Source organism: Leptospira neocaledonica, assembly GCF_002812205.1.
Lineage (GTDB): Bacteria > Spirochaetota > Leptospiria > Leptospirales > Leptospiraceae > Leptospira_B > Leptospira_B neocaledonica.
In genome coordinates this window covers 402,218-459,888 of sequence record NZ_NPEA01000001.1, presented here as the reverse complement: position 1 = coordinate 459,888, position 57,671 = coordinate 402,218, and the positions used below count along the sequence as shown (strand labels likewise).

Genomic DNA, 57,671 nt, shown 5'->3' with positions numbered 1-57,671 from the left:
ATTCAACTCGGAGTCGATGGAATTTTAGACGTAAGATTTAAGATGTCAACACCAAACAAAAAAGTTCTTTCTGTATAATACATCTAGTTTCTTATTTAGGCATGTCCGATCTTCCATTGATTACAAAAGTTCACGAAGTAGCAGGCGGTAAAATTTTCCAGATCACGATGAATCGCCCAGAGGTTCATAACGCTGTGAATAAAGAAATGGCGGATCTATTTGTGGAAGCCTGGAAAACATTCCAAAAAGATCCCGAACTTACCGTAGCCATTTTGCATGGTGAAGGGGATAAGGCCTTTTGTTCCGGAGCGGACCTTTCCGGTTTGGACAAGATGGCAAATCTGTATCTAAACAAAGAAGAAAGAGAAGAATATGCTAAGAATGATCCGGGACCTTTAGGAGGTTCTAGGATTGTTCAGAAAAAACCTGTGATTACAGTATCGCACGGTTATACCTATGCAGGGGGTTTGGAATTATTTTGTCACGGTCATATTCGTATCGCGGAACCTCAGGCAATCTTTTCCGTAGCTTGTAGAAGATGGGGAGTTCCTCTTGTGGATGGAGGTACAGTGTATCTTCCTAGATTGCTTGGTTGGGGAGCTGCGTTACCCTTGATACTTACAGGACAAAGGATACGTGCGGAGAGAGCTTATCAACTCGGACTCGTTTGGGAACTTGTGAAAAAAGGAAAAGGTTTAGAAAGAGCATTTTCATATGCAACCCAACTCTGTAAACAGCCTAGAGATGCAATGTTTGCAGATTTAAGTTCCGCTATAGAAGGTTGGAATCTACCTTTGCAAGAAGCTCTGAGCCTAGAAGCACGAAATACATTCCCGGTAATGGAAAGCAAAAGTACCAAAGAAGGTGTAAAACGTTTCTTAGATGGGGATCGTTTTTGGTTTCGATAAAATAAAACAAGTCAAGTGCATTCTCTATTTCCAAAATTGTATTGTTGGTTCCTAAGAATAGTGATCTAATCCTAAAACCATTGCGGATCCTTATCAATCGGATATTGTTTGGAAAAATTATCTGCCATAATATGGAGAATGTATATGCGAACTAAAAATAGGATTTTGATCTTACTTTTGTTTCTATCTTCGATTGGTTTTGTAAATTGTGATGCGTATAACGATTTATACGGAACCGGAGGAAATGATAAGAACGACAAAAAAAATTGTAACGCCGCAGCGGCGTTGTATTTAAGTTGCTCTAGCGAAAACCCTGGTTATGGAAATACTGCATGCGCTTCTCAGTATTTACTTGCAGCCGCCGCTTGCGGTTATGGTGGGGGAAGTGGCGGAGGCGGGGGAGGTTATTAAACTTTCTCCCCAATGAATAAAAGCGGATCAGCTATTGCTGGATCCGCGCTTGTATCTTATTTCTGTTCTGAGAGAATTTCTACATTCCATTCTTTTAAATTGGTTAGTACATAATTCAAAAGTGTTTCTTGAGCTTTTCTGGAATCCTTTGTGTCTATCTGAGGACCGAACTTCATGTGGATCTTTCTGTCCCTATAAAGACTGCCTAGGTCCTTCCAAATTTTACCATTCTGCCAGAAGTCTGTTTTGATCGCAAATGGCACTACCGGAACTCCAGCTCTTGCCGCAAGTTTAACAGCAATAGAATTGAATTCTGCAGGATTAAAAGTTCGAGTCCTTGTGCTTTGGGGGAATACAACGATAGAAATTCCCTTTTTCAGAAGATTTACACCTTCTTCCAATACCTTGACCAAATCTTCTCTTGGATTGTCCCTTCCTACTGCGATCGGATCCCGACTTCTCATAATGGGGCCGAAATATCCCTTTATTAAACTTTCTTTAACTACATACGTAAGTCGTCTATGAGGGACTAAAAAATACGAAAAGACGAAAGTTTCCAAAACGCTCATATGATTTCCTGCAAAAACCACAGGTCCTTTTGGAGAGACGACGTTCTCAATATTCTCTATTTGGAATTTTCCCTGACAACCTTCGATCAAATCTAAGATCCCACCTGATAATTCTATCCAACGGGGATCGAAAAATTTTCCTTTTAAGGCATCTTGTCTTGCGATAATAATTTGGCGAAAGTATCCGTACAAAAAAGTAAGATCGGAACCTAATAAGAACCGATCTAAAAGCCATCTTCTTCGATCGGGAGGAGTTAAATATCTTATACTAACTCCTTCTCTTAGCTCGATTCTCTGGCTCAGTTCTTCCTTGGTTAAGTCGTAGATCCCGGTTTTTAAAGAGGAATCGGGGATTTTAACTATAGGTGTTGTGATCTTATCATGAATGGATTCTGTTAAACTCACTCTAGGTTCCTTTTAGAAGCGAAAGAATGACGAACATATTAATTTTCCCCGAATTCTTTTCCAGCTAATAAAAGGTTTTTTAAGATCTATTGTGCAGAGCACCGTTACGAAAATTTTCGGGAGAAGTTCACCAATATACTTCCAAAAACGGTTTTTCTGCTTTGCGTTTTTGTTCGAAATCCTGGATCTCTTTCGCATTTTTCAGGGTAATATCGATATCGTCCCATCCGTTTCGGATCCGATTAACGGAAGCAGAATCCAAATGGAAGTAGAATGTTTTCTCTCCTGCTTGTACTTCAAAATTTTCCAGATTAATCCGAATCGAGGAGCCAGGATTTTTAGAAACCCATTCATTTAGATAAGAAATTTCTTCTTCTTTTAAGCGAATTAATGCGATTCCATTTTTCGCGGAATTGATGGAAAATATATCCGCAAAAGAAGGTGCCAAGATCGCTCTGAACCCAAAATCGGAAAGTGCCCAGGGGGCATGTTCCCTGCTGGAACCGCAGCCGAAATTTTTTCCAGCCACAAGCACACTCGCTTTTTTGAATTTTTCCTGGTTCAGAATAAATTCAGGATTTGGAATATTCCCCTCTAGGTCCGAATACCTCCAATCATGGAATAGATGTTTTCCGAAACCGTTCTTATCTATCAATTTCATAAATTGTTTAGGAAGTATTTGATCCGTATCAATATCCTCTCTTGGAATAGAGATCGTAACTCCATTGTGTATTGTCCAAATTTTTGGGTTCATACCATTTTCCTCACATCTGAAAATTTTCCGGTTACTGCCGCTGCGGCTGCCATCGACGGACTGACCAAATGTGTTCTTCCGCCTCTACCTTGTCTTCCTTCAAAGTTACGATTAGAAGTAGAAGCGCATCTTTCTCCCGGTTTTAATACATCGTCGTTCATTGCTAGACAAAGTGAACAACCAGGTTCTCTCCATTCGAATCCCGCTTCTTTGAAAATTATATCCAGACCTTCGGATTCCGCCTGACGTTTTACGGACCCAGATCCTGGAACTACTAACGCTTGTACTCCTGGATGTACTTTTTTACCTTTAGCTACTTCTGCTGCGGATCTCAGGTCTTCTATTCTTGAATTTGTACAAGAACCTATGAATACCTTATCAATTTTGATTTCCGAAATTGGAGTTCCGGGTTTTAAGCCCATATACTCCAATGCATTCCGAGCAGTTTCCTTGGCTCGGGTATCTTGGAATTCTTCCGGATGGGGAACAATACCCCCGATTGACAAAGATTGAGAAGGATTGGTTCCCCATGTAACCTGAGGTTCTATTTTAGAAATATCTAATTCAGTGATCTCATCAAATACTGCGTCTTTGTCAGTGAAGAATGTTTTCCAATATTCTACAGCTTGGTTAAAACTTTTACCTTTTGGGATCAACTTTCTATCTTTCAGATAATCGTATGTGATACTGTCTGGTGCAATAAGACTCGCTCTCGCTCCAGCTTCTATACTCATATTGCAAAGAGTCATTCTTCCTTCCATGGAAAGCGAATTTATCCATTCGCCTTTATATTCCATGGTGAAACCTCTTCCACCTGAGGTTCCGATCTTAGAGATCAGTTCCAAGACTATGTCTTTGGCCGTGATCCCAAAACCAGGCTTGCCTATAAAACGTACCAACATGGATTTGGTTTTAGCCTGCTTTAATGTTTGAGTGGCAAGTACATGTTCAACTTCGCTTGTTCCTATGCCGAATGCCAAGGCACCGAATGCTCCATGTGTAGCGGTATGAGAATCTCCGCATACAATGACTGAGCCAGGAATTGTAAATCCCAACTCGGGTCCCAAAACATGCACGATGCCTTGGTCGGGATCCTCCGGTCCGAATAAACGTATCCCGAAGTTTTTGCAGTTCATTTCCATTGTGTCTATCTGCAATCTGGAGACAGGGCCAGCAGCATCTCTGTTCTTACGATCTCTTGTAGAAACATTATGATCCACCACTCCGAAGGTGAGATCTGTCCTTCTTACATTTCGATTTTTATTCCTTAAACCTTCAAATGCCTGAGCGGAAGTCACTTCATGTAGAATATGACGGTCCACATATAAAATGGATTCGGAGTCCGAATTCTCCGAGATCCTATGGCTTTCCCAAATTTTATCATATAAAGTTTGTCCCATATTTCCCTCTTACAAAAGAAGATATCAAATTTACTAATATAATGCAAATAAATTGGTTTTATAAAACATATAACTAAAAGTTATATGTTATTATGGAATTCAGACAGATCGTTTATTTTCTGGAAATTTCGGAATCGGGCACATTTCAAAAGGCTGCCTCTCGTTTGGGATTAACTCAACCTGCATTATCCAAACAGATCTATCTTTTGGAAAAAGAATTGGGCGTTAGCGTTTTGGAAAGAGGGGGAAGGGCTGTCCGACTCACGCACGAAGGAGAAAGATTTTACCAATATTCCGTCCGAATGAAAGAATTATGGGAAGAAATCCAAGACGACTTTTCTAAGGAAAATGAGTTAACAGGAAATTATTCCATCTCCGCAGGCGGTACAGTTTCTGCTTGGATATTACCTCAGATCTTAAAGGAGATCCTGAAAAAAAGGCCCGGTCTTTCTCTTTCCGTAAGAGAAGGAGATGCTGGGGAAACAAAGGACGCCGTCTTAAAGGGAGAAGTAGATCTTGGAATTTTGACAGGGCCAATCTCGGAGCCTAGTCTGAATGTTTTGGAATTTTTATCGGATCGTATCTTTCCCGTGGCGGCAAAAGATCATCCTATTTTTCTTAAAAATAAAATTAGAATAGATGAACTGAAAAAACAATCTTTCGTATTATTTCATCCGGGTTCCGCACTTAGAAAAGCGGTGGAGAAGAAGATCAAATCTTTTTCCAAAGAATTCGGTTCTAAGATCGCTATGGAACTTAGAAGCGTGGAATCCGTCATCAAATCTTTGGAGGCAGGACTCGGAATCGGTTTTTTGTCGGAATATTCCATCAGCCCGAAACTTAAAAAAATCAAATTTGAAGATTGGAATGTAGAAAGGAAATTTTATCTTTGTTATCGTAAAAAATCCGGACCAGGACTTGCCTTACTCGCGGAGGAAATTTTAAGATCCACTAAAGAATGGGGATCGGAGAGGTCACCTTCTTCCCTTTAAAAGGAAGAAGGTGTGAAATCTTATTTTACTCCGGTTTTATACAAGAAGTCTAAAACTTCTTTTTGGACTTTCTCCTTATCGGAGAATACATGTTTAGAAGTTAGTACATGGCTTCCTTCTTCTATTTGGACTTTAGTGTTGAGTGGATTAGGGGAATCGCCTCCAATCTTATCAAAACCTTTCAACATTGCATCAACACTTGCAGTCTTGTCCTGATGATCTTTATCCTTATAATAATATACTAATAGAGTAGGAACTTTAATTTTTTCCAGACTATTTTGGCTAAATACAAATTTAGTCGCATTGCTTACGTGTTGGATCGCTGATAAATACTGATCCTTATACCAATATTCGTAATAATGTTCTCCTATTCCGTCATCCGGTTTTTTAGGAGGGGATTTTCTGATTTTTCCTTGGACTGTTTCTCCAAAGGTCATTCCACCCGGATAAAAGAATAGTTTAGCTAAAGGAACTGCAAAATCAAAAAATGGGGAGAATAATACTAAGTCCTTGATCTTATCCGGATATTTTCCTGCCAGATAAACCGAGATCAAACCACCCATACTTGTTCCCATAAGTATAGTATGATTCCCTAATTTATCCATCATTAATAGACTTTCTTCCGCTACACGAATATATTCCGTAAAAGGAGTGTCTCTGTGATCTTCATTATTGGTTCCATGACCAGGGAGTCTTAGATAGTATGTATTTGCCTTGAGGGAAGCTGAAATTTTATCTACAGTCTCTTCTCCTTCTGCGCGGGAAGCGCCGAAACCATGAATATAAAGAATTGTATATTCGGTTTTACCTGGAGAATAACGGATCAGTTTTTCTTCCGAGCCGGATCTTCCATGAAGCGATTTTGTTTCTTCTAATTTAGTTTTATAAAACGAATCGAAACTTTGTGTTAGATCCGCCTTCGGATGGAATTCGTATTTGGGGAATGTAGCGTAATAGATCCCCAAATAGGCGATAAGCACTGCACCAAGGCCAATCGAAACCCGTTTGAATATTTTTTTCATCCTTCTCTCCGTGTTTTTCGGATTCATATGAGCGACGAAAAGGATATTAGGAACCCTTTATTTTGAGGCAAGGACTTTTGTTAGAATAAATGGAAGGAATCTAGACCGAGTTCTTAAAAGCCTGACTCTTCAAGCACGCTTTTTCTTTTCCGAGTCCAATTGGAATAGAACATCTGATAGATGGAACTCACCTAATTTTGCTTCGAGTGCAGACTGAGCTTCTTGGAAAATTCCTGTCAAGGTGGTCTGGATCTTTTTTCCAACAGGACATTTAGGGTTCGGTTTGTCATGAATGGAGAATAGAGGGGCTTCCGTTTCCACTGCCTTATAGATTTGCAAAAGTTGGATTTCGTCGGGAGATTTGGCGAGTTTTGCACCTGCCACTCCTTGTTTAGAAGCCACAAGTCCCGCTTTTTTTAATTTTCCTAGGATGTTTCGGACTACAACGGGATTGGTGCCAATACTATCAGCCATAATTTGTGAGGAACTGGCTTCTTCTCCATCCCGATCAATCAAGGAAAGAATATGAATCGCTATAGAATACCTGCTCGGAATCGACATCTTTCCCCCTGTAGTTGATACTGAAGCGATATGATCGGATTCGCCAATCATAATTTCAGACGACTGAAATATCTAAGAACTCTCCGGGCAGGGAATAAAAAACGAATCGGACCCTATTTTTTCGTTTTCCCCTGGTTAAAGAAATATATTTCTGATCTCTGCAATTTCTCGGAGGAACCTGATGTTCGGCAAATATTTGACTCTATTATTAGGGACATTGTTCTTTTTTCAATGTGGTAAAAAATTACCGGTTTCCATGATCACGGCCACTTCTATGGAAAGCGGGCTTCCGTTCGAGATCCTTGACGGAAAAGAATGGAGACCGGAAAAAGACGCTAAATTCGTTAAGCTTCATTTTTATCCGGACGAGACCTTCTTATTATCCAAGATAGAAGTAGAATCCTGTCATGACGGGGACTTCTCGGATGCGATCACTGCCTATATTAATTTTGATGAATATAGTCAGGACTTGTCCACAGGATCTACTGCTTCGGTTTCTTTCGATGCGCCTAAAAGTACTCGATCTGTTACTTTTAACTTTCATAGAAATATAAATCTTTGCGTTCAAAAGGTAAACTTTTACGACGACAAGGGTTCCAAGATGAGATGGAAGGGACCAAAAATTGTAGAGGCTTCGGTAACCGCATCCGAAACAGCTAAGCCGAATCTTTCTTATGATGTGATGAACTTATTCGATTCCAGATACGAATATGCTTGGGCATCCGACAAAAAAGGTCCAGGAGTAACTTTGGATTTCGACTTTAAGGAAACCCAAAAGATTAAGTCCATCAAGATCTGGAACGGCTACCAAAGATCCGACAGTCATTGCCAAACAAATGGAAGATTAAAAACTGCGACACTTACAGGTGATAATGGATTCGAGGAAAAGATAGAAATTGAAGATATCATGGGCCCTCAGACTATCCAATTCTCTAAAACTTTCGAAGGTAAAAAATTAAAACTTAAAGTAGATTCTATTTATACAGGAAAAGATTATAAAGGGCTAGTAATCAGCGAAATCCGTTTTTCAGATGGAGAGGACTGGATCTTACCGAATCCGATGGAGCAGGTTAAGAAGATCGCAAAGAATAACTTTTTCCAGTTCTCCGCGGCTAATATAAATTACGTATTGAACTGGAGTTATGCGGGAGGGGAATATACCGGAAGTATTCCTGCTGCAAATGTAAGTGTAGAACAACAGCAAGCTGAATCAACTGGAGAAGAAGGTCAGTTATCTGAAACCGGTTTGATTTCTTCTAACTGGACTTTAAGACTGAGATCCGACGGAAGTCTTTTCTTCGAAGGAAATACCTCCGAGGCGGATGGAGACGGACAAATTAATAAAAGTTTCTTTGCATTAGGAAATTATGAAGTGAAAGAAGCCAAGCCCGACGGTCTGAAACTTCGTATATTCGGCCTTGTACGTAAAATGAGCCAAAGAGAGTATAATGAAAATTATTATGGCGGGGACTGCAATGGATGCGGAAGGGACTGTAATAATAGTGAAGATTCCGAGAATGGAGAGAAAATTTTCCAAGAGCAGATCCTTCTTCGCAAATCCGGAAATAAACTTTATGTAAAGAATGAAAATCCTGGAAAAGTTTTCCAATTTTCCACTTTAGAATTAGTTCAGGAATAAGTTTTGTTAAAAAAGGTTATCTTTCTCCTTTTCATTTTGAGTATAATTTCTTGCGAAAAGGATAAAAGTTCTGATTCTTCTTTTTCTCTGAATTTATCCGGGAAAAAGGGGGGAGTTCCGGTCCGTATAGAATGGATTTATAAAGGTTTTCCTGGAGAGATGAAAATTTACGAACTGGCTTCTCAGAGGCCGGTTCAGCTTTGGGATACGAATACTGTAGCGGACCTAAATAAGGCTCCTATTTCTAGTTTGATAGAAGATTCAAAATTAGTCTTGGGCCCAGGCGAAACCCGCAAGTTTGCCTTGGTGTATCAGAACGAAACTAAGGAGAAGCTGTACTTCTTCGCGGCTCCTCACTCAGTCAATCCAGCTGAATTCGGTTTTGGCTTTAAATTTAAATGTTTATGCGTAAACCATTTATTCCAAGTGGAACCGGGTTCTATTTGGTATAGGATAGTAGAAATACGTACGATGCCAAACTGGGCAAGTGATCCATTCCAGATTACTCATACTCTCGTAAGAGTAGATCCATCTCAAGCAAAAGAATGGAGTAATACGGGCACACATTCTCATTCCGATGAATAGAATGAGAAGAAGATATATTAGTATACCTTAATATTAGCGGATAGCTTAATACTATTCAGTTTTAGGCTCGGCTCCAGGTTCTTGTTTTACACACACCAGAACCTTGTTTTGAAGATAACATTCCGTTTCTGTTCCGTCCTTCTTCCTATAAGGTCCAGGATTAGAATTGCTGGAATCGGTAAACTCGGTTACTAAAACGCTTCCGTCAGTGAATGTAACTTTACCGGAACCCTTAATGATACCTTTGGCAAAATTTCCTCGGATGACTGTTCCGTTGGAGTAGAAATACATTCCGTCTCCTTCTTTCAGATCGTTCACATAAATTCCTTCAAATTTGTCTCCGTTTTTGTAAACGAACTTACCTTTACCTTCTCTATGCCCGCTACTGAATCCGCCGGTGTATATATCACCCGTAGAATATACGTAAGTACCTGTGCCGTTTTCACAGTTGCCAGATTCACAACGGCCATCTTCCGTTTCTTGGTCCGGGCTGAAGGATCTGGTAGAAGCGGCGTTAGAGCTTTCTGATCCGGATGCGCTCGCATTGCTGGAAGATTCGGAAGAATCCTTGGTTTCCGCGGAAGAACAGTTGAATATTATAAAAAATGCAAAAATGGAAATGAAGGAACTTGTGAAAATTCGAGCCATAGTAAAATTTTTGACCCTAAACTTAGATTCGTCAATCCGATTTCACTGCAATAATTCTCGGACAGGCATTCCCTGTCGGTTGATAAAATCGGGAAGTTTGTTTTTAATCCCTAAAAATACCAGGTAGTAGACCTTACGCAAAACCGGATGAAATAAGATTTTGTCCCGGATTCGATATTTGCTTCTATTCCTTAAAAACAATTTCAGGATAAATCCCAAAAAAAAAGAAGGTTTGGACTTGGAGCCTTGGAATTGGAAACGAAAAGTTTTAGGATACTTTTTGTGATATTCTTTTGCGAGCCTTTTGGATTCGGCTAACAAGGCAGGATTCTCGGAATAGATTAGTTTTCTTGCGTTTAGAATAAGCCGAAATGTTTTTTTCTGGAACCCGGAATCGTAAGGTAAATCCAATCGTTCAGAAATTTTTTTCATTCTGGAAAGTTTAGAAAAAGCGACTTCTCCTAATCGTAAGGATTCTTTTGGGTTCGGGTTTAGAACCGAATATAAGAACCGAAAAGGATCCGAAACCGTGATTTTGTCCCAGGTGATATGAAGAATGGTGGGAATCCGAACACGATGCAGATAAAAACTTTGTCTGGCAAATCCGGGGTCGTATAAAAGATTCAAAATTAATTCTTCGCTTAGTTTCAAAAATTCTAAAAATAGGTCCGCATTTTTTTTGCCGTAAAATTTTAGGAGAATGTCTTCCAAATTTCTTTCAGGTTTTGTGAACAATTGTACGGAAACGAATGTATTCAATTCGTTCCAATAAGAAGAACGTTTTAAAAAAGTGATATTCTTGAAAGAGGACCAGCCCCCAGTTTGTGTCCAAACACTGATCCCAGCAATATTAGCTTTTCCTAAAAGTTCGGATCTGTATTTTTCATACATCCATCCTACGAAGCTTGGATATTCTCCAAAACCTTCGTATTCTCTTCTGGCTTGTAATTCTAAAAGTTTAGGTTTATCATCCTCGAAGAATAGAGGATTGATCGGGAGATATCTAAAAAAATCACCTTCCCCATATTTTAAGGAAATGATAAGTGATTTACTTTGTATATCTTGGAATACCTTACGATATGTTTTTGGATTCCAAATTAGATCTCCTATTTCGTAGGCTCCTAAAGTCCAGGTCCTAAATATTAATTTTTTATTATATTTTTCGAAAACAGGAAGGATTTCCTTTAAGAATGAGTTCGCTGATTTAGGAGTTTTAAGAAGAAGTTTACTTCTGAAATCTCCAGTAACATCCACTCCGTCCGATTCACCGATACGTAGAACGATTCCTGAAATTTCTTCAAAACTAGAAAATAAATCTTCTAAAGATTCCTTAAAAAGTTGGATGATCTTATCCAGGTTTCCATTTGTATGTTCTAAGATTGAATCATTGATGGAGAAAAAATCGCTAGTAATAAATATTTTCAGATCCTGAGACGCAGCGATCTTAAATAGTTTTTTATATTTTTTACGATAAGATGAGATCTTACGTTTTAGATCTTCTGGATAAAAATCTCTCTCGGAGAGATAACAAAGTTCGTCCAGACTAACTGCATTAAATCCTAATTTAGAAATTCTTTTCGTATATCTAGAAAAAGATTCTCTTACTCTTTTATGTTTTTTTTTAGAAGGAAGAGAAAACTTTTCCAAATCTGCCAAAGGGGCCTTGGACCAATTTTGGTGTTTTTCTTTGGATTCCAAAAAGAAAGGGGCGGATCCATCTACAAGAGCAAACATTCTTCTATTCCGTTTTCTTTCTATATCTAAACGATTCGAGAGCAGCGGCAAATAAGATGAGTGCTCCTCCTATGAATTCTTCTTTTCTCGGAACTTCATGTAAGATCGCCCAGGCAAGAATTGCGGAATATACAGGCTGCACTGTGGATAATAAACCTGCAGTTTTCACCTTCATCTTGAATACAGATTTAATATAAAAAGTATGTCCTACCGCAGTAAAAAATAGTCCCAAAAGAACGACCAGTCCCCAATCTTTTGGAGAGTGAAATAGGTCCTCAAAAAATAAGATAGGACTTAAAACCAAACAGGTAACGGCGGTTTGGTGGAACATCACCTGAGTGGATCCATGTCCCGATAGGTATTTTTTAGTGAGAATATTTCGAAATGCCATTGCCCAAGAAGAAGTAAGTCCGAGTCCCACGCCTAAAAGATATTTGTTTTCCAGATCAAAACTTGGGACTAGGATCCACATTCCGAAAAGAACTAAGATTGCAAGTCCCAAATCTAAACTTCGGATTTTAGATGGGAAAAACAAAGGTTCTAATAGAACAGTCCAGACTGGATGAGTGAAAAGTGTAAGCACTGCAACTGCAATAGTCGCTTCTTGTGCGGAGGCAAAAAAAGTGACCCAGTGGAATGCGAGAAGCATCCCTAAAAAAAATGAGATCCAATTTTCCTTTTTATTAGGAAAGAAGAAGGGCCTCTTTCTGAACCAAAGAACAAAACCCAATAGACTTGCTGCGAATAATGTTCTTCCCCAAGTAATTAGAGAAGGGGAATAAGAAAGAACCTGTGCAAATAATACGTTTCCACTGATCAATATTTGGGAAACTTGGAATTCAAGATAGGTTCTAAGTCTGTTTTCCTGCATCTGGCAGGACTAATTTGTGATGCCTATTGGGGACGGAAAGGAATTACTTTCTCGTTATAAATGATTTCTATAATTTGTAATAAAGCAGAAAAGAAGAAGGATTCGGACTTTCGCCCGAATCCCCATACCAAAGAAGAAAGTTTAAACTTTAAGCCGCTAAGACTTGTTCTTTTCCCAAACGATTCGCCCTGAAAATACTTCCGAAATCATTAAATCTGATCCCATAACGTTTCATCGCAGGATGAACGAAAGGTGCCACCGCTTGCCTGAGATAAAAAGGCTGGTTCACTACGAAATGATGGATTCCATGTGTGCTTCCAAAATTGAAACAAAATAGATGAAGAGGAAATAAGAACCAACGATTTAAAACCTGAGTTTGGTCATGAAGCCCTTTAACATCTCCGTAATAATGCATATTAGAAGAAACAACTTGGATACTAGTTTGCCTGATCCAATTCGGAATGGTATACACTACTGCTGAAATATTTAAAAAGTGACGGACCGTATCCAACCAAGCGGGAATTTCTACAGGCTTTCCAAGTAATTCATTTCCAATGTAGAAAAGATTGATGAATAGGAAATTATACCAGAGATGAAAATAGATCACAAGATAAGGCCAACTGGAACGAGTGATCTCACTTCTTTTAAATTTAGGAGCTTCTCTGCGTAAGATATGTGATTGGAATAAGAAAGACATATTTCCGTCCATCATGGTGATAAAACGTTTTAACCCGAATTTCATTCCGTTCCCGATCAGACGTTCTTCTATATCTTCTTTATGGCCGGATACTTTATGATGAAGAGTATGGATCATTCTTCTATACCAAGGACTGACCGTGTTTCCACGGAAGATCCATACCATCCAAAACATAAAGTTTTGGATCTTTAGATTATCCTTATAATATAAATTATGAATTAAGTCGTGTTCGACTTCGTGAAGAATGGAAGCAAGAACTCCGTTGGCTATAATACATGCCCAAGCAGGAATGATCCCTGCGATATAAAGTCCAGCAAATAGGATCATTCCTGCAGCAGAACCCAGGGTGATCGTAAGGCCTAATTCGTCCTGATGTTTTAAGAATTCGAATTTGTTACGTAACTTTTTATCCCGGAAGCGGATCCATTTCATGATCTTCTTACTTTTTTCTTTTTGGGACAATCTAGTATAAAGTTTGGTTGGAACCTGAATCATCTGTCTTTCCGCAATGGCGATCATCGGTTTTCTCCGTTTTTGTTTTCGGTTGTCCATATCTTACGGAAATTTCCGAAAAGAGTCGTCCCAATTGATCGAATGCAACTATGGATTCGGTCTGAATCTATAAATTTTTACCGATTTACATTTGTACAATTGAGTTGGTTTGGCATCAAACGGATTGGCTTCCTCTAAATTCAGAAGGTGTTTTGCCTGTATGTTTTTGGAATGCTCTATGAAACGAGGATTTGGTAGCAAATCCCACTTCGAAGGCTATGTCTAAAATGGATCTATTCGGTTCTTTTTGGAGAAGTTCACAGGCTTCTTTAATCCTGTAATCGTTTACAAATGCGGAGAAATTTTTCCCCAATTCTTGGTTGATCAGTTCCGAGATTTGGTGGGTGGAAAGTGCAAGTTCATCTGCAAGATCAGCAAGTCCTAACTTTTCGTCTCTGTATAATTTTTCTTTTTCCATGAGCTGGGTTAAGCTGTCTCTAAGTGCCTGCCTGTTCACTCCAGAGAGAAGAGAACGTGCATATTTTTGTCTGGTAGCCTGGCTTACTTCTTGAAGCACCTGGAAGAATTCCGGTCGTTTATGCCCAATCAAGTAGGCGAGACAAAGGCTTACACCCATCATCGCGGAGCAGGCGAGAAGAAAGATAGGCATCTTACTGGACAAGTAGATCCCACCAAACCCTAGGTTCAAGAATGTGGAAACTACCATGAATGCAAGAATCCTTGCAGTCCATTCTTCTTGTAGTATCTCCCACCGAAGAAGGTCGGAACTCCCTTTTAAAATGAGGCCGATATAAAAGATCAAAATTAGTATTGGGGAGGAGAGTAGGATCTCCCCCTCATTCCAGCCTGTTTCTCTTAAAAAAATCGAGATCTTTTCCAAGATCCAATCTTTGGGGAGAAGTAGAACTGCTAAAATGTATACGAGCCAGACAAGGGAGGGAAGGAGTAGATGTTTCTTCTCCAAGCCTAAGGAAGAGACTTCTTCCGAATCTCTATCTTGGCTCACGCTATGGATTCCGAATAAGATGGGGCCAACGGAGGCAATAAGAGGAAATTGGATAAGCGAAATTCTTGGAAATTCTACGTAATAGCCGGAAACTAAGAGTAAAAAGCTGCCCTGGATCAGGCCCAAAATCAGGAAAATCAGGGCCAAAAGCCTATTTAGAGCTGTCTTTTTCTCCAAAACCAACTGCCCCAGGGACATTAGAATTCCAAGTGCTGTCCCGAATTGGGTAATTGCCCATAAGATCTGGAACCAAATCCCTGGATTGTAGTAACTATGACTTCCCATTCCCTCTGGAGGCATGGCAGGGAGAATCCAAAACTCAGAGTAAGTTGTCAAGGATTCCCTTTCTGATTTGGGGGAGAGGAGACTGAGGGGAATTTTGTAGGCACTTCGACGAGTTAGAACAAAATCTAGAATAAATTATATAAAACAGATGTTATTTATACATTATCTCCAGAGGGATAGAGAGGCATTTTCGTTTTTTGTAATATAGTCTTAATTCGAATAGACAAAATTGAAGTATCAAAAGATAGATTGAGACTTCCAATCGAAAAGTCTTATATTGAATAACAATTGTTATTTTAAAAAGAGCCCAAAATCACCCGGAAACTTTTTATAGTGTCTCGCTTATTTTTTTTCAAATGCATTGGAAATATAAGCCTGATATAAGCCTGCTTTATGTAGCGATCGCTATGCTGTCCATACTTGGAAAGAAACTGTTAGGATAAGCTAATAGATATGAATATAAAGAAAGCACACATTCTTTTCTCGCTGTGTTTGGCTCTGGGGATGGGCTGTCAGGCAGGTGGTGAGAAATCAAGCGCGGATACTTTTTACGATAATATCGATTATAAAGGAATTCGTCTTTTTAATTTGTTTGATGATTATCCTTCCATCAAATCAGGTTTCCAAAGTTTAGAACCTATTAATTTCAATCTTAAATTAGAGTCCTCCATGACCATTCCTTATAGAGAGGATATCGTGGGGTTCTTGCGGGTCTCCGGAGATCTTCTTCTTAAACCGGAAGCTCATGTGCGTCAGTCTCTTCTTAGAGTTCATTCTCTTTTAGATCGTATAGAAAAAGCACCGAATAACGCATTCGATGTTCTTCAGCCTTGGTTGGAATCTCTACGCACCTATCGTAAACCTGTGCTCCGTAATATGGCTCCTTTAAGCCAGACTGCGTTGAAGTACATGTACATGAATTATTCTAAAGAAACTATGGAAACCAAGTTCAAAGAGGTTTCCACAGTATTAAAAGATCCTGAAATTCGTATCCTGTTTGTAGAATTAGAGGATGTAATCGATAAGGCGATTAACAGGAACACGAATGCAAAACAAGCGATCTTCGGGCTCTTACAAGGAATGGTGGATCCTTCTCTCATCTCCGACAGAGTGATGAAGGAAAAAATGATCCAGATCATTTCCGCTCTTGGAAAATCGTTCCGCCAAAGAGCGGGATTTAGCGATGCTAAGTCTTCCGAGACTGTTCTTAAAAACCTGGTAGTTAATTTAGAGAAATTTTATACAGTAGGCGGTTCTGTATATTCTGATCCTGCCTTTGCGGATTATAGGGATGCTACTTATCCTTCGGAATTTGCTACCGTCATGTCAGAATCCTTCCGTTATTTAAGGCCAATGCTTGGAAGAGGAGGAAATTATACTGCTGATCCAAACGTTATTCTCTCCTTGGAAATGGCTAAAAACTTTGCAAAGTTCGATTTCTCCTCAGGTGTAACCGGTGTAGACAATTCTCTTAGAGAGTTGATCCGTATGGATGCTTCCGGTTTGGACAGAGCTGATCCTGCGAATATTACCAGTAGCCCTATTACCGCATTAGAATCCTTAATGTTCATTCTAACCTTGTCCGATACTTTCGGATTCCGTTGGGAAAATCCTGCTGATACTTCTATTATGAGATTAGAGCCTAACGGTTCCGTAAACGGCGGCCCTATGACTGGCGGAGTTCTCACCGTAGGTGACAGTATCTATTCTATGAGATCTGCAATGACTGGAAGCATTGGGATCAAATCTTTTATGAACCAAAGCTCTGTTGACGGTGCTGTGTTTAAGAATGGGGATGCTTCTACTCCTACAGCTCTTTCCATCGGGCTCAATACTCCAACTTTAACCTTATTGGAAGCTCCGGATCCAGCGATCATACCTGTTGCCAATGATCCGGTCTATACCAAGACGATTCCTTTTATCATGAAATTGATCCGCACCGTTCTGATCTCCGGCGGCGGCCCATACTATAATAAAAACCGTGTGGATTCAGGCGGGAATGTCCTCACTATCGATGGAAAATTATATAGAGATTCCAATGGTGTGGACCTGATTTACAAAGAATCCTGGAATACTTCCGAATACAGAATTAAGGTTTCGAATACTGCAAGCGGCTCTTGTAGCGGTGGAACAATCTGTAAGTGGGTAGGTCCAGGCGGACGCGAAACAAATGCGGTTGTAGCTAATAATTCTTTCACTCCGGTTGCTGCCGGCGCGAATGCTTCCGGAGCAAAAGGTTGGAGCATCCCTGTTTGGGAAATTCCAAAAGACAATGTAACCGAAAGGGCGGTAGATACCGACGAGGAAGCGATCTATAAGAATTTCCAATGGCTTCTTCATGAAAAACGTATGGTGGCAGTCATTCCTTTACGTGCTTCTCTTGGTAGCGGTGTTCCGTATAAGATGGCGGCATTTGTGACATTAATCGCAAATGGTATGACTGGTCTTATGAATGCAAGACCAGTCCTGCAAGACGGAACAGTTTGTGCGGATCGTATCAATGCGATCTGGAAGATCAAAAATACTTTTATTAAACCTGGTTGTGCAAGTTCAACTCAACCTAATTTCAGACAACCTGGTGTCCCGATTCTACAAGAGAATTATTCTGATATTCCGGGTGATAGTATGTTCTATCTGGAAGCCTGGGATTATGGAACGAGCGGTTCTGGTTCTTTGACATTCAATAGTTTAGGGGACGCTTCCGTTTACAGTATTTTCTATCCGAGTCCGGAAGATTCTTACGGAGTAATTCCTCAAGTGATTGCGGCTAACTTTGCCGTAATGGAAAGACTTTCTTTCTTAACTCCGGATAAGGTTCTTCCATCCGGACCGAATGTGGCTCTTTACGGAAAATCAGTAGAAGATGCTTGGGGACAAAGAAACCGACTTCTTCCTTTGATACTTTCTCTTGCCTGGACTTTGGATGACCAAGCAAGCCCAAGTTTGAACAAAAACCCATTCCAGATATTAACTGGACTTAGTGCAGCTTTAACTAGACCACTTCTGGCAAGGATTACAGATCCTGAGCCTAATAGCGGTGGAAGAACGATCGATGTCGTAAAAATTGTGAACTCTGACTCGAGCGTGAGAAGTAACTCTGCAACTGAATCGGAGTATTTCTTCCGCTATCTGGATCCGATCTCCAGTAAACCTGTACGTTCTCCACTTTCTATCTTAGCTGAAAATGAGAGAAGATACCAAGACGGACTCTTGAATTTGATGTCCAGAACGGACCTTTTATCCACATTCGTGCAAATGCTTGCCGAGATGGGAAAACCGGAAAGAGCAAGTGGTGCACTTCTTACCTTCCAATCCATCGCGGATTTGATCGGCGAAGTGAAACTTGCAAACGAAAGTCCAACCGCAGTCCAATTCAACTTGGAAGCATACTTAGGAGAAGTTAGAGATATGCTTGCGGCATTCCCTGACTCACGCGTTGCGAATATCTATGATCCGGAGTGGGATAGGTTAGGGAATTGGGCGGTTCGTCTCCGGGATTATTTCGATCCGGATTCTGTTTATAGTCTGATCCCTACCTTGGATTTCTCCATGGACATGATCATAGATAATATTCCTACGAATGCCCAGTTGTCAGGGATCGTGGATCTTCTGGGAGGACTCACTCGTGATCAGTCCAATACCCAGGATTACTTAATTACGAATTTATTAAGCGTAGATACTGCAGATCTTGCACAAGTCTCCGCTCCTTACGGAAGAAGCACCGTAGGAGTGTTGATGGGAATCGTAAAGACCGGCGAATTCTACTCTTACTTAGAAGCGGATATGAAAAGTCCGCATTCACTTAAATCCATATTCAAAGACGCTAAACGACTTTTAGTGTCGGATATGATCCAAACACAAAGAGAAGACCAAAGCTCACTGATCTATACGGCAGGAGTGTTGATGGGTATTTTTGCGGATCTTGCTTCTACGGGTAAAAAACAATTCCCGGACGGATTCGTATTCTACGACAGATTTAACGAAGATGAAAACTCGGACACCTATTGGGATAGGTTTGTTACGGTATTCACCCGGTGAGAATAATGAAGAGAATTTTTTTGGGAAAAATAAGTCGAGGGCTGGAAATGAATCTGAAAAATATAAAAGTTTCTAATGTCGATAAGGGAATCAAACTCGCGATCCTTTCTATTTTATGGGCAGGCGTTTTAGGATGTAGCCCTGAAAAAATGAAAGGATTTGCAATGTCGGATATTTTCGACCTAGGATTCTTTTCTGGAGGAAGAATATTCGGCGCGAATCCGAATCTTCAGCCTCCGTATAACAGTGTGGACAACGATACCGCTGTTCTTCCTGTAGATTTTGGTTCTAGTAATCCTCAGGCAACTTTATTCATCAATTCCACTGAAAACGTGGATAGATACAAAGAATTGGAAATCCGTTTTTCCCATCCGATGAATAAGGCTACTGTAGAATCGAGTTTTTCCATCACCGGCGTTTCCGGAAATCTTTCCGGACCTACTCCTGGTGGAGAATTCTATTGGATGAGTAGTCAGAAACTTCGTTTCAATCCTTATAGAGAATTGAAACCGGCTGAGACTTATACTCTTACTATCAATCAGGACGCTGCTACCATAGGCGCGGTTTCTCTCGAAAACTATACAATCACTTTCAGAACTGGATTGGATTATGGTCTTACAAATAAGATCACACAAGGAAGCCAATACACTTTGAACGGCACGAATGATATAACATTCGACCAGTCCGCCGCTCTTACACTCGCTTCTACATATTCAAGCCCTGTTGCGGGAGAAAATTATATCCAATCCGTTTCTTTGAAAAAGATCGGATCCAGCAATTCTCAGGATATTTGTACCACTCCTCCTTGCTCTATGAGCGCTACAATTTCTTTGAACCTGAGCACTTCTCAAGTTCCTCCAACGGTCGGTGGGAATACCTACTATTATGAGATTGCTACTACGAACGGAAAAACTTTCCGCAAGTATTTTAGCTTTAACTACGGTAGATTGGAGAATGCCAACGGAGTTCTTCCTTACGTGGCAAACGGTGTAATGGACGAAGCGCAGATGCTTCCATTCTTAGGAAAAGCCATCCAGAAATATACTACAGGCGCTTTCAAGGTGAAGGATTCAACCGGAACTCCTCGTACTTTCCAAGAATTCTTATTAGGAATGCCTGATTTTCCTAAGAAAAAATTCTTCGAAAACGGAAATTGGACCATCGGCGAAGCTTGTATGAGACAAGATGCTAAAATGTCTGGGGATGCGAACGTAGCAGCATTTAAAGATTTCGATTATATTCCTGTGTTTGGAGCTAAATCTGGCGGCGCTGGAAGAGGATATTGTTGGGTAAGACACCCTGACTGTGTTACGGATAACGGACCTCCTTATCACCCTAAAAAGAGAAATGGTATCGATAGAGACCAATGGTGGAATACCTATAATAGTAATAACTGTGGGCAAAACCAGAATAACGCAAATTATCCTCAGGCTTGTAAAAATTTATTCCATTGGGGTGAGGCCGCTTGGAGTCTTTGCCATTATCCTACCGATGTAAAATCTTATAAAAACGGCGGATATACTTCCACAGTATTCTCTCCATTCGGTAGACCGGAAGGTGATATCGGATCGGCAGGAGAAGATTTGTTAGATTGTGCATTCCCCGCATGTTTCTTCGATTCATATCATATCGAAAAAATCGCTCCGGGACCATTCTCTAAATACAGTGCTATCTTAAACGTGGCTTCCGGTGGAATTGCAGACGGAAGTGCTGCTATCACTCTGGACGTATATGTAACGGACATGAGACTTCCTAAGTTTGTCCGTTGTGGATCAAATAACGCAACTCATGGTTGTTCTGCAGGAACCGGAACCCAGTTAGGAAACGTTGTTGCAGACTTAAAAGTAAACCCTGGCTCCGGAGGAGTAAATCCTGGATTAGGTTTGGATCTTAAATCCAGATATACCGAAGTGGATCTTTTAGTAGTCTCTCGTTTCGAGGATTGGTATGGGGCATTTAACGGACCGGGTGCATTGCTCGTATTCAGAACAACTGCTAAGTTGAACTGGGATCCTGCAGTAGAAGGAACTTTAAATCCGGCAGGTTATGATTGGAACGACGTAAAACTTTCCAAACCTCGTTTGGCATTGGCTCGTACTCGTAACAATATGACTGTGACTTCCGACGGTTTAATCAATATGACTGTTCGGACTCCTTTTACCGTGAACGACGATTATTTCCCTGATAATCCTAGCGTTGCACAGATACTTGCGAATTCGAATAACTTCTTCATACGCCCATGGGCAAACCCTTTGCATATGTCGTTATCAGGTTTATATCCTGGGGAAGATACTTCTGACTTCATGTATACTGCTCCGATGACTTATATTCATGGTAGTGAAGGTTTTAACACCATCATCGAAGCTCTCGTAGGTAGAGAAGAGCTTAGTAATATGGCGAACCTGACTGTGGACCAAGTGAAACAGATTATCACCCAATACATGCTCAGAGATATCGTGCAAAGGATTGCTCCTAACGTTCTGAACTCGGTGATTGCCGACTTGAGAGACACTGGAGTTACGATCACTTTACCAAGTTATCTTCCCGCACCACTTGGAAACTTCCCATTAACGGTGAAGTTCAAATTGAATACGGATGCTGCCATCAAACATGATGGTACTAATAAAGGACTTGTGACTTCTCTGGACTTTGCGTTTACGAGCGGTTATAACCCTGCAGGTGGACTCAGAACCCAATCCGGAAAAACAGGAATGGTTACTACAAGGACTTGGACTGCGGCAAATCCACCTCCTTCTACTTATCAATTCAGCCAATCCGCTGCGAACCCTGGGTTCTTGATCTCTATGCATACAGATACGATCTCTCAGGCTGCATTCCATTTATGGCAGAGAAGGGGATTGGATATCGTGTTAAACAAAGCGTTTATCGATGGAATGAATGCTTTTGCCGGCGCAGATCCTCTGTTCGCGTTGACCACTTCTTTCTTAAAAGCTTCTCCTCTGGTTACAATCCTTGTGCCAGGAAGAAATAAATTACAAGGTCTGAACGGTTCCAATGCGATAGCACCTCCGGTAAAATCTTACGATGATATCGATATGGTGATGTCTCCGATCCATGCACCTAACGTGAAGTTTAAACCGATGACTGCCACTGGAGTACCTAAGATGAGATTGTATTTTACTGAAATGCAATTGCAGATCATCGCTAAGAAACCAACTTCTTGCACAGGACTCGTGGACGATGAACTTACAGATTGCCAAGCCGATACGAGGGCGAACGGTTACCAACAAACTCTTGGAACAGTTCGGATAAGTTTTGCTGCGGACGCTGACTTCCGTTTCAAAATGTTCTCCAACCCGACCAATAACCCTGCATTTGCTAACTTAAATGCACTTCAGGTAATCTTGGATCCGGTGAATAACTTGGATTATGCCGTAGAAGTTTTAGAAGGACAAACTTATAATCCATTCGGTTTGGATCCTGACGGTATTAAATCAGTGATCTCTCCGTTAGTCACCACTTTGGTGATACCAATGGTGAACAGTATTATGAAAGAGATACCAATGCCTCCAGACATCACTTTCCCTAAATTGATCAATCCTGCAGGAACTCAATCCTGTGCGATCAGTGCGAAGAGTGATAAGGTACAATTCTTCACCTTGAATACTCCTCAAGTTGCGGATCCGTATCTGTTAGGAGGAATGAGATTCGTAGGACAAGCTGTTACAGATCCTGCGTCTCTGATTGTCTGCCCTTAAACACTCCTAGCTATTTCGAAAAACTAGATATCGAAATGACCGAAAGGGTTTTCCCCTTTCGGTTTTTTTTTATGAGAGCTTATTGGATTACTAAATTAGAAAAAACTTATGAGTGAGTCTTCACTCAATCGATATTATGCAATTTTGATTTTCTTTTGCTACAATTTCGCAAAAGTTTTCGTTCGATTTTTGTCGAACGGCGGTTATTATTTCATAACGATCGTTAGAACGCGCTATATAATCTTCTAAAAAAGAAAAGGAAACTCATTCAAATACTTGCATTTAAAAATAGTGAGCATTTAGTCACAATTTTTGTCCCGTTTTCATAAATGGGTTGCAGGAATCTGGATAAGATAGGAAACGAAAAGTGGATATGACGTATTACCAGCTTTCATGTTATTTGGTGGTGACTGTATTAGTTTACCGTACGATTCATAATTTAGTTTTATATTTTAGAAATCGGAAGCAGTCATACCTTCTTTACTTTGCCTTGCTTCAAGTTGCGTATGGAGCTTATCTATTTTGTTTTATCCAAACAATCAATGTAGAAAATCCTGAAAAGGCTTTACCCTGGGAAAGAGTGGAGAATGCGACAGCGGTGGTATTTGCTACGTTTATCGCATTATTCGTGAATAACTATAAAAAACTTTTTAGCAGGGACTTCATTCTGCTATACGTGTTCATGAACCTGATCCTGGTAGGGATACTTTTGCAGGATCCGAACGCTTATACAATGAGCGTTGCTCATCCGAAACATTTTCCTTCTTTAGGTATAGTGATCTATGAAACAGATCAGCCTACCATTATGCAGTTTATCTTTCTTTCCAGTATTCTAATGATTATCTGGACAGTAATGAAGGTAATGAATCAGTTCCGTAAGAACAGATTTAGAAATCATTTTCTATTTTACGGATTGGTATTTTTTTTCGCGAGTTTGATTGCAGATATCTTGGTAGCAAGCGATTTGCTCGGCATTCCATATACTTCTCATTTTAGCTTTTTGATCCTAATGTTCTGTGTGGACAGCTTCCTGACTGTGAATAAGTCGGAAAGGGAAGTCCGTATGGAATTTAAGGAATCCGTTTCCAAATGGCTTACTAAGCCGGAGGCTTCTTCTTTTAGAATACAAGCGAAAGACTTAACTGGAGAAGGTTCCGAATCCAAAGGTCTCAAAGAGAAAAACCGTAACCCTAAAAAATTGAGCGTAAGAGCTTTAGGTCCATTAGAATTGGATTTGGATGGGAAGAAGATCCCTGCAGCTGAATATTCCAGTAAGAAAAAACTACTCAAACTCATTAAACTTTTGTTAGTACGTTTTGGAAAAGGTGTACATAAGGAAGAATTATTAGAAAATCTTTGGCCAGGAATGTCCGAGAAAAATGCTCTGAACAGCCTACATGCGTTACTTTTCCGTCTCCGTAAAATTTTAGGAAATCCGGAAGCGGTCGTATTCGCAGAAGATAGATTATTCTTCCATCCTGAATTAGTAGAAGCGGACTTTGTGGAATTCGAGAGAAAGTTTGAGACTGCCGGAAAGTTACTTCGAAACAAAAAAGAAGAAGAAGCAGTACAATCCTATAGAGAAGCACAAGAGCTTTATACGGGAGATTTTTTCGAATTCGATCTGTATTTCCCTGAATCAGAACTAAAACGTGAATATCTGCGCAAGAACCTAATCGAAATTTATAGAATCTTATGCGAGTATTCCCAAAAAGCAGGGGATGCTAATTCTCTACTTTCCGATTCGGAAAGTTGGATACGTTTGGATGATCTGGATGAAAGGGCTTGGAGATTTCACTTTGAGTCTTTACAATCTTTAGATCGTAAAAACGAAGCTTTGCGCAAATTCGAAGATATGAAGAAGATCCTGAAAAAAGAATTAGGTGTGGAACCTGACCAAGAGACAGTATCTCTTATAGAAAAGATCCGGGTCACTTCTCCAGTGAGCTGATTGTTTTTAGGAAACACTGCACCATAAAATAAAACGCTCATTAGAAAAAAAATATTGGACGAAGTAAATCCCTTCTGTACGTTCTTCCAGAATCCCCCATAATTCTAAGTAAAAATAACCCCCGAAATAAAATGAATAAACGAATCCTTTTTTTTGTAACGATTGTTACAATTACCCTGGCAAACTGTTCCATCGTATATAGAGTTACCGGTACAACTTTAAACTCTTATGCCCAAGACCATTTGGTCCCTCATTATCTAGCTTCTGACGACTTGGATGCGATCTGTAATGGAGGAACTGCACTTGGACCTTTAGTATCTTCTTTCGAAAGAACTGGAGCTTCCGTGGAATTAGCTACGATGGTAGCTCAAATGGGAGCAGGAATGTGTGCGGAAAAACAGGCACAGGAAGCGGAACTTTTGTATATCGCTGCAGTCCGCAAGGGTAAGGGAGAAGAAGCTCTGGACAACCAGGCAAGACAGATTCGTTACCATGGGATAGCCGCAAAAAGATACGGGGACGCGCATAATAGATTTCTCCAATACTTTGGAGAATGGAATGGAAAATGTCCTTCTATCAGCGAACACGAAGAGTTATACTATTTAGTAGGACTTTCTTCCGGATTATTGGCTATTCTTCATGATTTTGCTTCTCAAGGATATGCGGGGATCACTCGCGAAGTGCCTAGCGTAGTTGCAGGCGGATCTAAATGTTTAGATTCTAAAAAATGGTGGGGAACTCCTTTGGCATTGGAAGCTGTAGTATGGCTTTCAGTTCCAGGTGCAACTCCTGAGGGAAAGGATGCTAATAAACAAATGGAAGAGGCAGTCAAACAAGGCGATCAAGCCGGAGTTCGTATGTCTAGAGCCTTCCAGATCCAAGCCGCTGCCGGAAAAGGCGACGTAGAAAAGATCAAAAAACTTATATTAGAACATTCTAAAGTTCTTAGCCAAATACCTGCAAAGAAAGAATATCTTTTCTTGGAAGCTTTTGCGGAAAATTTATCTCGTCATGAATCTGATAAAATTTGGATGAAAGAGACCGGACATAGGGGACCGATTAATTTCTCCTCTTTCCCGGGAAAAAAGAAAAACAATAAAGAAGAAGACGATCTGTTAAAAGATCTTTGAGCGGGTTCTTGGGTGGAAAACGAAAAAAAAGGGACCTTAAGGAGAAAAAACTATATGAAGAAGTTTCTCATTCTATCGGTAATCATTCTTGGGACTTGGATGTCCGTAGGCGTGGGAGCAGCGGAGACGGTGGATCGATCCATGTGTGTATTCGATCCTTCCGGCGCACACGGAGATGTGTTTAAAGCGGCACAAAGATACCAAGCACAAGCTTTAACCTGGGGAATTCGCCTGGATCTAAAAGCTTATACTGACGAAGTTGTGGCAAATTCCGACTTCAAAGCCGGAAAATGTAATATGGCATTCTTAACTTCTCTTAGAGTAAGAAGTTATGTGCATGAATCAGGATCCATCGAAGCGATCGGTGCATTGCCAAGTTATGACCTTCTACGCAAAACAATCGAAGCATTATCAAATCCTAAAGTAAGAGAACTGAATACTGACGGCGATTACGAGACCATGGCTATGTTCCCTGGTGGAGCAGTTTATCTTTTATTAAGAGACAAAAACTTGAAAGATATCAAGGACTTGGCAGGTAGAAAAATCGCTACTTTAACTTATGACCAAGCTGCCACTACAATGGTGGATATTGTAGGAGCTTCTATGGTTCCTGCTGAGATCGCTACTTTTGCAGGTATTTTTAATAACGGAAGAGCGGATGCTTGTTATTCTCCGGCAATCGGGATCAAACCTTTGGAACTCATGAAAGGAATTTCTCCGAATGGTGGAATCGTTCGTTTTCCTATCGGGCAATTGACCTTCCAAATTGTAGCTCGCCACAAGGATTTTGCAGAAGGTTTTGGAAACACTTCCAGAGCATGGGCGGCTACTCAATTTGATGCAATGCTTTCTCTTACTAAAAAGGCGGAGCAAGAAATCCCAGCTAAGTATTGGATAGAAGTTCCAAAAGATCTTCAAAAGAACTATTTCGAAAAATTCAGAGAAGTTAGAATTAGGCTGAGAGACAAAAAAGTATATCATCCAACCATTCTGAAATTAATGAAAAGGGTTCGTTGCAGTGCGGATAAAGAAGCCGCTGAGTGCGCCGATAACCTGGAATAATTTCCAAAACTAACATAAAAAAGGCGGGAAAATTCTTTCCCGCTACTCTTATATCAATCAATCGCAGATTCCAGAGGATATTCTATGTGGAGAAAAATCGTTTCCTGGGCGGTATTATTCTTTTTATTCGTACCCCTTGTTCAAAGTGGAAGCCAGCTAGTACAAGCTAGGTTACTCGGCTTAGGCGGCAGTATTTGGCCGAACTATGCAATGATCCGAAATGTTTGTGTCGTCGATCCGAATGCGGAAGCGGATACAAAGGCGGAAGTCAGCCAAGCGGATATGGACGCTTTGGACGATATCGGTCTTGGAGATACAACTGGCGGGAAGAATGTAGGAGTTCCTACAGGACCCACCGAAACACAATTGGAGTTGGAGAAGCTCGCGGGCTCTCTTACTACAGGACAGAAATTATATTGTGGATTCGAGCGTAGGCTTTCTTGGCTTACTATCTCGGCCATCGATTATATTCCTATGACGATGGTGGTACTTCTGCTCGTAGCAGGAACAGTTTCCACTACCAGAAGATATCATATCGCTCTTCGAAATCCAGAAAACTCTAAAGAGGAAAAGATCACCGAATGGAGCCAGATCATCGCAAATTCCATCATCATGGTTTCTGCTGCGTTCATGTATCCTCTTCAAAAAGGTGTGGAGGCTCAGATCCAGGTGCTTTGGGTTCTCGGACTGATTCTTTTAGCTGGATTAAACTTTTATAATTTAAAAAACCCTCTTTTTAAAAATGGAGAAGGTAAGCAGAATACAAAACTTTCCAACGCATTATTATGTGTTCCTCTTTATGCTTGGATGTCGATTATCTGCGGTTTGTACTTTTTCTTACTGGAACATCATCCGGCAGGACTTGCAATCTATCTCCAGAAATTGACCGCACATGCTTCCTTGTATATCCAGATCGGTTTGTATGTATGGACCGGTATTCTATTGAGAGATACATCCTTAGGCAGAAGATTTTTCGACTTATTAAACCCTTGGAAATTCCCTTCCGAGCTTATGGCGGTGATTGTAGTTGTGGTTGCTGCTCTTCCTACTGCCTATAGTGGAGCTTCCGGAATCGTAGTTCTTGCATTAGGAGCTACCATCTTCAAAGAATTGAGAAGGGCAGGTGCAAGCCAAGAAAGAGCATTAGCTGCTACTGCAATGTCTGGAAGTTTGGGAGTTGTTTTACCTCCTTGTTTACTCGTTGTGATCGTAGCTTCCTTAAACTTGGAAGTTACCACTGATGAATTATTCTATTGGGGATGGAGAGTATTTGCTTTATCGACTACCTTCTTCTTGATTGTTAGCTGGTTTAGTAGAACCGAATCCTGGAAGATTCGTCCCGAACAAGATGCTTTAGGTAAATCTTTAAAAGCGCTGAAATCGTTTTCGGTTTATTTAGTGATCTCCGTTGCGATCGTTTTGACGATTGTTCTTGCGCTCGGAACTCATTTCGACGAGAGAACCGCTCCTTATATTCTTCCGATTGCGATGCTTGCTTTATTATTCATCGACTATCGTATTTCCAAAAAGGAAAAATTGGAGAATGGAGAAACTCATACGGAAGAAGTTGAACTTGCCAGAACTTCCTACGATGCCGGCTCTCACTTAGGAGCTCTTCTTCTTTTGATGGGAATGTCTGCATCTATGGGCGGGGTTTTCGAAAGATCGGAAGTGATCAATCTATTCCCGACTCATCTTGGTTCTCCATTGTCTGCAATGCTCATTCTTACTTTCGCACTTGTGATTATCGGAATGTTGATGGACCCTTACGGTGCTGTGATCTTGGTTTCAGTAACCTTGTATCCGATCGCAAAGGCAAACGGGATCCATCCTTTGAATTTCTGGATGACTGCACTTGTTTCCTTTGAGTTGGGGTATTTGACCCCACCGGTTGCACTCAATCACCTGTTGACCAAACATGTAGTGAGAGAGCAGTTGATAGAGGATAAAAGTTTAGAGACCAAAGGTTTCTTTGCAAGGCATGAACATATCGTAATTCCGATTATTGTTCTGACTTTGACCTTACTTGTGACCGCTTTCGGACCGATCCTGTATTCTAAATACTCCGGTTAAGAGAACAGTGGTTTCGCGCAGAAGCCACGGAGACCACTGAGAGTTTAGATATCCGATGTAGGAACTCCTACATCGGATAGTTCTGAGGATTTTCCACAAATCGCACTGTAAGACTGACTACATGCAACAAATTAAATGAATCTCTGTAATAAGAACCGCAATGTTGGAATTCCAACATTGCCCATTCTATCTCCTCGTCCTCTGTGAACTCCGTGCGAGATTTCTTACTTCTTCTTTTTTTTCTTCTTATCTTTGGCTTTGGGGAATTCTAGCTTGGAAGGACCGATATTTCCTTTTGCAAATTGTTTCTTCTTGGTTTCAATCCAAGGTAAAACCCAGACCAGTTCTTCTGCCAGAGCAAATAAGTTTTCGTTAATATCCACAAGCTCTTCTATTACCAGAAAATAAGCTACACTGGATTTCAGTTTGCTGTCTCCCTTGCGGATACGTTTCATCTGGTTTTTGTAAATACGAACTTTGAGATCCGAAAGTTCTTTTGCTTTTTTGCCCGATCTTGCCTTGTCTACGAGACCCGGAACCTTGTCCGCCTGTGCCAGAAGTTCAAAAAGATCTTCCGCCAGTTTGCGTAATTCTTTTAGATCTTCTCTTTCGTCCTTAGTAAGTCCTGTTTGGAAACGATCTATTTTTTCGGAGGTGTTCCTGTGAATATTCGTAAGATTTTCAGTGATACGGTCAATATAACCGAGTGCATTCGTAAAAGGGTGAATGGATTGGAAATCCGACTCGTCAAAATGTCTATCAACCAGACTTAAAAAACCGGAGATAGAAGATTCGTAATTCTTTTTCAGGTTCTTTAATATTTTAGAAGCCTGTTTAAAGTCCTTCTTCTTTCCTCCAATATAACCGGAAGAAAGTGTATTCATTGCCTTCTTCGCTAATAACAAATTTCCTAACAAAGAAGAAAGAGACTTAGAAAGTGCTTTTTCAGGATGTTTGGTTAAGAGTAGAAGTTTTTCCAGATTCTCATCGTATTCGGCCTTTCTTTTCTTGTGGATACGATTAAATGCGATCACCAAGAAGAATGTGAACACTAAAACTACGACTACTGCTGCAAAGCCGAAGTAATAAAATAAAGCCGCGATAAATCCACCGGTGAAAGAGGCAAAAACCGCAGTCATAAACCATCCGCCTACAACTGTTAAAACTCCGCTGACACGATTGACTGCATTTTCCTTTTGCCAAGCTCCGTCCGCAAGAGAAGTTCCCATCGCTACCATGAAGGTAACGAAAGTGGTAGAGAGAGGAAGTTTTTCGATGGTCCCTACAAGAATCAGCGCCGATGCGATCAGAATATTTACGGATGCTCTTAATAGATCGAACGCGTCACTCTCATGTAGACGGACAAGTTCCAAGGTCCCGCTTTGTTTGAATCTGGAAGCAATCCAATTTCGGACGATAGAAGGTAAAAATCTTTTTATAGGATAATAGATTCCGACTGCGATCTGGACGAACACTCTTGCTACTAAACTGGATTGGTAAGCTTCTATTGTTTCGCCTTGAGAACCTAAGCTGACTTCGGTCCTAGTGACTGTTTCTGCCTTCTTGGATTTGAATAATGCGATGATCATAATCAAGGCGGCGCCGATCAGAAGCCTATTGTCCGTAAGAACTTCTTTTCCTAAGCCGCTTGCCATTGTATTTGCGTCCCAATTAGCTGCTTTGATCAACTCGTGAGTTTGTAAACTTGCGATCGGAACCCCTATGAAGTTCACTAGGTCATTACTTGCAAATGCCATTGCAAGTGCTGCGGTTCCAAATAGCACAACGATCTTTAAAACGTTCACTTTGGAGAAGATCAAGATTTGGAATAGGATGGAAAATCCTATAAAACTTAAGGCCAGAATGGTTTTAAAATTGGTCTGGATCCAGGCCAAAACTTCCTTACTCAAGAAAGTGGAACCCTTCATTGCGGTGAGTAGAATGAAGAAGATCACAACTGTGACTGCCAGTCCCGAAAAAATTCCCCCGAACCATCTCATTGTTTTTTCTAGACGGAAACTGAAGATCAATCGGAAGAAGAACATCAGGACGAGTCCGGCAAAAAAGGCGAGTATCACTGACAGTGCGATCCCGAAGATGATCTTTAAAGCGGACTCTGAGTTTATAATCTTAAATGCGTCGTTTAGTGTGTCTGCTTTGAGAAGAGCCAGGACCAAAGAGGCGCCTAATAATTCGAAAACCAAAGAGACAGTCGTCGAGGTAGGCAGTCCTAAGGTATTATATAAATCCAGAAGGATGATATCGGAAACCATCACCGCCAAAAATAAGAACATCAACTCGGCTAAGCTGAAAAATTCAGGATGAAAGATCCCTTTTCTTGCGACCTCCATCATTCCGCTGGAGCTCAATGCCCCGAGTAAAATACCGAATGCAGAAACGATCAGGATGATTTTTCTGGAAGCCGCTCTAGAACCGACTGCCGAATTCGTAAAGTTCACTGCGTCATTGGAAACTCCGACGAGTAAGTCCATTACTCCGAGTACAGCCATGACTCCTACGATGATTAAGAAGATATCCATGTATCCTATTCCTGGAAATTTTGAAGGGAGACCGCCCGAACCGGGCCTTTTGGGTAGTATTTAAGGCAAAGTGGGAGCCTCAACCCAAATTTCCGTCGGTTTCTTTTTCAAAATGGTGATTATGAAATGCGCTTTCGATTTCCCCCCGACCTGAAAGAATGGGTGATCTAACCGGTTTTCTTAGAAAGCAGGAGACTGGTGATCGATCGTCGCGAAATAAAAAAGGAGGCGGTATGAAGATTTCAGTGGGCAATCTTCCTCAAGAATGGAAGGAAGAAGATTTGGAAAAACTATTCTCCAAATACGGAAAGGCTGAACATATATCCATTAAAAAGGACAAACTCACAGGACGTTCTCTGGGTTACGGTTCTTTAGAAATGGAAGATGGAGCAGCAAAAAAGGCCCTGGAAGCTTTAAACAAGTTCGAGGTTTCCGGTAAGGTTTTGACGGTGGTAGACGCCGAAGAATGGAAAAAGGAATTCGATAAAAAACAATCCGTAAAAGGTGGACCTGGTCACAATAAGGTGCAGGGAAGCCAGACCACGGGAGGTTTTGGAAGTTCCGTCAGACGTACTGGAGGTAGAGGAAAATGAATCTAAAAAGAATCTATATATTAACTGCAATTTTAATCTCAGCATTCGTTTTGAGCCTGAATGTATTTGCTCAAGCTCAGAATGGTCTGGTGATTAAGGACATCAAAAAGGGGACCGGAAAAGAGGCCTTCAATGGGTCTAACGTAACCGTTCATTATACCGGCTGGCTTACCAACGGGAAAAAATTCGATAGCTCCAAAGATAGAGGAACTCCTTTCCGTTTCGATTTGGGTGCTGGGCAAGTGATCCGCGGTTGGGATAAGGGAGTCCAAGGCATGAAAGAAGGTGGAATTCGTAAATTGACCATCCCTCCTGAAATGGGTTATGGAAGTTCCGGTGCGGGAACTATTCCTCCGAATTCTACCCTGATTTTCGAAGTAGAATTGTTAAAAGTCTACTGACATTTCTGTGTTAATTCTGTTGCTTCTATTCTAAGGAATCAGAAGCAACAGTAGAAAATTATCACGATTTCACTGCAATTCACGACAAACCTGCATCCGAGCACATCCTTCTTCTTCTTTTTTTTCCAAATTTGTAATATTTAAACAAGGCCGCTCTTCCCATCTACTATACAGAGAAAAAGGGGAGGAAGACGGTTTTGAATCAAGAAAACACATTAACTGCTGCATCTTCTTCCCAATATCGTACTTTATTCGAGCACCAACCATTAGCCGCCTTTTTGGTGGAACCGGATGGAACAATCGCATTGGTCAACCAGAAGTTCGAAGATATCTCCGGAAGGAAAAAAAAGGAGATAGAGGGACGAATGAAATGGTCCCAGTTTGCACACCCAGACGATACAGAAAGTCTGATGGACGCTTTCCTGGACAAATCTAGACATGAAGTCCCAAAAGTGTTTTCTGCAAGAACAAGACTTCTTTCCGTAAATGGATACAAAAAGGTATATGTAAGAGCTAACCGGATTCCAACGGCAGAAGGTAGAGTGCTCGTTCAGATTCAAGAGTTGGATGAAGAAGGTCTTTTAAAAGATTACTCTTTAGAAGATTCCGATTATCGTTGGCGTTCCTTCTTGATGGAAGGAATGGATTTCGTAGTTATCATGGACTTGAATGGAAACGTATTATTCATTAATAAAACATTCACAGGGATTCCGGCAGAAGAGATCCAAGGCAAAAACTTTTTCGAAGTATTAAAAACTTCCGATGCATTAAAACTACAGTCAGTCATCGCAAGGGTATTGAATACCGGAAAGCCGGAAGCATTCGAAGAATGGAGTAGCTTCACAGGTAAAAGAAGTCATTATTATATTAGGATATCTCCGGTTACAAAACAAAGAGAGATTAGCGCGATCCTGCTTGCGATCTCAGATACCACTCAGCAAAAAGAATCCGATTCGGATCGTTTGAGAAGAATGGAATCTCAAAGGCATAGACAAAAGTTGGAGGCCCTCGGGACCTTGGCCGCAGGTGTGGCACATGAAATCAATAATCCTCTTACAGGTATCTTAAATTATGCCGAGCTTGTTCGCACTCAGGTAGAAGAGAACGAATCCCTTTCTAAAAATATGGAAGTGATTATCCGGGAAAGTGAAAGAATTTCCGGGATTGTAAGAAGTCTATTAGGTTTTGCTCATAAAGAAGAAGGTATTAAAGCTCACGTATCTACGGGAGAAATTTTATATTCTTCTATCCAACTTCTGTTACCGTTTTTAGTACGAGACGGGATTAGGATAGAAGGAATGGATCGTTTGGTGGATCCTGACTCCGAAATTTCATTGGTACTAGGCGAGCCGCAAAAACTAAAACAGGTTTTTCTAAACTTGATCACAAATGCAAGGGATTCTCTCAACGAAAAATATCCGTTCGAAACGGATCAGAAGAGGATTCAGGTATCTCAAACCATTATTCAGAGAGGGGATACACGTTTTGTCCGTGTCACGGTGAAAGACTGGGGGCTTGGGATAGGTGAAGAGAATCTGAATCGGATTTTTGATCCATTCTTCACTACAAAACCAACCACGGTCGGAACTGGGCTTGGACTTTCTGTAAGCTATGAGATCGTTCGAGAGATGGGCGGAGAGATAGAGGTGGAAAGTTCCGAGGATGAATACGCTACATTTCACATCATGATCCCCGCTTCGGAAAAGATTTCTTGACCTTGCTTTAGGCGAGGGGATACTTTTGATCTCCTATGTCAGAAGCAGAGGAAAAAACTTCCGGAACCCGCACACCATTTCAATCCGCTTCTAGAAAAGATGTAATTCGGATCTTAGAGAGAATTACGGACGCTTTTTTGTCCCTGGACAAGGAGCTTAAGATCTTATACGCCAATTTCGAGGCCGAAAAACTTCTAGATATTATCCGAGAAAATTTGGTCGGTAAAAGATTACCGGAAATTCTTCCCCAATTCAATTTTACTTCTTTATTCCCTGCGATGATAGAGTCCATGCATTCCGGACTTCCAAAAGATTTAGAAATCTTAGATCCGAAAGAAAATATTTGGTATGAGGTCCGTATCTTTCCTTCTGTCGAAGACATCGCAGTCTATTTGCGCGATGTGACTTCCAGAAAAGAAGGAGAAGTAAAACTCAAAGAATCTGAGGAAAGATTATCCGAACTTGTGAGAACTTCTTTGGATTCTATTCTTTCCGTGAACGAATCCATGGAAATCCTGATGATGAATCCGGCAGCTGAGAAATTGTTCGGATATTCCTCTTGGGAAGTGAACGGAAAGTCTTTGGATTTTCTACTTCCTAAAAGACGTAATAAACTTTTTTCTAAAGTATTACATAAAATAGGAGAAAGTCCCGATCGAGGGATTTTTGGACCGTTTAGGGCTAGACGTAAGAATGGAACGGAACCTATTTTAGAAGCCTCCGTTTCCAAGGTAAATACTTCTTCCGGGAAAGGATATACTCTAATACTCCGAGATATCACCGATAGAATATCTATCCAAAAAAAATTAAGAGGAACCGTAGAAGAACTCAAAACGGTTGATAGGGAGAGGTTGGACCTCCTACAAAATCTGGAAGCGGAAGTAGAGTCCCGTTCCCAAGAACTAACCAGATTTTATCGATTAATGAAGGAAGAATTAAATCTTGCAAAAAGAGTACAGAATAGTTTACTCCCGCCGATCGATTATTCCATTCCGGGGGTTCAAACTTTTGTAAATTATGTTCCTGTAATGGAAGTCGGGGGAGATTGGTTCGATATATTCGAATTTCGTCCAGGTGTTCTCAGGGTGATTTTGGCCGATGCCACCGGTCATGGGGTGCAAGCAGCACTTGTGACTATGACCATCAAAGGAGTTTATGAACCGCTCAAATATTTAGCGGATTCTCCTGTGGAGCTGATCAAAGGAATTAATACGGATTATTGTAGGAATTTCAAAAACCTACAAATGTATTTTTCCTGTTTTATCTTGGACGTGGATACCATAGAAAGAAAGATCAGATTTGCGTCCGGGGGCCATCCTGCACTTTTATGGAAATCGAAATCGGGGATCAAACCTTTGGAAAGAACAGGTTCTCTTTTGGGTTTGAATGCAAAGATGGAATATTTGGAAGAAGAATTCGAATACTCCGAAGGCGATTCTATACTGATGTTGACAGATGGGATCTTTGAAGAATTCGATTCGGAACAAAACCCATTCGGAGAAGAAAGGATAGAAAAAATTTACAGAGAGTCCGGATTGAGCGGACTAGAACTTCATTCTCATATCATAAATGAAATGAAAGCTCACCTGGGAGAAAAAGAACCTCAGGACGATATCACTCTGATTTCTCTGAATCTGACCTAATCTCAGTTGACCTAAAAACTTATTTAGAAGGACATTCTTTACGTGTCCGAATTTCTCATACTCTTCCCATTACTTTTGGTTTTGTTAGGATTCGGATTTGCTGAATATATTTTTCATATCTCCAGAAGGAATAAAATCCCAGTCCGCATTCATGTGAATGGCACTCGTGGAAAAAGTTCAGTCACAAGATTGATCGCTTCCGGTTTGAAAGAAGGCGGATTTAAAGTCCTTGCTAAAACCACAGGAACCGTTCCAAGACTCATATTACCTGACGGTTCCGAAAAAAATATTATCAGATACGGTGCTCCCAATATTTTAGAGCAGAAGTTTGCGATCCAAGAAGCAGTTAAACAAGGGGCGGATATTATCGTTCTGGAATGTATGGCTCTTGTTCCATTCAACCAAAAGATCTCGGAAGAAAAATTGATCCGTGCCACCCATGCAGTCATAACAAATGTAAGAGAAGATCATTTAGAAATTATGGGACCGGAAAAAAAGGACATAGCCTTGGCTCTAAGCGGTTCTATTCCAAAATCCAAAGTGTTATTCACTTCTGAAAAAGAATTTTATCCATTTTTCGAAGAGATATGCAGAAATAAAAATACGGAGATCGTTTCAACTTTTCCTGAAAAATATTCTCACCTAAACTATATGCAGGGTTTTGCATATTATGAACATCCGGAAAACGTGATTTTAGCCTTGGAAGTATGCGAATCTATAGGAATAAAACCTGAGATCGCAATCAAAGGAATGTGGGCTCATTGTCCGGATTTGGGAGCTACCTTCTTTTCAGAATACGATCTGGGAGAAAGAAAAATCGGGTTTGCAAACGGTTTTGCAGCAAACGATCCCAGGTCGGCTGCAAGTATTTGGGAAAATGCAATTCTTCAGTTCCCTGAGTATGTATTTAAAGTCGCTCTTGTGAATTGTAGAAAAGATAGACCGGAAAGATCCGAACAAATGGCAAAAGAAATTCTCTCTTGGAAGAAGAATCCTCCGGATTTAATTTTGATTGCCGGTGAAGAAACGGAAGTATTTAAAAAGACCTGTTTGAAATGGAGTTTAGGAAATTCTAAATTAGAAGATCTAAAATCTATGAATGCAAAAGAGATCTTGTTTTTTTTTGAAAGATCTTTGCCCTCTAACTCAATAGTGGTTGGACTTGGAAATATAAGCGGATTAGGTTTAGAACTCCTGGAATACTTAAAACAAAAGGAAATTCTAAAAGGCTGATATGGACTTATTGAGTATTTCCATAGGTGTAGGTTTAGGGATTAGTTTATTTTTTTCCGAATTTTTTGGGATAGCTGGTGGACTTGTTGTCCCGGGCTATTTTGCATTACAGCTCCAAAATCCAGTCAATATTCTTCTAACATTGTCCGTAAGCCTATGTGTTTTTGGTTTAGGAAAACTTATTTCGAAATTTATAATATTATACGGAAAGAGAAGAACAGCAATTTTACTCTTGCTCGGATTCGTTTTAGATACGATTGCCAACGAATGGATATTTCCTAGGATTTTTGCGGAACTGATTCACTTAGAATCGGAAGTAAAGGCGGTTGGCCATATCATTCCGGGACTTATCGCTGTATGGATGGATAGACAAGGTTGGTTGGAAACTTTGGCATCTTTACTCACTGCTTCCGTTATCGTTCGTTTAATATTGATCCTATTTCTCGGAAAGGAGTTATTGTCTTGAAGGGAATCTATTGGAAATCTTCCAGCAAATCCGTTTTCTATTACTTGATTTTAGCTGTAGTTTCTCTTTCGGGAATGTATTTAGTGGAACATTTTCGTTTCGAGAAAGTTCAATCGAATTATTCCGAAAAGATTGAAGCTGCAAAACTTGCTACTAAAGCTTTCGAAGAAATTAAATCTTATAAAAAATCTAAAAACAAAAAGATAGATCCGAATTCTGATCCTTCCGGTTTTGGACTTATAGGTGAATTTTTTACTCCTGTTACGAGTAATTTAGGTTCCCTTAGGGCAAAACAAATTTCTAATAATCCGAATTTTGCTGCCTTGGTTTTGGAATATTTAATCCAAGCCGGAGTCCATAAAGGTGATACTGTTGGAGTTTCTCTTTCTGGATCTTTTCCAGCTTTAAATATTGCAGTGTATTCCGCTGCTAAAGTTTTGGAGCTAAAGCTTGTTATCATCTCCAGTTTGACTTCTTCCCAATGGGGGGCGAATGATCCTGACTTCTTATGGCCGGATATGGAGAAGGAACTGTACATCCGTGGAATTTTTCCTTATAAATCCCTGGCCTATAGTTGGGGAGGAATAGAGGACCAGGCATTTGGAATTTCGAAAGAAGGGTCGAAGAACCTACAAAATTCCGCATCCAGAAACTCACTTCCAATGCTTCATTCCAAAAATTACTCCGAGAGTTTGGAAGAAAGAATGGATCTGTATTCTTCTGTGATTCCTCTTTCTGAATATAAGGCTTATATCAATGTGGGCGGAGGAACCGTTTCTGTAGGAACTAAGAAGAGCGCAGGAGAATTTTCTTCCGGACTGAATCTAAAACATCCAATTATAAAAGAAGGAAGAGATTCAGTAATGAGGCGTTTTGCAAACGTGGGAATTCCAATTATACATTTGGTTCGAGTGGAAGAACTTGCAACTCAAAACGGATTTACAATCCAACCTAAAAAGATTCCAGAAATAGGAGAAGGTAAAATATTCAAAAGATCCGAATATGATCTTCGTATAGCTAGTACGGTTTTAGTTGGGATCTTAGCTTTACTTTACATGTTCTTTAAAAGAGATTCTTTTATCGAAGAAGATAGGGACGAATCTCTTTAAGATTTAAGAAATTTGAATATTTCCTGATCTCTTTCCTTATCTTCCAATAACACGGATTCGTAATGATTTTTATCCGTTAATTCATAAACTTTCAGGTTTTGAATCTTCTCTTTCATCTTTTCAATCGCGGAAGACGGTAGGAGCTCGTCTCCCGGTTTAAAATTCGGTTTTAAAGCACGGAGCACAAGCACAGGACAACGTAATGCGGAATAGGGCATTATTTTGTTTTCTTGGACGGTTTTGAAAAATTCTTTCGGATCTTTAAAAAGCCTCGCTACAATTCCGGAGGGCCTCATTGCTCCACCCATGTTTTTCAGTTCCGAATCGATCACAAACGGAGGAATAGAACAGATTACCGGTCCGTAAAAATTATCTCCCGGTATTAGAGAAGGGGAAAGTATGCCGACAGATTCCAATTCATATAATAAGAAATTCTGAATATTCATATTCCAAGCGGAAAGTAAAGGAGACTTCTTAGCTTCTTGTAGATAAATTTCCTTGCTTGGGATCCTTCTACCTAAACGTGCCAAGGAACCTTGGATCATGAGTAGGTTGGAAATTTTACGTTTGATGGAAAGTTCTCCACCTCCGTCAATTAGGACCGCTTTTTCCAGGAAACTTGGGAACTTCTCCGCAAATCTAAGAGCGATCCAGGCACCTAATGAATGGGAGAGTATAGATATTTTAGAATATCCTAATATAGTCGCGAGTTCCTTTAGGTCCTGAGCATGCACTCTTGCGGAATATTCTTCCTTAGGTTTGTCCGAATTTCCTCTTCCTCTTAGATCGTAAACGATTACCGTGATCCCTTTTTTAGAGAGTCCTTGGGCGATCGGTTCGAAGTTTTTTAGATTTCCGGTTAGGCCATGAACACAGAAAAGTGGGACTTTTGATTTGCCCGGGAAGATCCGATAGGCGATTCGGATTCCGGAAGGTAGAGTAGCTATTTTGGAATCCGAACCGAATTGTAACATTCTGAAATGTTTAAGAAACTTCTGCTCCTAGTCGGATCAGAATATCCTGCAAATTTTTTTCCATTTCTGATCGTAATGCGATATGAAGTAAAGCAATCTTTTCCCTTTTTTTGACTGCGGAAAATCCTTCTCCTTCTCTCTGGAGTTTGAACCATATCTTGGATTCTCCGAGTCCTGAAAATCGGATACAAAAATCATCTTCTTTCAGATCGAATTTGGTGATTGCACCCAAATGTCCTCCGGAGATTGCTTTGGTCAATTTCCGGAGGAAAGATTCAGGATCGGATCCGTCAACTTTGATCAAATTCATATTACACCGCGATCATGTAGATCCCTTGCACAAGACCTACGATTGCTCCAAGAACGGAACCGATCAGTATGAGAACGTATTCATCTTCTTGGAAAGCGGATCTTAAAATCGGTTCGAATTCTTCAGGGGGAAGATCTTTCATTCGTTTGAACATATTATTTTCTATGCTCATCGCTCTTCCCATATAAGTTTCTAATTTGGTGGAACTTCCTGCCAAGGAATCGCTTACTTTTCGGATCACTTCTTTTTTGGTATTCTCGAAATCCGAATCTTCTCCATTATTCTCCGTATCCAGTTGTCCGGATAAATTAAGTCTACTCGCAGCGGATTCTGTTTCTGCTTGGATGGTTTCTACGAGAGTTCTTGCGGCTCTTTTGTATAAGATCTCTTCTAATACGTTTCTTGCTGTAAGGACTTGGGTTGCAAATACGTTCGAATATTTTTTAGACACTTCTTCTTGTCTCGCGATGAATAAACCTCTGTATTTGATTGGTCCCACTCTTTTTTCGTAAAGAGGACGGAAGATCATGGTGAGTGCCACCCAGTTCGTGATATAACCTACGATCACTCCTTGGATAGGAAGAGTCCACCAAATAGGAAGATAATTCCAAAGGACCGCTTGTGCGATTCCGAGTGCTCCTCCAAGTGCCCAACCGCAATGTTCTATAAATTTAAATTCTTTAGAACCTACTTCTTCGAAAATGTTTACGATCCTTTCTACATTCGGTCCCGTAAGTTTTCTAAGTACTAACGATCTGAAATTGAAAACGGAGGATACGTTTTCCTTTACCTGGACCATGATGTTTTTCACAGTATGAGCACATTTTTCTTGTACTGCTCTTACGATCTCTTCTCCATGTCCGTTCTCTAAATGTTTTCTTAAGATTGGATTGATATGATGAACGATTTCATGAGTTGCAGAAGGGATTAAATCATTCAGAACAGGTTGGAATTCGGTCTCTAATTGATCCGGATCCACTTTTGAGAAAAAGTCCTCTACTTTGATCAGTCTCTCGGTCATAATATTCACCGATTTGAGAGCCAATTTCTGGGCCTTCTTCGGAACAATCCCTTGCCATCCTAAATAAGGCGGAATTCCTACGAATTCCAGTGGATAAAATGTCATTTTTAAGGCCACCACGTTGGTAAACCAACCCACGAATCCGTAGGTAAAGGGCATCATTATGATCCCGATTAATTCTTTGTTTTGACTGAGGAAGGACAGATCCATATTTTCAATTCCTGTAGCGTGCGCTATACTATTCGGTTCTATTGCAAAGTCCTTTTCGACCCAACGCACTGCAAGTTATTTTTCCCGACTTTTTCGGATCTTGTCGGATGGTTTTGAAAAAAGATTTTTCAGAGTCGGATAATACCTAAGGAATGGTCCTCCCAAGTTTTGAAATATGAATTCCTCCTTCTTTCCATATTGGTGTATTCTACTGGATCCTTCCGGATTGATCATTGAGACCAATCTTCCCTTGGAGTCCTGGAGACAAAATCCTCTCTCCTATTTTTTACATGGAACTGAGAAGATCCAAGGGGAGAAGGGAAGCGCGGTTTTATCTTGGCAGCCCGGAAAAAGTCCCATCTCTTTTCCAGGGAACACAGGACTTCTAGCGAGTTGGTCTCTCACTCATGGAATGTTTTGGATCAAGATGGAACCGATGGAAGAAGATTCTGCTTCTCTCATTGAAAACTCTTTTTGGAAGGAATTTCTATCTAGCGACAGACCATTCCGCCAAATTTTTGAGACGAATCAGGCAATCAAATGGATCTTAGATCCTGACTCGGGAGATATTTTATACGCAAATCAGGCGGCTAGCCAATTTTACGGATACAGCCAAGAAGAACTTCTTCGGATGAAAGTTACTGATATCAATACTCTCACGAAAGAGCAAATTTTCGAAGAGATGAGATTGGCGGCATTTGAAGCCAGGCAATATTTTCGTTTCAGGCATAAATTAAAAAGTGGAGAACTCCGTGATATGGAGGTATATAGCGGGCCATTGCAGTTCGGAGGGAAAAGGGTATTATTCTCCATTTTATACGATGTCACAGCGAGAGTAAAAGCGATTTCTTTATTAGAAGAAAGTGAAAGAAAATACCGTTCCTTAGTGGAAAGCGCCTCTGATTCCATCATCATTACAAATTTTGAAACTAAAATTTTCGAAGCAAACAGAAGAATGGCCGAGCTATTGGAATATTCTAAAGAAGAACTTCAAACATTCACTTTAGAGGATATTTTAGACAAAGAAAGTTTTGCCGATTCTTTGATTAGAATTCCTACATTAGAGATAAGTAAACCTGTAATCTTAAACCGGAGATTCATAAGTAAATCCGGTAAAATTATAGAAGCAGAAGTAAATGCTGCCCGGATTGATGAGTTTCGTTATATGGGCATTGTAAGAGATGTAACCGAAAGAAATTCTATGACCCGAACCTTGGAAAAATCTTTGAGAGAAAAAGAGTCTATGCTCCAAGAGATTCATCATAGAGTTAAAAATAATCTACAGGTGATTTCTAGTCTTCTAGGCTTACAGTATGAAAATACGGAAGACCCGAACTTAAAACGGATCCTGAAAGAATGTGAGAACAGGGTCAAATCTATGGGATTCGTTCATGCCGAATTATACAGATCCGAAAATTTCGCGGCAGTAGACTTAGAAAATTATTTTACCACAGTTTCTTCTAATCTGATCCGAGCCTATGGAGGACTTCCTCGTGTCCTGCTCCAATTGGACCTAAGTTCCTTGGAAGTAAGCATTGAAAAAGCAATTCCGCTGGGACTGATTTTAAATGAACTTCTAACCAACTCCTTAAAATACGCGTTTCCGGGAGATCGTTCCGGAAAAATTCAAATCCGGATCTTTAGAGAAGAACAGAATATCGTTTTCTCATATTCGGACGATGGGATTGGATTTAAAAAAGAAAATCATACTGGCTCCGGAACCATAGGCATCCAGCTGATAGAGATCTTGTCCAGGCAGCTCAAGGGAAACTCCGAATTTACTTCGGAAAACGGAGTTGTTTTTCGACTTAGAATTCCGGGCCGAAATCCAGGAAAGTAGCTTGATGGTTTTTTTCTAGCCTCAATACTCGGTCTTTGGTAAGGAACACATGCAACACACTACAGAAGAAATCCTACACCAGATTTATTTATTTTCTAGTTTCTCGATGGATGAATTGGCTAAAATAGCTGAGAAGACCAAATACAAGGTGCTTGAACAAGGAGAGGCGGTTTACCAAGAAGGGAACGAAGCAAAAGCGTTCTATGTGGTAATGTACGGGACTCTGAAAATTCTAACCTCCACCGAAAAAGGGGACGATGTGAGCGTGACTACGATCGCTACCGGAGACCATTTCGGAGAATTCCCTTTTTTAGATCAGGGAAAACGAGCCGGAACTGTCGAAGCAATGGAACGTTGCGAACTTTTGGAAATTCCTTTCGATCATCTGCAACATATTCTGGATTCCGACAAAGAACTTGCTCTGAAATTTTATAAAGGTATCACCACTTATTTGGTAAAAAGAATGAGACTTCTTACTCATGATTTGGCCTATGCCAGAGAATTGAAGAAACGTTATTCGTGATTTAAACTATGAAACGCAAATTTTTCCCAATCTACCTTCTTCTTATTTTATTCGGGCTGACCTATTGTTCCGAGACCCTCGTCAAAACAGGAATCGGTTATGAAAGATGGAAAGCAGGCCTCGAAAAAAAACAAACCAAGATAGAACCTTGGAACTGGGTGTATTTAGAGGGTGGAGAAGGTAGCGAAAAAATCCTGATGGTCCATGGATTCGGGGGAGACAAAGATAATTGGACTAGATTCTCGAAATGGCTCACTCCTACATATACAGTTGTAGCAGTCGACCTTCCCGGTTTCGGAGAGAATGATAGAATCGCAGATCAGGATTATAATATTGCCCAGCAAGTAAAACGACTAGACGAGTTCGTTACCAAGTTGGGTTGGGAAAAATTCCATATAGTTGGAAACTCCATGGGAGGAGCGATCTCAGGAGTATATGCTGCAACGTATCCGCAAAAGATTTTATCTCTAGGATTATTCGCGCCATCCGGAGTGAACAGCCCCGAAAAAAGTGAGCTATCTAAAAACCTGGAGAAGGGAAAAAACAACTTAGTTGCGACTAACGCAGAAGAATTTCAAGATTTGATGAAATTCATATTTGTAACACCTCCTCCAATTCCTTCCTTTTTAGCTTCTTATTTTGCGGAGAAGGCGATTAAAAATTCCGAGTTTAATAAATATATATTCAAACAGATTAGATCTACTGGTTTTCCTTTGCAGGAAAATATGAATAAGATTACAGCTCGAACTTTGATCCTCTGGGGTGATACGGATAGAGTATTGAGTGTCTCCGGTGCTGGAGTTTTGGAAAAGGGCATTAAGGGGTCTAAAAAAATAATCCTAAAAGATATGGGTCATGTTCCCATGTTAGAAAGACCTGAAGAAGTAGCGAATACTTACAAAGAATTTTTAGTGAAATAAGCTCCGGAAAACCTCGTTTTCTTAGGAGTTTTTCGGAGTTGCGATGGCTTTTGCCAAACTTCTAAAATGGTTTCAAAATCGGAATCTTCGAAAAAAGATAGAAAAAGAGATCCGCTCTCTTGCGCCCGAGGTATTTAATGATTATCTTTACCGAGTAGATGTATTAGATAATGGAAATCTAATATTAAGTTGGGCCAACGAAGGATTTTTAAAATTCTGCGGGATCGGCATCGATGACCTGAATAGCCCTTGGGCTGCTGCAGATTCTAAATATTTTCACCAAGACGATCTGGACCTGATCAGACAAAGGGTAAGATCTTTATTGTCCGGTGCCTCTCGAGCGGACGAATATAGAGTGTATGGCCCGGACGGACAGATCCGTTGGTTAAGAGACCATGCTCATCCTATCTGGGATCCGATTAAAAAAAGAGTCACCCAAATCTACGGATCCATCCAGGACCTAACTCCATTAAGAAAAAGTGAAATAATCCTACAAGACCAGCTTTCTTATACGAATATACTTTTGGATAGCACCGAAGAATGGGTGATCCGTGTAAACCAAGCCGGGAAAATACAATATGTGAACTCTTCCGGAAGATCCGAAGTTAGAAGGCAGTTCGGGATAGAATTGGTTTCGGATTCAAAGGTTCTCTCTTTGATTTCCGAAACGCATAGAGAAATTTTTCAAGCTCAGTTAAATAAGGCATTTTCAGGAGCAAAGGTCAAATGGCATTTTTCCAAGTTATTTCCTGTGCAACCCAATTCGGAATTAGAAGTTTCCTTTGCTCCCTTATCCAAAGAAGGTGCAATTAAAGAAGTCGTAATATTTCTAAAGGACGTGACTCTTAGAACAGTTTGGGAAACTGCTCTACTCGCAAGCGAGGAAAAATACAGAAAACTGGTGGAAGTTTCCCCTGACGCAATCGGTCTACATGCAGACGGAAACGTAATTTATATCAACCAAACAGGACTCAAGATGTTGGGTTACGAAACCGTAGAAGAGGTAGAAGGAAAACCCATCATAGAATTTGTACATCCTGATTCCAGGCAACTCGTAGCAGAAAGAGTTCTAAAGGCAATGCTCAAATCGGAACCTTTGGAACCGATCGAGGAAAAATTTATCCGAAAGGACGGAACAGAGATCGCAGTAGAAGTTTCCGGCGTCGCATTCGAACAAAGAGGCCAAAAATTAATGCAGGTGATTGTCAGAGACATCACTGAAAGAAAGAAGGCAGAACACGAATTAAGCGAACTCAGAAAAAAGATATTACAAACAAACGATAGACTCCAAGCAATCATAGAAGGTGTTAAGGATTCAATTTGTGCGGTGGATATGGACCTAAGAGTGATCTCTTGTAATACCGCATTTGAACTTATGGTCTGGAAATTATACGGAAAGAGAATCACAGTAGGCCAACGAATCTGGGACATTGCAATAGACAATCCGGAAGAAAGAGAAAGAATTATTAGAAATTGGAGTAGGGCTTTAACTGGAGAAGTTTTCAGGATGGAGAGAAAAATTTCCGGCCTTGTCAAGGACTCCATAGTGCTTGAGATCAATTACAGTTCTATCCGAGATGAAAGCCATAATATGATAGGTGCCACTCAGATCATCAGAGATGTTACCGACAGATATCAATACGAAGAAACTTTAAGAAAATCTTTGGACGAAAAAGAAGTGATGTTGAAGGAGATCCATCATAGGGTCAAAAATAATCTTCAAGTGGTTTCCAGTCTATTGAGTTTGCAGACCGATTTTACGGATGATCCAAAACTAGTTTCTATTCTGAAAGAATGTGAAAGAAGGATCCAATCCATGGCTCTGGTTCACAAGGAGCTTTACCAAAACGATACGATTGCGGATGCAGACTTTACCGAATACTTAAATAATCTACTCGTCGCACTTGTACAATCTTTTGGGGCGAATAAAAGAGTAGGTTATTCTATAGAATCCCAAGACATACGTCTTAATCTGGATTTTGCGATCCCGCTTGCATTGGTGTTTAACGAACTAGTTTCAAATTCCTTAAAGTATGCATTCCCCGTGGACCAAAAAGGAGAGATATTCATCTCTATTTCTAAAACTGACAACGGACTTTCGATTTCCATTGGAGATAATGGGGTAGGACTTCCTAAAACCGTGGACGTCAGAAATTCGGAAGGTTTGGGATTACAATTGGTGGGAATGTTATTGGATAAACTTAAAGCAAAATGGGGACTTGAAACAGTAGATATAGGAACCAGATACAAAATAGAACTTCCGATTCCTAAATAGATTCTTAAAAGAATTGCTTCTCATCTGGTTTCAAAAAGGCTGGAAGTGATGAATCTAATCTCCATAGATAAGGTCGGTAAATCTATCGGCGAAAAACAACTCTTCCAAAACCTAAGCTTTGGTATAGATGAAGGAGAAAAAACAGGATTACTCGGGATCAACGGATCCGGTAAATCCACCCTACTTAGGATCTTACTCGGAATGGAAGAACCGGACACCGGTAAAGTTGTCCGAAATAGAGAACTCAAAATTTCATTTTTATCCCAATTCCCCGAATTCGATCCGGACAAAACCGTATTGGAGCATATACTTTCCGGTTCAGGTATACTTTTAGATACTGTTAGAAGATACGAAAAAGCATGTATCGAATTGGAAAAAGGCGGAGAAGAAACCGAAAAAGAATACCATCTCGCCATGGAGGAGATGGATTCCAAACAGGCATGGGAGCTGGAATCCAAACTCAAAAATATATTAAGAGAACTGAATATACCTGACCTTTCCCGTAAAATGGGAGAACTCTCAGGAGGAATGGCCAAAAAAGTATCTCTTGCTCAAGCTTTAACGGACGAATCCAATTTTTTGGTATTGGACGAGCCTACCAACCACTTGGATATAGACGCAATCCTTTGGCTCCAAGAATTCCTAAAAAGTACGGACAAAGCAGTTCTACTCGTTACTCACGATAGATATTTTTTAGAAGAAATTGCAAACCGTATCTTAGAAATAGATCGAGGAAATTTCAGGATCTATCCGGGAAATTACGATTTGTATCTGGAAAAAAAAGTAGAGATGCAGGTGATCGAAGAAAAGGAAGAAGCAAAACGAAAATCCTTTCTAAGAACGGAACTGGAATGGCTTAAACGCCAACCTAAGGCCAGAGGGACCAAACAAAAAGCAAGAACGGACCGAGTGATCGAAGTCCTGGAGAGAAAAAAAGCAGGCAAAGATATAGTCTTAGACATTTCGGTTTCCGGAAGAAGGCTCGGCGGTAAAATATTAGAATTAAAGAATATTAAAAAATCTTATCCGAAGATGGAATTGATCTCAGGATTTTCTTACGTTTTTAAGAGTAGGGAGAGGATCGGAATTGTAGGACCTAACGGTGCAGGCAAGACCACACTTCTGAATCTCATCACAGGAAGAGAAAAAACCGACTCCGGAGATGTTGCTGCAGGCTTGAATACAAGTTTCGGATATTTTGATCAGCTAGGAAAAGAACTCCCCGGTTCTAAAAAAGTATTAGAATATGTAAAAGAAGAGATCGCACCAACGATCAAGATGAATGACGGAACTTCTTGGACAGCCTCTCAATTTTTGGAAAGGTTTTTGTTTCCTCCTCAATTGCAACAAACCAAAATAGAAAGACTTTCCGGCGGTGAAAAGAAAAGACTTTATCTCATTCTACTTCTCATGAGAAATCCGAACTTTTTAGTTTTGGATGAGCCTACGAATGATTTGGATATTCCCACACTTTCAGTACTCGAGGAATTCCTGGATGATTTTCCAGGAGTGGTGCTTGTAGTTTCTCACGATCGTTATTTCATGGACCGTGTCACTGATTATCTATTCATCTTCAAAGGAGAAGGTAAGATAGATAGGTTTCCGGGTAACTATTCCGAATATCTGGAGTATCGAGAATACGAGGAAAAAGAAACTAAGTCCAATATTCCTAAGCCTACTGAAAAACAAGTGGAGAATAAGAAGAAGGGCCTAAGCTACCAAGATAAAAGAAAACTGGAAATTTTGGAAAAGGAGATCCTTTCTTTGGAAACAGAAGAGAAGGAGTTAGTCCAAAACCTACAATCCCCCGATCCGGACCTTTCTCGAAAATCTGGAGAACGTTTAACCCAACTCCAAGATGAGTTACAGAAGAAGGTCACTGAATGGGAAGAGCTTGCTTCTAAAGAATAGAATTTGCTCTAATCTACAAATAGCCAGCGACTCTGTAACTATTCTGTAAATCTCATACCCGCATTAAACAGTGTTAAACGAACTAATCCAAAGTGATTAGTTTTTCCTAACGAATATTCCTAATCCTATGATTTTTGTTCCTGAGTGTCGCTCGATGCTTGACTAAAAAAAGAACGAAAACATCTTCCATCCTATGAAACACCTATCTGCAATACTTCTTTTTTCTATAATCGCTATTTTGAACTGCGCAGGTCCGAAACAAGATGATCTGAGCGGCTTACTACTGTTATTGGCTGGAGGGCCGGGGAATTCTTCTCATTGCGGCCAGACGGTCGCGAACCCGGTAGATGCCGGTTTTACTCTTACCACAAATACCTATATTTCCAATGCAAACAATAGCGCTTTTGTCACTGCGATGGGTGGGAATAACTGTGAATCGGCGGCTTTAGTGGATAATGATAATGGAACTGTAACGGATACTGCGAACCATTTTTTATGGACTTTATGCACCAGCTATAATTCTTCCGGAACAATTTCGAAATACAATTATGCTACCGGAGATTGTGCCGCCAATGATCCACCCACCACCGATGATATCAATATTACTCTTGCTCAAGCAGAAGCATTCTGCAATAGTCTAACTTTCGCAGGCCACTCCGATTGGGTATTACCGGATGCGATACAACTATTTTCCTTATATTCTCCAACGACTCCGTTTGCATTGGGTTCCTTTGGAAGTAAGAAATCTGTAACCAAAGTGGGTGCGTGGTCTACTACTCAAACCACTTCTTCACACACTATTGTACATTCTTATGGGAATTCTACCCAGAGATTCTTTACTACGACTGCTTCTACCGCTCCGATTGCTAGCTTTATTTGTGTAGCCAAAATCTAAACTGCCTCGCTTTAAAAGTGAAAGTTTGCTCCGATTAAGGTGCACATCCTGAATCGTCTAATTCAAAAGCACCTATAGAATAACCGGCGGAGCCAGACGGAGTAGTTCCACCTGAGGATGTAGTTCTCGTAGCAGGAGCCCCAATTACCGCATCCAATTTATAAATCGGATCAAAACTATTTAAGTAAGCCGAAGTCTCCACTCCACCGAAGGCGATATTACATGGACCTCCGTTGGCTGGGCTCAAAGCTAACCATGGTTGAAGGGCAGGGTATCCGTTAAAGGATGGGGTATCGATAAAGTTTTGATTTCCTCTGGTTGCATCTAAGAATGTATTACCAACTAAACAAAGAAGGCTGAAAGAGTTAAAAGTTCCGTCTGAACAATAGTATGCATAGTTTGTCGCGCCTACCGTAACATTTTTACCGGCGCTACAATCTAAATTGTTACCTCTAAATATTGCACTGGCGCTCGGAATAGTATTGAAAGAAGCACATACACCGTTACTTCCGGGGGCCTGGACAATATTATTCGCCATCTGCGCGTTCGTTGCAACTCCGGTCATAAATATTCCGTAATTTGAACCTACTGTAGCACCTCCGGAATAAATCGTGTTCCCAGCTATATAATGCTTAATTAAAACAGCATTCTCCTCATTACGAATCCCATACGTAAACTTCGAAGTTACAGAAGCATCTGAGTATTGACGGAAATTCATCGTATTATTTACGATTGCCACGAGTGAATCCATCCAATTTGCAAGTAAGACCGAATGGGAATCGTTTACTGCTTTATCTCCACTGATCCTATTTCTAAGCAAATAAACATTAGAATCAGTACTATAAACTGCAGTAGAATTTGATGCACCGAAACCACCCTTGATCACATTTGTATCAATTTGGTTATTCGATCGAGAAGAAAGCAGGTAAATCCCTCCCCGTGTACCGGTGGAATTTTCGACTCCCAGTCCTCCTTCTCCTCCGGAAATATAATTTCCAAAGACATATGCATAACTATTCGCATCCCCATTGATGAATCGAATGCCGAATGCGTTCGCTTTCGTTTCGTCTGCAAATATGCTAAATCCTTGGACTACATGTGCTTTAGTTGAATCGCCAGCCATCAAGGATGCTGTAATTGTGATCGGAGCGCACTCATTCGAGCTTAACATTGCTCCAGGGCATTGCGCCACGGTTCGGTTATCAATGATTCTAGACGGTGTGCCCGCCAAAGTCATATCTTGAGTGCTAAATGTAGAATCGAAACTTCCTAAAAGTCTGACTCCTCCGGTAGAAGTGAGAGAGATAGGCGAAACAGAACCGGAAATGATATAATTTCCACCTTCTACAAATACTGTGCAGATGCTTGAGGAAGAACATTGGCTGACCCCTGTCTGAATGGTCTTACACGAATCACTCGGATCTGTACAACTATTACTGTCATTACCGGAAGTATCGCTTATGAAATAAACGTCACCTTCCATCATTTTAACGTTTAAAGATATGGTCGCTCCAGCATTTGCAAAAGCCACAGAATCCTTACATCCGGTAAGTATAAATACAACATTCAGTGGGAAGGTCAATGCCCCGAAAGACCAAGGTAAGGTACTGGGAGCCACTCTTGCAGTGTTTCCCACGTAAGTCACTACAGGACTTCCGCTTGCAGTTCCTGCAGAATAAGGAGGGCCTCCTGCAGTTGCATCTAATGAACATCCTGTAACCGGGCCGGAGAATGTGAAAACCATTGCCTTGGTAGAAGGGAAAAAAGCACCTGCAGCGGGCACACTTGTTTTCATCAGACTCAAACAACTGATCTCTAAATTTACGTCCGCGCCGGCTATAGTCCCACTAGACGGGGCAGTGACCACCTGACATATATGAGTAGAAGGAACTGTAGGGACAGCACCTGTAGTAATCGCATAACCTAATCCATCTCCCACGTCGAAATTGACTGTTCCATTCGCAGATAAAGTTTTTAGGTCCGTTCCATTATTATAAATTTCTAAATTAGTTGTATTGGTGCTATCGATTCCTGTGACGGTAACATTCGCCTTGTACCAGTTTTCTGCGCAGTTTATTACAAATGTGGTATTCGCAAAAGTAAGATTTAAGTTCGGATTACTAATGATACAGGTTTGGGTAGGAAGTGTAGCGGGTTGAGTAATAATGTTTAGAGTATAAATAATATTGGGATCATAATATCCGGAAAAAGAATCCGTTCCGGCAGCGGAGAAGGTAAGTTGTTCTCCTGTGCTTGCTAATTCCACCACTAAGGTGCCTGAGTTGGTTAGTCCATTGACTTGGACGTTCAAAGGAAAGGCAGTTCCGGTCAAATAGGATACAAAATTAGATATATTCATAAAATCTAAAATGCCCGATTTTTTAGGACGAGTATAACATCCCATGGTCCCGATCATGAACAGGATCAGGAAAAATGAATATAATTTGGGGAGAAAATTCTTGAAGGTTACCATGCGAATTCCACTCCTAATTCCATTCTCTGTTGTAGAAGATAAGAATTTCCGGAAGCATAAGTCGCCCCTCTATCAGACTCCCTCGCATTTCTAAGAAGCGGAGAAACTGTTACGGGGGTATCGGTACCTTCTACCTTTACTTGTTTAGGGCCTGGAAAAAATCCAGCGTCAAAAACGTTGATTAGATAAAAGAATCCTAATACTCCTAAAGCCACCCCTAATTGGTTATATTCTCCCACTGCATGAGAGTATTTCGGAGAGATCTGAGTATAATTGTATAATGCCAGGTTGAATAGTGCAGGGTTTCCCGATTGTAAAAATGCAGAGTTATACAAAATATTACTCTGTCTTGCGCCATCCAATTCATGAGTTGCACTTAGATAAGAACTTCCTCTTGCGGCTGCATAACCTCCGGCAACAAAAATTAAACTAGGAAAGATCGCCGTTCTAAATGTGGACTTCTTCTGATAATATTGTCCCCATCCGGGAAGAACTGCGGACCTCGCGGCAGCCCCAAGATCAAAGATAGAAGGTCCTGAGGATCCGGTATAAGAAGACTTAGATTCTAATGCGGCTAACTCATCTTCTGTTTCGGCCACTAAGAAATAATTTTCCTTTTCAGTACTTTTATTACGCGGATTTTCTAAACGTAAGGAAATTGCACCTTCCGGCGCTTTTTTCTTATCTATGGTAACTACCATAGTTTCCGAATTTTTAAGATCTACGGATTTAACAGGGATTTCATTTCCTTTAGAATCTTTTAATATTACTTTTGTAGCCTCGGTAAAATGTTTTCCCTTGATCTCGAAACTTTCAGGCATATCCTTGCTTAAAAATTTACTTTTTTCAGCTGCTATCACCTCTGGTCTTTGAGAAAGAATTACTTCGAATGGAATCCAGGCAGAGAATACAGAAACTCTTCCGTACTTATTTAAAACGCCTATTCTGTGTTCGTAAGCACCTGGAGGTAATTCGATTTGGATTTGGCTTCCATTCGTTTTTTCTCTTGTGACCTTACCACGAGAATCTTTGATTTCTACTTGGTAGCCACCTGCGTCCGGGATAGGTTTCCATTCCAGTTTTACCCCTTCTTCCTTTGCAAAAATTGGAAGAGAGAACAAAAGGAATCCGACTAAAAGAGCCGCAATCGCATTAGATTTTTGGAATCTTTTACTCAACATAAAATTCCTTAGGAGTCAGAATCTCCGGCGCTTTGAAAGTAGCGGACATGATTACTTCGAAATCCCTGGTCAAAGGAAGGGTGGTGCGGACTTGTCCGGAGCTGTCCCTGTATTTTGCACTCAGTCTCCACTGGTATTTTCCTTCCCTTAACCTATACAACTCTCGATAGTCGTAAGATTCTCCCTTAATTTCCTTTTTAAATACTGTTTTTAGGGTTTTTTGGTCTGCCTCTAAGAGCTCCAAAATGTAAGCCTCAGATTTGCCTTCAATTTCCCAATAAAATGACAAACTTGCTTTCTCATCCAGATCTATCTTATCTCGATCCCTCGGATATACAGGAGAGATAAATGGAGCGGAATCAGAAGTCTTAAATCCAGAAGAAGGACTGCTAGTCAGCACTTCTCCCTCCGGAGAAAGAAGAGTAACCTTCCAATAATAGTCCCCAGGACCCGAAAGTGGGACTGAATTTTGTCCGGAACGAACAGAGGTCTCGAATATTTTGGAAGCAAAATTAGGATCTTTAGAAACTTCTAATTTATAAGTTCCGCTTGGATCCGGTCTGTCCCATCTGAATTGTAATTTGCCGTCCACAGGATGTCCTAATTCGGATCCATCTTTAGGGAAAGAAAGTCGGATAGAACCCAAAGGTTTTAAAGTGAACTTACCAGTAGAAGAGGAAATTTCTCCTTCAGAATTAGAACTTGCTTTAATTCTCCAGAAGTATGCGCCTTCTTTCCAATCTAGATCCGGCTTCATAAAATTGGAATTAGTCGATTTGGAGAAAAGAATATTTTTGAAATCGGAATCAGCGGCAATTTCTAGGGAATAAGATTTAAACTCCTTGTTGGAACTCCAACTAAAGAAAGAGCCTACCTTGAAAATACGAATGCCTATTTCTTCTCCCTGTAGAGGTTTCAGAAGTTTAGGAGGCTCTGCCTGCTCCGATTTACGTAAAACGAAAGAAATTGTATCTGAATTTAATTCGGCAAACCCTTGTTTGTCGGAGCTCATTTTGACCCGAGCAAAAAATTGTCCTTCCGATTTAGGTTCCCATTTTAAGAAACCAGCAGAAGAATCCCCAGTATATACGATTTGTTTAAAATTCGCATCGGAAGAAACTTCCAATTTATATTTGGTCTGTGAATCGAATGTACTCCATTGGAATCGAACCGGAGGAGCTGTTTCCGTATAAGAGAATACTTCCTTATTCGTAGGGGAGACTAGTCTTGGTTTATTCCAAGATATTAATTTAAAGTTTTTAGAAGAACTGAATTCGTCTTTTCCGGATTGAGGATTTTTTCCCGCAAGTCTCCAATAATAAGAACCGTTAGGAAGGGAGATGGATACGTTTGTCCCACCTGCATTCAATTTTTTTAAACCCGTTCTGAATCCAGAATCTCTTGCAACTTCCAATCTGAAAGTTTTAACACTTGGAGAATTTTTCCATTCGAATCTGACAGGAAGGGTTTCTCCTGCCAGGGGAAAATGAGTTTTATCAGGTGGAGAAACTGTTTCTAGATTTAATGTATGAACTTCCACTTTTCCATCTTTTAGGTCTGCGGACTGGTTTTTACCAACCGTGTTCTCTCCGGAAGAAGAGACAACTTTAGCCTCTCCTTGTTTTACTTCCAGGTTTAAACCTTTGTTTTCGTCTTTGGAAATTTTCAGATCTGAATTTCCGAGGGAAATTTTTGTATCTCCCGAGCTGATCTGTAAATTGCCGGAGCCTCCTCCGGTCGCAGAAAGTGAGCCGGACACGAAGCTGATCTTGTCTGTATCTTCCACAAGGATCATACTTCTTTCATCCATTCTGATCTCTGCGGAATTTTCTCCATCAGTAAAAAGTAATACTGCTTCGGAACCTTCTTCTGTGCGTATGGTATCTCTGTATCTGATAGGATCTGACTCGTCCAATTCCTCCCAGATGACTTCAGAATCAAGTTTTCTTAATATTTTGAGTTGTTTTGTTTTGAGCTGACCTACAACTTTATTGGTCCCGGTTTTAGGACCTGCGTTGGCATAAAGATATAATAGTCCTGAAAAAAAGAACAGTAATAGAACTAAAGCAGTAACGACGACGCGGCCGTCATTCAAGTATTTCATACTTTAATTCCTCTTCCTCATCTCCTGTTTTTGTTTTTTTCTTAGATTCGTATTCTATTCCGAGCTTTCTTCTCAGCTCGTTTAGATCTCTCGGACGATCCATATCGTCTTTTCTGCCTAGGACTGCGTAAATGGTTTGGGGCTCTTCTTTTCCCTTTACCTTGATAGATTGCATTTTTTCGACCGCAAAAATATCTTTTACATGATCCAGTAAATCTTGCGTAATTAAAATATCCGTACCGAAAGGTTTGTTCAACGCTTCTACACGAGAGGCGAGGTTCACGGCATCACCAATCACGGTGTATTCTAATCTTTCTTCGGAACCGATCTGTCCCGCGATCACAGGTCCATAGTTTAGCCCACAACCGATCCGAATGATAGGTCTTTTGTCTCCACCTCTTCCTTCATTGAACTTAAGAAGAGCGGCTCTCATTAAAAGTGCACCGTTCACTGCATTTTCTGCATCATGTTCTGAGGTGCGAACAGCTCCCCAGGTTGCCATGATTGCATCCCCGATAAACTTATCCACGATACCATGAGTATCGTTCACGCAGCGTACCATCTCGGTCATGTATTCGTTTAAGAATTCTACTACTTCTTCCGGTTGCAGTTTTTCTGATATTGCAGTAAAGGATCGGATGTCGGAGAAGAAGATGGCGCACATCTTTCTTTCTCCTCCCAAGGTTAATTCCTTGTTTAATACCATTTCGGCGATTTCTTTGTTTACGAAACGGCCAAGTGCGTCCTTTACCTTCTCCCTTTCTTCCAAACCTTTTCCCATACTCACGAAATAATCGGTCAAAACGCCGATTTCGTCTTTAGTAGTGGATTTGATCCCGATTCTGAAATTTCCTTTCGCAATTTCTACTGTTGCGGTCAGAAGTTTTAATACCGGAATGGTAATGGTTCTTGCTAGGAAGAATACGATGATGAGTGCGATACAAAGCGCGATCGCCATGATGAGAAGGTTTTTAGTCTGGATCCTATAAACCATCTCGAATACTTTTTCTTCCGGGACGGAGACGATCACTCCGGCTCCACCAAAACCTAATTTTTGGTAAGAACCGTAATATCTTGTCTTTGTAGAATCCTCGTATCTAGTCTGCTGGCTATCTTCTCTTACAGAAGAAAGCATGGTTTCGAAAATAGGAAGATCTGCCCAATTTGTTTGGGAAGCAAGAAGTTGAAGATCATGATGAGCGATCAGATCTCCGTCTCCATTGATCAAGAATGGAACGTTAATATCTTGTTTTTGGAATACAGATAAAAGTCTTTCTGCACGAATTATATAAAGAAGAATAGACTTACTCTGAGAATCATATACGGAGATGGAAAAAGTAGGTTCTTTAAAATTAGGAGTAAGATTGTCGATCCTTCCGCCGGATTGTATCGTCTTTAAAAAATAAGCTTCTTTCTGAGAAACAGCTGCATCCAATTCTTCTCTATTGGAAGAGATTCCTTCCAAATAAGAATCGTTGTACAATACCGTTCTTTTTTTAAGTTTGTCTCCTTCTGCCGAATAAATTCCGGCTAAAAGAAAATCCGGCTCGTTTCTGAAGAACAAATCCGCGTAAGCTCCGGGACCTTTCGGATCTAGAAGTTTTTCAGTAAGAGTTTTACCTTTATCACGAATATCCTTTAGATCCGATTTTACCTTGATCCCTAAAATATTTACTAAAGAGAAATTAGTCTCTAATACTCTTACTTCGTAGTTCTTTTTGAACTCGCTGGAAGCATATAAAATAACTGTAGAAACCGTAACAGTGAGTAAAAGTGAGATCACCGCCATCAGTTTTAATTGAAGAGGGAATTTTGCACTAGTTGCAAAATCTCCGTTATCCGCTGGAGGAGGGGGAGTTTCTCTTTTTGGAATATTTTTCTTTTCTGATGCTTTAGGAGTCTTGGGCTCTTCTGCTATAGGGGTTTCGGATTCTTGTTTTTCTCCGGAAAATACAGTATCAAAAGAGATTACCGGCTTACTTTCCAAGGTTCGGAAACTTTCTGCTTCTTGGAATTTCGGAACCTTCTTCTTTCCATTAGAGTCTTTATGACCGTTCTTAAAAACTCCTAGTTCTATTCCGGAAACCGCCAAAGGAAGTTCCTTTAGAAAAATGGAAAATTCTCCTCTTGTAGCATCCGGTATTTCTTTAGGAGCTTTTTTGCGGGATGCGTAGGTTTTGAATTCGCCTAAATACTGAGTCTCTGCTTCTCCTTGTAGGCTTGGAAACCAAGCACCTAACTCGCCTGTGGCGATATGCGGGTAAGAAGAAATTACCATTTTGGATAGTATCACTTCCCATCTTTCTTCCAATTCTTCCGGTATCAGAAATAAAATATTAGATTTAGCCGCGGCTGAAATTA

Annotated in this window: 42 protein-coding genes (1 of these 42 cut by a window edge); 24 read left to right on the top strand and 18 right to left on the bottom strand. The window is 40.5% G+C overall.

The features are described 5' to 3' along the window. Positions 1-116: 116 nt before the first annotated feature. Together CH365_RS02110 and CH365_RS02105 are read left to right on the top strand one after the other, a co-directional pair. The gene (locus CH365_RS02110) at positions 117-908 is read left to right on the top strand and encodes an enoyl-CoA hydratase-related protein (protein WP_244282944.1); all 792 of its coding nucleotides are present in this window, start codon (positions 117-119) and stop codon (positions 906-908) included. Between the two features lie 144 nt (positions 909-1,052). Further along, positions 1,053-1,319: a hypothetical protein gene (locus tag CH365_RS02105; RefSeq protein ID WP_100766938.1), complete on the top strand. Its 267-nt coding sequence runs from the start codon at positions 1,053-1,055 to the stop codon at positions 1,317-1,319. A gap of 56 nt (positions 1,320-1,375) precedes the next feature. Here the strand turns inward: CH365_RS02105 and CH365_RS02100 are convergent, their stop codons facing one another. From CH365_RS02100 to leuC, 3 genes are all read right to left on the bottom strand, one after another. Then, positions 1,376-2,293: a lysophospholipid acyltransferase family protein gene (locus CH365_RS02100; protein WP_100766937.1), complete on the bottom strand. Its 918-nt coding sequence runs from the start codon at positions 2,291-2,293 to the stop codon at positions 1,376-1,378. Positions 2,294-2,420: 127 nt separating this feature from the next. Beyond that, positions 2,421-3,047: a 3-isopropylmalate dehydratase small subunit gene (leuD, locus tag CH365_RS02095; protein WP_100766936.1), complete on the bottom strand. Its 627-nt coding sequence runs from the start codon at positions 3,045-3,047 to the stop codon at positions 2,421-2,423. Further along, positions 3,044-4,447 carry a 3-isopropylmalate dehydratase large subunit gene (gene leuC / locus CH365_RS02090; RefSeq protein WP_100766935.1) on the bottom strand — a complete coding sequence of 468 codons (1,404 nt, stop codon included), beginning with the start codon at positions 4,445-4,447 and terminating at the stop codon, positions 3,044-3,046. The genes leuD and leuC overlap by 4 nt, the downstream gene beginning before the upstream one ends. 92 nt (positions 4,448-4,539) lie before the next feature. On the opposite strand from leuC, the gene CH365_RS02085 reads away from it, so the two are divergent. Beyond that, positions 4,540-5,439 (top strand): LysR family transcriptional regulator, encoded by a 900-nt coding sequence (locus tag CH365_RS02085; RefSeq protein ID WP_100766934.1) that lies wholly within the window; start codon positions 4,540-4,542, stop codon positions 5,437-5,439. Between the two features lie 20 nt (positions 5,440-5,459). Here the strand turns inward: CH365_RS02085 and CH365_RS02080 are convergent, their stop codons facing one another. Beyond that, complete coding sequence (locus tag CH365_RS02080) at positions 5,460-6,461, bottom strand: alpha/beta hydrolase (protein WP_100766933.1); 1,002 nt, start codon at positions 6,459-6,461, stop codon at positions 5,460-5,462. Between the two features lie 129 nt (positions 6,462-6,590). After that, positions 6,591-7,022, bottom strand: coding sequence for an Rrf2 family transcriptional regulator (locus CH365_RS02075; protein ID WP_100767024.1), 432 nt, complete (start codon positions 7,020-7,022; stop codon positions 6,591-6,593). Between the two features lie 181 nt (positions 7,023-7,203). Between CH365_RS02075 and CH365_RS02070 the strand changes: the two genes are divergently transcribed. Both CH365_RS02070 and lsa20 read left to right on the top strand, forming a co-directional pair. Then, positions 7,204-8,661, top strand: a complete 1,458-nt coding sequence (locus CH365_RS02070) for a discoidin domain-containing protein (RefSeq protein WP_100766932.1) — start codon at positions 7,204-7,206, stop codon at positions 8,659-8,661. 3 nt (positions 8,662-8,664) lie between these two features. Continuing rightward, positions 8,665-9,246, top strand: a complete 582-nt coding sequence (gene lsa20, locus CH365_RS02065; RefSeq protein ID WP_100766931.1) for an LIC11469 family lipoprotein adhesin Lsa20 — start codon at positions 8,665-8,667, stop codon at positions 9,244-9,246. Positions 9,247-9,297: 51 nt separating this feature from the next. On the opposite strand, the gene CH365_RS02060 is transcribed toward lsa20, so the two are convergent. The 5 genes from CH365_RS02060 to CH365_RS02040 form a co-directional block, all read right to left on the bottom strand. Next, entirely contained in the window at positions 9,298-9,894 is a 597-nt protein-coding gene (locus tag CH365_RS02060; protein ID WP_100766930.1) for an MORN repeat-containing protein, read from the bottom strand. A gap of 42 nt (positions 9,895-9,936) precedes the next feature. Further along, positions 9,937-11,628 (bottom strand): glycosyl hydrolase family 67, encoded by a 1,692-nt coding sequence (locus CH365_RS02055; protein ID WP_100766929.1) that lies wholly within the window; start codon positions 11,626-11,628, stop codon positions 9,937-9,939. Between the two features lie 4 nt (positions 11,629-11,632). Beyond that, positions 11,633-12,499 (bottom strand): DMT family transporter, encoded by an 867-nt coding sequence (locus tag CH365_RS02050; RefSeq protein WP_100766928.1) that lies wholly within the window; start codon positions 12,497-12,499, stop codon positions 11,633-11,635. Between the two features lie 148 nt (positions 12,500-12,647). After that, the gene (locus tag CH365_RS02045; protein ID WP_100767023.1) at positions 12,648-13,715 is read right to left on the bottom strand and encodes a fatty acid desaturase; all 1,068 of its coding nucleotides are present in this window, start codon (positions 13,713-13,715) and stop codon (positions 12,648-12,650) included. 148 nt (positions 13,716-13,863) lie between these two features. Beyond that, entirely contained in the window at positions 13,864-15,015 is a 1,152-nt protein-coding gene (locus tag CH365_RS02040; RefSeq protein ID WP_100766927.1) for a helix-turn-helix domain-containing protein, read from the bottom strand. A 489-nt stretch (positions 15,016-15,504) separates the two neighbouring features. Here CH365_RS02040 and CH365_RS02035 point away from each other — a divergent pair, with 489 nt between their 5' ends. The 6 genes from CH365_RS02035 (at position 15,505) to CH365_RS02010 (ending at position 28,973) form a co-directional block, all read left to right on the top strand. After that, a complete protein-coding gene (locus CH365_RS02035) occupies positions 15,505-19,038 on the top strand; it encodes a tryptophan 2,3-dioxygenase (protein ID WP_244282942.1) in 3,534 nt (1,177 codons plus the stop codon). Positions 19,039-19,043: 5 nt separating this feature from the next. Beyond that, entirely contained in the window at positions 19,044-22,757 is a 3,714-nt protein-coding gene (locus CH365_RS02030) for an Ig-like domain-containing domain (protein ID WP_100766925.1), read from the top strand. Between the two features lie 373 nt (positions 22,758-23,130). Further along, entirely contained in the window at positions 23,131-24,708 is a 1,578-nt protein-coding gene (locus tag CH365_RS02025) for a BTAD domain-containing putative transcriptional regulator (protein ID WP_100766924.1), read from the top strand. A gap of 131 nt (positions 24,709-24,839) precedes the next feature. Then, positions 24,840-25,838 (top strand): hypothetical protein, encoded by a 999-nt coding sequence (locus CH365_RS02020; protein ID WP_100766923.1) that lies wholly within the window; start codon positions 24,840-24,842, stop codon positions 25,836-25,838. Positions 25,839-25,892: 54 nt separating this feature from the next. Then, entirely contained in the window at positions 25,893-26,900 is a 1,008-nt protein-coding gene (locus CH365_RS02015; protein WP_100767022.1) for a putative solute-binding protein, read from the top strand. A gap of 84 nt (positions 26,901-26,984) precedes the next feature. After that, positions 26,985-28,973: a TRAP transporter large permease subunit gene (locus tag CH365_RS02010; protein WP_100766922.1), complete on the top strand. Its 1,989-nt coding sequence runs from the start codon at positions 26,985-26,987 to the stop codon at positions 28,971-28,973. A gap of 224 nt (positions 28,974-29,197) precedes the next feature. On the opposite strand, the gene CH365_RS02005 is transcribed toward CH365_RS02010, so the two are convergent. Further along, the gene (locus CH365_RS02005; RefSeq protein WP_100766921.1) at positions 29,198-31,513 is read right to left on the bottom strand and encodes an inorganic phosphate transporter; all 2,316 of its coding nucleotides are present in this window, start codon (positions 31,511-31,513) and stop codon (positions 29,198-29,200) included. A 233-nt stretch (positions 31,514-31,746) separates the two neighbouring features. On the opposite strand from CH365_RS02005, the gene CH365_RS02000 reads away from it, so the two are divergent. The 7 genes from CH365_RS02000 (at position 31,747) to pgsW (ending at position 38,673) form a co-directional block, all read left to right on the top strand. Continuing rightward, complete coding sequence (locus CH365_RS02000) at positions 31,747-32,106, top strand: RNA-binding protein (RefSeq protein ID WP_100766920.1); 360 nt, start codon at positions 31,747-31,749, stop codon at positions 32,104-32,106. Then, entirely contained in the window at positions 32,103-32,507 is a 405-nt protein-coding gene (locus CH365_RS01995) for an FKBP-type peptidyl-prolyl cis-trans isomerase (RefSeq protein WP_100766919.1), read from the top strand. The genes CH365_RS02000 and CH365_RS01995 overlap by 4 nt, the downstream gene beginning before the upstream one ends. A gap of 197 nt (positions 32,508-32,704) precedes the next feature. Continuing rightward, entirely contained in the window at positions 32,705-34,222 is a 1,518-nt protein-coding gene (locus CH365_RS01990) for a PAS domain-containing sensor histidine kinase (protein ID WP_100766918.1), read from the top strand. Between the two features lie 35 nt (positions 34,223-34,257). Next, positions 34,258-35,865: a SpoIIE family protein phosphatase gene (locus tag CH365_RS01985; protein WP_100766917.1), complete on the top strand. Its 1,608-nt coding sequence runs from the start codon at positions 34,258-34,260 to the stop codon at positions 35,863-35,865. 42 nt (positions 35,866-35,907) lie between these two features. Further along, positions 35,908-37,098, top strand: coding sequence for a poly-gamma-glutamate synthase PgsB (gene pgsB, locus CH365_RS01980; RefSeq protein WP_100766916.1), 1,191 nt, complete (start codon positions 35,908-35,910; stop codon positions 37,096-37,098). 1 nt (position 37,099) lies between these two features. Then, a complete protein-coding gene (pgsC, locus tag CH365_RS01975) occupies positions 37,100-37,564 on the top strand; it encodes a poly-gamma-glutamate biosynthesis protein PgsC (RefSeq protein WP_100766915.1) in 465 nt (154 codons plus the stop codon). Next, positions 37,561-38,673, top strand: coding sequence for a poly-gamma-glutamate system protein (pgsW, locus tag CH365_RS01970; RefSeq protein ID WP_100766914.1), 1,113 nt, complete (start codon positions 37,561-37,563; stop codon positions 38,671-38,673). The genes pgsC and pgsW overlap by 4 nt, the downstream gene beginning before the upstream one ends. On the opposite strand, the gene CH365_RS01965 is transcribed toward pgsW, so the two are convergent. Genes CH365_RS01965 through CH365_RS01955 form a run of 3 tightly spaced genes read right to left on the bottom strand, consistent with a single transcriptional unit; the run spans position 38,670 to position 41,188 of the window. After that, on the bottom strand, positions 38,670-39,647 hold the full coding sequence (locus tag CH365_RS01965; protein WP_100766913.1) for an alpha/beta fold hydrolase: 978 nt from the start codon (positions 39,645-39,647) through the stop codon (positions 38,670-38,672). The two genes, pgsW and CH365_RS01965, sit on opposite strands and share 4 nt — an antisense overlap. 10 nt (positions 39,648-39,657) lie before the next feature. Then, positions 39,658-39,957, bottom strand: a complete 300-nt coding sequence (locus tag CH365_RS01960; RefSeq protein ID WP_100766912.1) for a hypothetical protein — start codon at positions 39,955-39,957, stop codon at positions 39,658-39,660. Between the two features lies 1 nt (position 39,958). Beyond that, on the bottom strand, positions 39,959-41,188 hold the full coding sequence (locus tag CH365_RS01955) for a DUF445 domain-containing protein (protein WP_100766911.1): 1,230 nt from the start codon (positions 41,186-41,188) through the stop codon (positions 39,959-39,961). A 175-nt stretch (positions 41,189-41,363) separates the two neighbouring features. Here CH365_RS01955 and CH365_RS01950 point away from each other — a divergent pair, with 175 nt between their 5' ends. The 6 genes from CH365_RS01950 (at position 41,364) to CH365_RS01925 (ending at position 49,552) form a co-directional block, all read left to right on the top strand. Next, the gene (locus tag CH365_RS01950; protein WP_100766910.1) at positions 41,364-43,028 is read left to right on the top strand and encodes a sensor histidine kinase; all 1,665 of its coding nucleotides are present in this window, start codon (positions 41,364-41,366) and stop codon (positions 43,026-43,028) included. A 49-nt stretch (positions 43,029-43,077) separates the two neighbouring features. Continuing rightward, entirely contained in the window at positions 43,078-43,551 is a 474-nt protein-coding gene (locus CH365_RS01945; protein ID WP_020768072.1) for a cyclic nucleotide-binding domain-containing protein, read from the top strand. 8 nt (positions 43,552-43,559) lie between these two features. After that, positions 43,560-44,471 (top strand): alpha/beta fold hydrolase, encoded by a 912-nt coding sequence (locus CH365_RS01940; RefSeq protein ID WP_100766909.1) that lies wholly within the window; start codon positions 43,560-43,562, stop codon positions 44,469-44,471. A gap of 43 nt (positions 44,472-44,514) precedes the next feature. Then, complete coding sequence (locus CH365_RS01935) at positions 44,515-46,746, top strand: PAS domain-containing sensor histidine kinase (protein ID WP_100766908.1); 2,232 nt, start codon at positions 44,515-44,517, stop codon at positions 46,744-46,746. 48 nt (positions 46,747-46,794) lie between these two features. Next, the gene (locus CH365_RS01930; protein WP_100766907.1) at positions 46,795-48,657 is read left to right on the top strand and encodes an ABC-F family ATP-binding cassette domain-containing protein; all 1,863 of its coding nucleotides are present in this window, start codon (positions 46,795-46,797) and stop codon (positions 48,655-48,657) included. A 193-nt stretch (positions 48,658-48,850) separates the two neighbouring features. Continuing rightward, positions 48,851-49,552: an Lcl domain-containing protein gene (locus CH365_RS01925; RefSeq protein ID WP_100766906.1), complete on the top strand. Its 702-nt coding sequence runs from the start codon at positions 48,851-48,853 to the stop codon at positions 49,550-49,552. A 34-nt stretch (positions 49,553-49,586) separates the two neighbouring features. Here the strand turns inward: CH365_RS01925 and CH365_RS01920 are convergent, their stop codons facing one another. The 4 genes in view from CH365_RS01920 to CH365_RS01905 are tightly spaced (each overlapping or abutting the next) and all read right to left on the bottom strand, a layout consistent with a single transcriptional unit that may run on beyond the window. Next, the gene (locus CH365_RS01920) at positions 49,587-52,025 is read right to left on the bottom strand and encodes a right-handed parallel beta-helix repeat-containing protein (RefSeq protein WP_100766905.1); all 2,439 of its coding nucleotides are present in this window, start codon (positions 52,023-52,025) and stop codon (positions 49,587-49,589) included. Next, positions 52,019-53,206 (bottom strand): LIC11435 family protein, encoded by a 1,188-nt coding sequence (locus CH365_RS01915; RefSeq protein ID WP_100766904.1) that lies wholly within the window; start codon positions 53,204-53,206, stop codon positions 52,019-52,021. The genes CH365_RS01920 and CH365_RS01915 overlap by 7 nt, the downstream gene beginning before the upstream one ends. Further along, positions 53,196-55,310, bottom strand: coding sequence for a FecR family protein (locus CH365_RS01910; RefSeq protein WP_100766903.1), 2,115 nt, complete (start codon positions 55,308-55,310; stop codon positions 53,196-53,198). The genes CH365_RS01915 and CH365_RS01910 overlap by 11 nt, the downstream gene beginning before the upstream one ends. After that, positions 55,294-57,671 carry the 3' portion of an adenylate/guanylate cyclase domain-containing protein gene (locus CH365_RS01905; RefSeq protein WP_100766902.1) on the bottom strand. The gene runs 271 nt beyond the window's last position, so the window shows 2,378 of its 2,649 coding nt (coding positions 272-2,649); its start codon lies off the right edge, out of view — the gene reads right to left on this strand; its stop codon occupies positions 55,294-55,296. Before CH365_RS01905 ends, CH365_RS01910 begins: the two co-directional genes overlap by 17 nt.

Coding starts and splice junctions, on each gene's coding strand:
- leuC (WP_100766935.1), bottom strand. CDS start 4,447: ATGGGACAAACTTTATATGATAAAATTTGGGAAAGCCATAGGATCTCG.
- CH365_RS01935 (WP_100766908.1), top strand. CDS start 44,515: ATGGCTTTTGCCAAACTTCTAAAATGGTTTCAAAATCGGAATCTTCGA.
- CH365_RS02070 (WP_100766932.1), top strand. CDS start 7,204: ATGTTCGGCAAATATTTGACTCTATTATTAGGGACATTGTTCTTTTTT.
- CH365_RS02005 (WP_100766921.1), bottom strand. CDS start 31,513: ATGGATATCTTCTTAATCATCGTAGGAGTCATGGCTGTACTCGGAGTA.
- CH365_RS01955 (WP_100766911.1), bottom strand. CDS start 41,188: ATGGATCTGTCCTTCCTCAGTCAAAACAAAGAATTAATCGGGATCATA.
- CH365_RS01920 (WP_100766905.1), bottom strand. CDS start 52,025: ATGGTAACCTTCAAGAATTTTCTCCCCAAATTATATTCATTTTTCCTG.
- CH365_RS01915 (WP_100766904.1), bottom strand. CDS start 53,206: ATGTTGAGTAAAAGATTCCAAAAATCTAATGCGATTGCGGCTCTTTTA.
- pgsC (WP_100766915.1), top strand. CDS start 37,100: ATGGACTTATTGAGTATTTCCATAGGTGTAGGTTTAGGGATTAGTTTA.
- CH365_RS01960 (WP_100766912.1), bottom strand. CDS start 39,957: ATGAATTTGATCAAAGTTGACGGATCCGATCCTGAATCTTTCCTCCGG.
- CH365_RS02015 (WP_100767022.1), top strand. CDS start 25,893: ATGAAGAAGTTTCTCATTCTATCGGTAATCATTCTTGGGACTTGGATG.
- CH365_RS01930 (WP_100766907.1), top strand. CDS start 46,795: ATGAATCTAATCTCCATAGATAAGGTCGGTAAATCTATCGGCGAAAAA.
- CH365_RS02055 (WP_100766929.1), bottom strand. CDS start 11,628: ATGTTTGCTCTTGTAGATGGATCCGCCCCTTTCTTTTTGGAATCCAAA.
- CH365_RS01950 (WP_100766910.1), top strand. CDS start 41,364: ATGAATTCCTCCTTCTTTCCATATTGGTGTATTCTACTGGATCCTTCC.
- CH365_RS02060 (WP_100766930.1), bottom strand. CDS start 9,894: ATGGCTCGAATTTTCACAAGTTCCTTCATTTCCATTTTTGCATTTTTT.
- CH365_RS01910 (WP_100766903.1), bottom strand. CDS start 55,310: ATGAAATACTTGAATGACGGCCGCGTCGTCGTTACTGCTTTAGTTCTA.
- CH365_RS02040 (WP_100766927.1), bottom strand. CDS start 15,015: ATGCCTCCAGAGGGAATGGGAAGTCATAGTTACTACAATCCAGGGATT.
- CH365_RS02020 (WP_100766923.1), top strand. CDS start 24,840: ATGAATAAACGAATCCTTTTTTTTGTAACGATTGTTACAATTACCCTG.
- CH365_RS01995 (WP_100766919.1), top strand. CDS start 32,103: ATGAATCTAAAAAGAATCTATATATTAACTGCAATTTTAATCTCAGCA.
- CH365_RS02080 (WP_100766933.1), bottom strand. CDS start 6,461: ATGAAAAAAATATTCAAACGGGTTTCGATTGGCCTTGGTGCAGTGCTT.
- leuD (WP_100766936.1), bottom strand. CDS start 3,047: ATGAACCCAAAAATTTGGACAATACACAATGGAGTTACGATCTCTATT.
- CH365_RS01940 (WP_100766909.1), top strand. CDS start 43,560: ATGAAACGCAAATTTTTCCCAATCTACCTTCTTCTTATTTTATTCGGG.
- CH365_RS02000 (WP_100766920.1), top strand. CDS start 31,747: ATGAAGATTTCAGTGGGCAATCTTCCTCAAGAATGGAAGGAAGAAGAT.
- CH365_RS02075 (WP_100767024.1), bottom strand. CDS start 7,022: ATGTCGATTCCGAGCAGGTATTCTATAGCGATTCATATTCTTTCCTTG.
- CH365_RS02010 (WP_100766922.1), top strand. CDS start 26,985: ATGTGGAGAAAAATCGTTTCCTGGGCGGTATTATTCTTTTTATTCGTA.
- CH365_RS01945 (WP_020768072.1), top strand. CDS start 43,078: ATGCAACACACTACAGAAGAAATCCTACACCAGATTTATTTATTTTCT.
- CH365_RS01925 (WP_100766906.1), top strand. CDS start 48,851: ATGAAACACCTATCTGCAATACTTCTTTTTTCTATAATCGCTATTTTG.
- CH365_RS02035 (WP_244282942.1), top strand. CDS start 15,505: ATGGGCTGTCAGGCAGGTGGTGAGAAATCAAGCGCGGATACTTTTTAC.
- CH365_RS02025 (WP_100766924.1), top strand. CDS start 23,131: ATGACGTATTACCAGCTTTCATGTTATTTGGTGGTGACTGTATTAGTT.
- CH365_RS02085 (WP_100766934.1), top strand. CDS start 4,540: ATGGAATTCAGACAGATCGTTTATTTTCTGGAAATTTCGGAATCGGGC.
- CH365_RS02045 (WP_100767023.1), bottom strand. CDS start 13,715: ATGATCGCCATTGCGGAAAGACAGATGATTCAGGTTCCAACCAAACTT.
- CH365_RS02030 (WP_100766925.1), top strand. CDS start 19,044: ATGAAGAGAATTTTTTTGGGAAAAATAAGTCGAGGGCTGGAAATGAAT.
- CH365_RS01985 (WP_100766917.1), top strand. CDS start 34,258: ATGTCAGAAGCAGAGGAAAAAACTTCCGGAACCCGCACACCATTTCAA.
- CH365_RS02050 (WP_100766928.1), bottom strand. CDS start 12,499: ATGCAGGAAAACAGACTTAGAACCTATCTTGAATTCCAAGTTTCCCAA.
- CH365_RS01965 (WP_100766913.1), bottom strand. CDS start 39,647: ATGTTACAATTCGGTTCGGATTCCAAAATAGCTACTCTACCTTCCGGA.
- CH365_RS02105 (WP_100766938.1), top strand. CDS start 1,053: ATGCGAACTAAAAATAGGATTTTGATCTTACTTTTGTTTCTATCTTCG.